The organism is Pseudoalteromonas sp. PA2MD11 (assembly GCF_017808125.1).
GTDB classification, from domain to species: Bacteria; Pseudomonadota; Gammaproteobacteria; order Enterobacterales; family Alteromonadaceae; genus Pseudoalteromonas; species Pseudoalteromonas simplex.
The window spans coordinates 115,343-173,013 of the sequence record NZ_JADKNF010000003.1 but is presented as its reverse complement, the minus strand read 5'-3'; the positions used below and the strand labels follow the sequence as shown (position 1 = coordinate 173,013).

The 57,671-nt window shown below is 41.4% G+C and carries 54 protein-coding genes, 1 tRNA gene and 2 pseudogenes (2 of these 57 running past the window's edge); 17 read left to right on the top strand and 40 right to left on the bottom strand.

Annotation, left to right across the window (positions count from 1 at the left end; all coding sequences use genetic code 11):
• The 19 genes from folC to ISP07_RS05460 all read right to left on the bottom strand — a co-directional run.
• Positions 1–80 carry the start of a bifunctional tetrahydrofolate synthase/dihydrofolate synthase gene (gene folC, locus ISP07_RS05550; protein ID WP_209327054.1) on the bottom strand. 1,186 nt of this gene lie to the left of the window's left edge, so 80 of the gene's 1,266 nt are visible here — the first part of the coding sequence; it begins with the start codon at positions 78–80; its stop codon lies beyond the left edge, outside the window.
• Positions 81–105: 25 nt separating this feature from the next.
• The gene (gene accD / locus ISP07_RS05545) at positions 106–981 is read right to left on the bottom strand and encodes an acetyl-CoA carboxylase, carboxyltransferase subunit beta (RefSeq protein WP_054553161.1); all 876 of its coding nucleotides are present in this window, start codon (positions 979–981) and stop codon (positions 106–108) included.
• A 158-nt stretch (positions 982–1,139) separates the two neighbouring features.
• The gene (gene truA / locus ISP07_RS05540; protein WP_054553162.1) at positions 1,140–1,934 is read right to left on the bottom strand and encodes a tRNA pseudouridine(38-40) synthase TruA; all 795 of its coding nucleotides are present in this window, start codon (positions 1,932–1,934) and stop codon (positions 1,140–1,142) included.
• 141 nt (positions 1,935–2,075) lie between these two features.
• Positions 2,076–2,408, bottom strand: coding sequence for a Na+/H+ antiporter subunit G (locus ISP07_RS05535; RefSeq protein WP_054553163.1), 333 nt, complete (start codon positions 2,406–2,408; stop codon positions 2,076–2,078).
• A gap of 8 nt (positions 2,409–2,416) precedes the next feature.
• Positions 2,417–2,686 (bottom strand): K+/H+ antiporter subunit F, encoded by a 270-nt coding sequence (locus ISP07_RS05530; protein WP_054553164.1) that lies wholly within the window; start codon positions 2,684–2,686, stop codon positions 2,417–2,419.
• Positions 2,680–3,216: a Na+/H+ antiporter subunit E gene (locus ISP07_RS05525; RefSeq protein ID WP_209327053.1), complete on the bottom strand. Its 537-nt coding sequence runs from the start codon at positions 3,214–3,216 to the stop codon at positions 2,680–2,682. The genes ISP07_RS05530 and ISP07_RS05525 overlap by 7 nt, the downstream gene beginning before the upstream one ends.
• The gene (locus ISP07_RS05520) at positions 3,216–4,733 is read right to left on the bottom strand and encodes a monovalent cation/H+ antiporter subunit D (protein WP_199529208.1); all 1,518 of its coding nucleotides are present in this window, start codon (positions 4,731–4,733) and stop codon (positions 3,216–3,218) included. Before ISP07_RS05520 ends, ISP07_RS05525 begins: the two co-directional genes overlap by 1 nt.
• Positions 4,730–5,074, bottom strand: coding sequence for a Na+/H+ antiporter subunit C (locus tag ISP07_RS05515; RefSeq protein WP_054553167.1), 345 nt, complete (start codon positions 5,072–5,074; stop codon positions 4,730–4,732). Before ISP07_RS05515 ends, ISP07_RS05520 begins: the two co-directional genes overlap by 4 nt.
• A complete protein-coding gene (locus tag ISP07_RS05510; RefSeq protein WP_054553168.1) occupies positions 5,074–7,866 on the bottom strand; it encodes a monovalent cation/H+ antiporter subunit A in 2,793 nt (930 codons plus the stop codon). The genes ISP07_RS05515 and ISP07_RS05510 overlap by 1 nt, the downstream gene beginning before the upstream one ends.
• Before the next feature lie 210 nt (positions 7,867–8,076).
• Positions 8,077–9,279: a hypothetical protein gene (locus ISP07_RS05505; protein ID WP_209327052.1), complete on the bottom strand. Its 1,203-nt coding sequence runs from the start codon at positions 9,277–9,279 to the stop codon at positions 8,077–8,079.
• Positions 9,263–10,141 carry a lipoprotein NlpI gene (nlpI, locus tag ISP07_RS05500; protein ID WP_054553170.1) on the bottom strand — a complete coding sequence of 293 codons (879 nt, stop codon included), beginning with the start codon at positions 10,139–10,141 and terminating at the stop codon, positions 9,263–9,265. The genes ISP07_RS05505 and nlpI overlap by 17 nt, the downstream gene beginning before the upstream one ends.
• A 128-nt stretch (positions 10,142–10,269) precedes the next feature.
• On the bottom strand, positions 10,270–12,399 hold the full coding sequence (gene pnp, locus ISP07_RS05495) for a polyribonucleotide nucleotidyltransferase (protein ID WP_054562096.1): 2,130 nt from the start codon (positions 12,397–12,399) through the stop codon (positions 10,270–10,272).
• A gap of 242 nt (positions 12,400–12,641) precedes the next feature.
• Complete coding sequence (rpsO, locus tag ISP07_RS05490; RefSeq protein WP_054553172.1) at positions 12,642–12,911, bottom strand: 30S ribosomal protein S15; 270 nt, start codon at positions 12,909–12,911, stop codon at positions 12,642–12,644.
• Between the two features lie 110 nt (positions 12,912–13,021).
• Positions 13,022–13,966, bottom strand: coding sequence for a tRNA pseudouridine(55) synthase TruB (gene truB, locus ISP07_RS05485; protein ID WP_054553173.1), 945 nt, complete (start codon positions 13,964–13,966; stop codon positions 13,022–13,024).
• A complete protein-coding gene (gene rbfA / locus ISP07_RS05480; RefSeq protein WP_054553174.1) occupies positions 13,966–14,370 on the bottom strand; it encodes a 30S ribosome-binding factor RbfA in 405 nt (134 codons plus the stop codon). The genes truB and rbfA overlap by 1 nt, the downstream gene beginning before the upstream one ends.
• A 110-nt stretch (positions 14,371–14,480) precedes the next feature.
• Positions 14,481–17,138, bottom strand: a complete 2,658-nt coding sequence (gene infB / locus ISP07_RS05475; protein ID WP_209327051.1) for a translation initiation factor IF-2 — start codon at positions 17,136–17,138, stop codon at positions 14,481–14,483.
• 25 nt (positions 17,139–17,163) lie between these two features.
• Complete coding sequence (nusA, locus tag ISP07_RS05470; protein WP_054553176.1) at positions 17,164–18,663, bottom strand: transcription termination factor NusA; 1,500 nt, start codon at positions 18,661–18,663, stop codon at positions 17,164–17,166.
• 38 nt (positions 18,664–18,701) lie between these two features.
• Positions 18,702–19,157: a ribosome maturation factor RimP gene (rimP, locus tag ISP07_RS05465; RefSeq protein WP_054562099.1), complete on the bottom strand. Its 456-nt coding sequence runs from the start codon at positions 19,155–19,157 to the stop codon at positions 18,702–18,704.
• A gap of 289 nt (positions 19,158–19,446) precedes the next feature.
• A tRNA-Met gene (locus tag ISP07_RS05460) sits at positions 19,447–19,523 on the bottom strand.
• A gap of 243 nt (positions 19,524–19,766) precedes the next feature.
• On the opposite strand from ISP07_RS05460, the gene ISP07_RS05455 reads away from it, so the two are divergent.
• Complete coding sequence (locus ISP07_RS05455) at positions 19,767–20,231, top strand: hypothetical protein (protein ID WP_209327050.1); 465 nt, start codon at positions 19,767–19,769, stop codon at positions 20,229–20,231.
• On the opposite strand, the gene ISP07_RS05450 is transcribed toward ISP07_RS05455, so the two are convergent.
• Positions 20,222–21,013 carry a DUF4124 domain-containing protein gene (locus ISP07_RS05450; protein WP_209327049.1) on the bottom strand — a complete coding sequence of 264 codons (792 nt, stop codon included), beginning with the start codon at positions 21,011–21,013 and terminating at the stop codon, positions 20,222–20,224. The two genes, ISP07_RS05455 and ISP07_RS05450, sit on opposite strands and share 10 nt — an antisense overlap.
• A gap of 105 nt (positions 21,014–21,118) precedes the next feature.
• On the opposite strand from ISP07_RS05450, the gene ISP07_RS05445 reads away from it, so the two are divergent.
• The 4 genes from ISP07_RS05445 (at position 21,119) to ISP07_RS05430 (ending at position 25,505) form a co-directional block, all read left to right on the top strand.
• A complete protein-coding gene (locus tag ISP07_RS05445) occupies positions 21,119–22,669 on the top strand; it encodes a cryptochrome/photolyase family protein (RefSeq protein WP_209327048.1) in 1,551 nt (516 codons plus the stop codon).
• A 117-nt stretch (positions 22,670–22,786) separates the two neighbouring features.
• Complete coding sequence (locus ISP07_RS05440; protein WP_054553181.1) at positions 22,787–23,800, top strand: hypothetical protein; 1,014 nt, start codon at positions 22,787–22,789, stop codon at positions 23,798–23,800.
• A gap of 17 nt (positions 23,801–23,817) precedes the next feature.
• Positions 23,818–24,984, top strand: a complete 1,167-nt coding sequence (locus ISP07_RS05435; RefSeq protein WP_228290525.1) for a peptidyl-prolyl cis-trans isomerase — start codon at positions 23,818–23,820, stop codon at positions 24,982–24,984.
• Positions 24,981–25,505, top strand: a complete 525-nt coding sequence (locus ISP07_RS05430; RefSeq protein WP_209327047.1) for a hypothetical protein — start codon at positions 24,981–24,983, stop codon at positions 25,503–25,505. Before ISP07_RS05435 ends, ISP07_RS05430 begins: the two co-directional genes overlap by 4 nt.
• A gap of 39 nt (positions 25,506–25,544) precedes the next feature.
• Here ISP07_RS05430 and ISP07_RS05425 read toward each other — a convergent pair whose 3' ends face one another.
• Positions 25,545–25,991, bottom strand: coding sequence for an Hsp20 family protein (locus ISP07_RS05425; protein WP_054562102.1), 447 nt, complete (start codon positions 25,989–25,991; stop codon positions 25,545–25,547).
• A gap of 329 nt (positions 25,992–26,320) precedes the next feature.
• Here ISP07_RS05425 and ISP07_RS05420 point away from each other — a divergent pair, with 329 nt between their 5' ends.
• The 3 genes from ISP07_RS05420 (at position 26,321) to ISP07_RS05410 (ending at position 29,107) form a co-directional block, all read left to right on the top strand.
• Entirely contained in the window at positions 26,321–26,779 is a 459-nt protein-coding gene (locus tag ISP07_RS05420; RefSeq protein ID WP_228290524.1) for a TlpA family protein disulfide reductase, read from the top strand.
• 111 nt (positions 26,780–26,890) lie between these two features.
• Entirely contained in the window at positions 26,891–27,154 is a 264-nt protein-coding gene (locus ISP07_RS05415; protein WP_054553185.1) for a GrxA family glutaredoxin, read from the top strand.
• Positions 27,155–27,301: 147 nt separating this feature from the next.
• Positions 27,302–29,107, top strand: coding sequence for a DEAD/DEAH box helicase (locus ISP07_RS05410; RefSeq protein WP_138598993.1), 1,806 nt, complete (start codon positions 27,302–27,304; stop codon positions 29,105–29,107).
• A gap of 133 nt (positions 29,108–29,240) precedes the next feature.
• On the opposite strand, the gene ISP07_RS05405 is transcribed toward ISP07_RS05410, so the two are convergent.
• The 7 genes and pseudogenes from ISP07_RS05405 to ISP07_RS05375 all read right to left on the bottom strand — a co-directional run bounded on the left by ISP07_RS05405 (position 29,241) and on the right by ISP07_RS05375 (position 37,545).
• The gene (locus ISP07_RS05405; protein WP_054562105.1) at positions 29,241–30,800 is read right to left on the bottom strand and encodes an AbgT family transporter; all 1,560 of its coding nucleotides are present in this window, start codon (positions 30,798–30,800) and stop codon (positions 29,241–29,243) included.
• A 148-nt stretch (positions 30,801–30,948) separates the two neighbouring features.
• The gene (locus tag ISP07_RS05400; RefSeq protein ID WP_054553188.1) at positions 30,949–31,227 is read right to left on the bottom strand and encodes a YfcL family protein; all 279 of its coding nucleotides are present in this window, start codon (positions 31,225–31,227) and stop codon (positions 30,949–30,951) included.
• A 2-nt stretch (positions 31,228–31,229) separates the two neighbouring features.
• Positions 31,230–32,372 carry an ATP-NAD kinase family protein gene (locus ISP07_RS05395; RefSeq protein WP_209327046.1) on the bottom strand — a complete coding sequence of 381 codons (1,143 nt, stop codon included), beginning with the start codon at positions 32,370–32,372 and terminating at the stop codon, positions 31,230–31,232.
• Positions 32,362–32,931: an elongation factor P hydroxylase gene (locus ISP07_RS05390; RefSeq protein WP_138598995.1), complete on the bottom strand. Its 570-nt coding sequence runs from the start codon at positions 32,929–32,931 to the stop codon at positions 32,362–32,364. Before ISP07_RS05390 ends, ISP07_RS05395 begins: the two co-directional genes overlap by 11 nt.
• Positions 32,932–33,021: 90 nt before the next feature.
• Positions 33,022–34,629, bottom strand: a pseudogene (locus tag ISP07_RS05385) (HD-GYP domain-containing protein); the annotation flags it as partial.
• Positions 34,630–35,556: 927 nt separating this feature from the next.
• Positions 35,557–36,627 carry a GGDEF domain-containing protein gene (locus ISP07_RS05380; protein WP_209327044.1) on the bottom strand — a complete coding sequence of 357 codons (1,071 nt, stop codon included), beginning with the start codon at positions 36,625–36,627 and terminating at the stop codon, positions 35,557–35,559.
• Positions 36,628–36,894: 267 nt separating this feature from the next.
• Entirely contained in the window at positions 36,895–37,545 is a 651-nt protein-coding gene (locus ISP07_RS05375; protein WP_209327043.1) for a glutathione S-transferase family protein, read from the bottom strand.
• Positions 37,546–37,646: 101 nt separating this feature from the next.
• On the opposite strand from ISP07_RS05375, the gene ISP07_RS05370 reads away from it, so the two are divergent.
• From ISP07_RS05370 to ISP07_RS05360, 3 genes are all read left to right on the top strand, one after another.
• The gene (locus tag ISP07_RS05370; RefSeq protein WP_209327042.1) at positions 37,647–38,504 is read left to right on the top strand and encodes a LysR family transcriptional regulator; all 858 of its coding nucleotides are present in this window, start codon (positions 37,647–37,649) and stop codon (positions 38,502–38,504) included.
• An 86-nt stretch (positions 38,505–38,590) separates the two neighbouring features.
• Positions 38,591–39,241, top strand: coding sequence for a carboxypeptidase-like regulatory domain-containing protein (locus ISP07_RS05365; protein WP_209327041.1), 651 nt, complete (start codon positions 38,591–38,593; stop codon positions 39,239–39,241).
• Positions 39,231–40,376 (top strand): lipase family protein, encoded by a 1,146-nt coding sequence (locus ISP07_RS05360; RefSeq protein WP_209327040.1) that lies wholly within the window; start codon positions 39,231–39,233, stop codon positions 40,374–40,376. The genes ISP07_RS05365 and ISP07_RS05360 overlap by 11 nt, the downstream gene beginning before the upstream one ends.
• Positions 40,377–40,456: 80 nt before the next feature.
• On the opposite strand, the gene aroC is transcribed toward ISP07_RS05360, so the two are convergent.
• Together aroC and prmB are read right to left on the bottom strand one after the other, a co-directional pair.
• Positions 40,457–41,557, bottom strand: coding sequence for a chorismate synthase (aroC, locus tag ISP07_RS05355; RefSeq protein WP_062569802.1), 1,101 nt, complete (start codon positions 41,555–41,557; stop codon positions 40,457–40,459).
• Between the two features lie 65 nt (positions 41,558–41,622).
• Positions 41,623–42,558, bottom strand: a complete 936-nt coding sequence (gene prmB, locus ISP07_RS05350; protein WP_138599003.1) for a 50S ribosomal protein L3 N(5)-glutamine methyltransferase — start codon at positions 42,556–42,558, stop codon at positions 41,623–41,625.
• Between the two features lie 101 nt (positions 42,559–42,659).
• Between prmB and smrB the strand changes: the two genes are divergently transcribed.
• From smrB to ISP07_RS20685, 3 genes are all read left to right on the top strand, one after another.
• Positions 42,660–43,217 carry an endonuclease SmrB gene (smrB, locus tag ISP07_RS05345; RefSeq protein ID WP_054562116.1) on the top strand — a complete coding sequence of 186 codons (558 nt, stop codon included), beginning with the start codon at positions 42,660–42,662 and terminating at the stop codon, positions 43,215–43,217.
• Between the two features lie 24 nt (positions 43,218–43,241).
• Positions 43,242–44,162, top strand: a complete 921-nt coding sequence (locus ISP07_RS05340) for an AEC family transporter (RefSeq protein ID WP_209327039.1) — start codon at positions 43,242–43,244, stop codon at positions 44,160–44,162.
• 232 nt (positions 44,163–44,394) lie between these two features.
• Positions 44,395–45,711, top strand: a complete 1,317-nt coding sequence (locus tag ISP07_RS20685) for a sensor domain-containing diguanylate cyclase (protein ID WP_209327038.1) — start codon at positions 44,395–44,397, stop codon at positions 45,709–45,711.
• A gap of 1 nt (position 45,712) precedes the next feature.
• On the opposite strand, the pseudogene ISP07_RS20770 reads toward ISP07_RS20685, so the two are convergent.
• The 5 genes and pseudogenes from ISP07_RS20770 to sixA all read right to left on the bottom strand — a co-directional run.
• A pseudogene (locus ISP07_RS20770) lies at positions 45,713–45,892 on the bottom strand (SDR family oxidoreductase); the annotation flags it as partial.
• 12 nt (positions 45,893–45,904) lie between these two features.
• Positions 45,905–46,066, bottom strand: a complete 162-nt coding sequence (locus ISP07_RS20765; RefSeq protein WP_420706824.1) for an SDR family NAD(P)-dependent oxidoreductase — start codon at positions 46,064–46,066, stop codon at positions 45,905–45,907.
• Positions 46,063–46,539 carry an ASCH domain-containing protein gene (locus tag ISP07_RS05325; protein ID WP_209327037.1) on the bottom strand — a complete coding sequence of 159 codons (477 nt, stop codon included), beginning with the start codon at positions 46,537–46,539 and terminating at the stop codon, positions 46,063–46,065. Before ISP07_RS05325 ends, ISP07_RS20765 begins: the two co-directional genes overlap by 4 nt.
• Positions 46,523–46,873 (bottom strand): RidA family protein, encoded by a 351-nt coding sequence (locus ISP07_RS05320; RefSeq protein ID WP_209327036.1) that lies wholly within the window; start codon positions 46,871–46,873, stop codon positions 46,523–46,525. Before ISP07_RS05320 ends, ISP07_RS05325 begins: the two co-directional genes overlap by 17 nt.
• Before the next feature lie 49 nt (positions 46,874–46,922).
• Positions 46,923–47,399 (bottom strand): phosphohistidine phosphatase SixA, encoded by a 477-nt coding sequence (gene sixA / locus ISP07_RS05315; RefSeq protein ID WP_054553202.1) that lies wholly within the window; start codon positions 47,397–47,399, stop codon positions 46,923–46,925.
• Between the two features lie 194 nt (positions 47,400–47,593).
• Here sixA and ISP07_RS05310 point away from each other — a divergent pair, with 194 nt between their 5' ends.
• Together ISP07_RS05310 and ISP07_RS05305 are read left to right on the top strand one after the other, a co-directional pair.
• The gene (locus tag ISP07_RS05310; RefSeq protein WP_209327035.1) at positions 47,594–50,314 is read left to right on the top strand and encodes an insulinase family protein; all 2,721 of its coding nucleotides are present in this window, start codon (positions 47,594–47,596) and stop codon (positions 50,312–50,314) included.
• Between the two features lie 176 nt (positions 50,315–50,490).
• Positions 50,491–52,605 (top strand): EAL and GGDEF domain-containing protein, encoded by a 2,115-nt coding sequence (locus ISP07_RS05305; RefSeq protein WP_420706828.1) that lies wholly within the window; start codon positions 50,491–50,493, stop codon positions 52,603–52,605.
• On the opposite strand, the gene ISP07_RS05300 is transcribed toward ISP07_RS05305, so the two are convergent.
• The gene (locus ISP07_RS05300) at positions 52,602–52,808 is read right to left on the bottom strand and encodes a hypothetical protein (RefSeq protein WP_228290532.1); all 207 of its coding nucleotides are present in this window, start codon (positions 52,806–52,808) and stop codon (positions 52,602–52,604) included. The genes ISP07_RS05305 and ISP07_RS05300 overlap by 4 nt on opposite strands.
• A gap of 208 nt (positions 52,809–53,016) precedes the next feature.
• On the opposite strand from ISP07_RS05300, the gene ISP07_RS05295 reads away from it, so the two are divergent.
• Positions 53,017–53,493 carry a DUF4234 domain-containing protein gene (locus ISP07_RS05295; protein WP_138599010.1) on the top strand — a complete coding sequence of 159 codons (477 nt, stop codon included), beginning with the start codon at positions 53,017–53,019 and terminating at the stop codon, positions 53,491–53,493.
• 69 nt (positions 53,494–53,562) lie between these two features.
• Here the strand turns inward: ISP07_RS05295 and ISP07_RS05290 are convergent, their stop codons facing one another.
• The 4 genes in view from ISP07_RS05290 to ISP07_RS05275 are tightly spaced (each overlapping or abutting the next) and all read right to left on the bottom strand, a layout consistent with a single transcriptional unit that may run on beyond the window.
• Positions 53,563–54,882 carry a DUF58 domain-containing protein gene (locus ISP07_RS05290; RefSeq protein WP_209327033.1) on the bottom strand — a complete coding sequence of 440 codons (1,320 nt, stop codon included), beginning with the start codon at positions 54,880–54,882 and terminating at the stop codon, positions 53,563–53,565.
• On the bottom strand, positions 54,879–55,862 hold the full coding sequence (locus tag ISP07_RS05285; protein ID WP_054553208.1) for an AAA family ATPase: 984 nt from the start codon (positions 55,860–55,862) through the stop codon (positions 54,879–54,881). The genes ISP07_RS05290 and ISP07_RS05285 overlap by 4 nt, the downstream gene beginning before the upstream one ends.
• Positions 55,859–57,007, bottom strand: a complete 1,149-nt coding sequence (locus ISP07_RS05280) for a DUF4350 domain-containing protein (protein ID WP_209327032.1) — start codon at positions 57,005–57,007, stop codon at positions 55,859–55,861. Before ISP07_RS05280 ends, ISP07_RS05285 begins: the two co-directional genes overlap by 4 nt.
• Positions 56,997–57,671: the end of a hypothetical protein gene (locus tag ISP07_RS05275; RefSeq protein WP_209327031.1), read on the bottom strand. Its footprint extends 786 nt past the window's final position; 675 of the gene's 1,461 nt are visible here — the last part of the coding sequence; the start codon falls outside the window, past its right edge; the stop codon is at positions 56,997–56,999. Before ISP07_RS05275 ends, ISP07_RS05280 begins: the two co-directional genes overlap by 11 nt.

The window sequence follows — 57,671 nt, the reverse complement described above, 5'->3', positions numbered from 1 at the left end:
ATATTAGCAGGATGGACACTTTCTAAATAACAAAGCCAATCATCAAGGCTTGATGATTGGCTAGGAAGGATTTCTGTCATAGCGTTTAATCAGTTAAGCTGAAATTTACGCTACTCTATGCTCTTGTTCAGTAGAAGGCAAGTTCATAAATTTCGCTAAGATACGTGCAAGGGTGTCACGCATTTCACGGCGGTCAACAATCATGTCGATTGCACCATGCTCTAGCAAGAATTCACTGCGTTGGAAACCTTCAGGAAGCGTTTCACGAACTGTTTGCTCGATTACACGAGGACCCGCAAAACCGATTAGCGCTTTAGGTTCAGCAACGTTTACATCACCAAGCATTGCCAGTGATGCAGATACACCACCCATTGTTGGATCAGTTAATACTGAAATAAACGGTAAGCCTTTTTCGCTCATTTTTGCAAGTGCAGCACTTGTTTTAGCCATTTGCATTAACGACATAAGTGCTTCTTGCATACGTGCGCCGCCTGATGCAGAGAAACAAATAAGTGGCATGTTGTGCTCTAAGCATTGATCTACAGCTTCAACAAAACGAGCACCTACTACTGACGCCATTGAACCACCCATAAACGAGAACTCAAAAGCAACAGCAGCAACAGGAATACCTTTTAGGCGGCCTTTCATTGCTACAAGTGCGTCTTTTTCGCCGCTTGCTTTTTGTGCTTGGGTAATACGGTCAGAATATTTTTTAGAATCTTTAAACTTTAATACGTCTTTTGGTTCGTGCTCTGCACCAATTTCTTGGCGATCAGCATCATCTAAAAAGTTTTCAAGACGTTTACGGCCACTTAAACGCATGTGGTGATCACACTTAGGACACACGTTGAGTGCTTTTTCTAATTCTGCTTTATATAAAATTGAATCACAGTCTGTACACTTAGCCCAAACCCCTTCTGGGATTTCTTTACGACCTGATGATTTAGTCGTTTTAGGTAAGATTTTTTCTAACCAACTCATTTGCAACTCTCTTAATGCTGTTCTGTGTCGCAGTCTGTTTAATTGGAAACACTCGCTTGTGTTTCTGATAACAAATAAACAGACAGATTTTTTCAATTAAAACATGAATTACCCGCAGACGATATAAAAAACTGGTCTTAGTAGTAGTCTACTAAAGTCTAACTGTCTGAATCAGGTAAAAACAAAGGCCCTAATGGTGTTTTAGGAATGCCAAAATGTTCTGGGTAATCCACGTCAACTAAGTAAAGGCCAGCGGCTTTTGCTGTTGCACTTGCCTTAGCGCGCTCTTTTAAATCAAGTAATTCTTTTAACCACACAGGTTCATGCTTATGAAGACCTATGTCCATCAAACACCCGGTAATGTTTCGTACCATGTGATGTAAAAACGCATTGGCTTTGATATCAATGATCACATAATCACCTTGGCGTTTTACCGATAAATGGTGAATAGTACGATTTGCTGTATTTGCTTGGCAGTGTAGTGCTCTAAACGAAGTAAAGTCATGCTCACCTATTAAATACTGACAGGCTTCTTGCATTTTAGTTTCGTCTAATGGGTGATGAAAATGGGTCACCCCTTCACTCATGATAGCGCCGCGATAGGTGTAATTATAAATCACATAACGATAGCGACGTGCTGTGGCACTAAAACGAGCGTGAAAGTCTTCGCTTACAGGCTTGGCAAAGCGAATAGCAATATCTTTTGGCAGTAAGGTATTCATACCCATCGTAAACGCGACCATTTCACGCTCAGCGTGAGTATCAAAATGGATCACCTGCCCAGTGCCATGTACACCCGCATCGGTGCGGCCTGCACAAACAATTTCGACTGGATGATTACAAATACGCGACAACGCCGTTTCTACTTCTTGTTGTACGCTATTGACGTGTGATTGACGTTGCCAACCACTGTAACGCGCGCCGTTGTACTCTACTCCAAGTGCTACTCGCATAATGCTCTATTTACCTACTGTACTAAATGACGGGGCATTTTATGCGATCTACGAGCGCAATAAAAGCCACTGTCGTAGATCACATTGTTCTGGTTACTCAGATATCACACCAACTCGCTTAACTATTGTTGCGAGCTAGTATTAATCTTCTTCGATGTTATCGAGGCCCTTGGTGCCATCTTTAGCACGAAGCTTGTGGTGGATGGCTGATTTGATCAGCATATAGCCGCTAATAGGTGCGGTGATCAGTAAGAAAATTGAAATCAAAATTTCTTTCACACTGATGCCATCGTGGGTGTAGCTAAAATACACCATGGCAGCAATTAGCAGTGATGCCATGCCAAGCGTTGTTGCTTTAGTTGGACCGTGCAAACGCATAAAAAAGTCAGGCATTTTCACAAGTCCGATTGAACCTATAAGAATAAAGCAACCACCAATTAATAATAAGATTGATACAATCCATTCACTCATCATTTGCTACCTTATTCAATAATATCGCCACGCAGCAGGTATTTACATACAGCTACAGTGCTCACAAAGCCAAGCATGGCGATTAATAATGCGGCTTCAAAATATAAATCGGTGCCCATGCTCATGCCATACAGAATAATTAAAGCAATGGTATTTATGAACATAGTATCTAAAGCCAATATACGATCAGGTACTGACGGCCCAACAATTAAGCGCCATAGGTTTAACAATAAAGATATGGCTATCATTGCAAAAACAATTAGAAAAACGGTATCTAGCATCGAAAAATCTCCTTAAGCGGTGCTTCGTAGCGCTGCTTAATAGTATTAATTAACGCTTGTTCATCAGCTAAATCGAGTACATGAATCAATAAGTAGCGCTGCTGAATTTCTTCGCCCTCTTCGAGTGACTCAGGAATAGGATAAACCTCTGCGCTCACTGTACCTGGTGTTAAAGATACTGTGCTGGCCAAAATAGTGATTGGCATTTCATGGCTTAAATCCAACGGTACTTTGATAAAACCTGGGCGTAACTTTTTCGTTGGCCCAAGGATCAACAGAGCAACTTGTAAGTTAGCAGTGACAATATCGTACAGCACTAACAATAGGTGCCTAAACGCAAGACCTGGCCTTACAATAAGCGGCTGTGGATCACGAAATGGGAATGTGACCCACGGAATAGTAATGGCAAAAAATGCAGCTAAAAACAGGTGTCCTGGCGACACACTGTTATTTAACAACAGCCATACAATGAATAATAAAACACTGCGAAATGGTGTTGGCAACCAACGAAAGCGAGCTTCTAAACGCATTATTGGCCTCCTTGTAATACAGCGTTGATGCTAGTGTTGATATCAAACAACTGCTCTGATGTTGCTAACATATAGTCTGAAATCGGTCCTGCAAACACAACCATTAAAGGTGAACACGCAAGTAATGCAACTACAGCTATCACTTTAACAGGGTGTGCTTTAGTGCCTTCAATTGCTTCACTGTCTTTATGGGTGTGATCCCAAAATAAGCTGGTACCGGCTCGTGAAACCGCCACTAATAACGCTAAACTAGACACTAGATATATTGGCCAAAACAACATGGCTTTTTCGCTATCTAGCGTGCTCTTTAAAATCCATACCTTGCCGACAAAGCCAGATAACGGTGGCATACCAACAACAGCAAGCGCAGCCACTACAAAACAAGTACCAAGTAAATATGGCTGTGCAACGGCGCGCCCTGCGACTAACCGGTCGGCAACTTTACCACGTTGCTGAGCAATTAAATCCGCAATTAAGAATAGTGCAGCGCAAATAATGGTTGAATGCACTAAGTAGTAAAGTAATGCCGCGGTTGCAGCAACATTTTGAATCGCAACCAATGCCACTAAAGTACCGACAGATACAACCACCAGATTCGCAATAAGCTTTCTAAAATCTTGACTCGCTAATACACCAATACCACCCATTACGATGGTCGCTAGTGCTAAGCCCCATAACCAAGGCTGTGCCATATGAGCAAGCTCACCAGCATTATCACCAAATATTACGGTATACACGCGCAACATGGCATACACACCGACCTTGGTCATAATCGCGAATAATGCAGCAACTAATGGCATTGCACTGGCGTAGGTATTCGGTAGCCATAAATGTAACGGTAATAACGCGCCTTTTAACGCAAATACCACGATTAACAGCAAGCCACCAATTTTAGCAAGGTAAACATCATCACCCGTCAGCTGTGGTACTTTTTGCGCTAAATCAGCAATGTTCAATGTGCCTAGCACACCATAAAGTACACCCAGCGCAATTAAGAATACGCTTGAACCAATCAGGTTTAAAATGACGTACTGCAGTGCAGCTCGGGTACTATGTTTATTGCCGGCATGCATCAATAATGAATACGAAGCAATCAACAGCACTTCAAAAAATACGAACAGGTTAAATACATCGCCCGTTAAAAAGGCGCCATTTACACCTAACACTAAAAAGTGCACTAACGGATGGAAAAAGCTCCCTTTTTTATCATCGCCAGCACAGCTGTAAAGCACTACGACCGCACCAAGGAAACTGGTAAGTAGCACCAATAGCGTTGCTAGTCTATCGGCAACCAGCACGATACCAAATGGTGCAGACCAATCACCGATTGCGTAAACAAGCGGTGCGGTATTATTAACGTGGAATAATAAATAAGCACTTACCAAGAGTGTGACAATCGACAAAATAACCGACGAAACACGGCGGATATGTAAGTTTTTTCCACATGGCGGCATGAGTAAAATAACGCCTGCCAACATCGGAATTAAAATCGGTAAAGAAGCTAAATGCTGAATCATTTTTGCTCCTTCGATGATTTAACAAGATGGCCATCAACATGGTCATTACCCAAGTCAGCACGGCCACGAATCGCTAAAATAACCACAAAAGCGGTCATCGCAAAGCCAATTACAATGGCGGTTAAAACCAGTGCTTGAGGGAGTGGATCGGCATACTCACTACCTGTACCAAGTACAGCGGCTTTGTTAATAGTTAAGCGACCTGAAGAGAATAAAAACAGGTTAACTGCATACGACAACATAGTAAGGCCGAGTACCACCGGGAAGGTACGAGCCCGCAATATTAAGTAAATTCCGCATGCAACCAGCACGCCGACGCATGATGCGTACAATACTTCCATTAAATATTTACCTCTTGCTTGGGTGTATCAGCAGTTAATTTACCTAAACTTGCTAAAATCATCAGCGTTGCACCTACAACAGTTAAATACACACCTAAATCAAATACGATAGCACTAGCAAGTTCTGTCTTGCCGACTAGCGGAATATCAAAATAATCAAACCAGGTTGTTAGGAATGGACGTTCAAAGAACCAACTTCCAATACCGGTAAATAATGCAATAGCAATACCTGACGCAATAATCTTACGATAATTTACGTCAAATCTGTCTGCAATCCAATGCGAACCATTAGCCATATATTGCAAAATAAATGCAATCGCGGTAACCAGTCCTGCAATAAAGCCACCACCTGGTAAGTTATGACCACGTAAGAAAATATACGCAGACACAAGTAATGCTAGTGGTAACAAGCTTTGTGAAATGCTCGACAGTAGAATTGGATAACGCTCTCTTGCCCATGGGCGCCCTTCACTATCACTTGCTGGCATAAACAGCGGCAAGTTAATAAGAAGCTTATAAATACCTAACGCAGCAATACCCAATACGGTAATCTCACCTAGGGTATCAAAACCCCTGAAGTCAACGAGGATAACGTTTACAACGTTAGTACCACCACCGCCAGTTTTTGCATTAGCAACAAAGAAGTCAGAAATTGACTCAAGTGGTCTTGTCAGCAGTGCATAACAAATACTCGCCACGACCACACCAATTGCCGATGAAATACCTAAATCACGCAGAATACGCAGTGAGCTTGATTCTTTCGGAGTACGCTGCGGTAAAAAGAACAGTGCAAGCATCAGTAGCATTACGGTGACAACTTCAACCGTTAACTGGGTTAGCGCTAAATCTGGCGCAGAGAATCGAGTAAATGCAACAGACACCATCAGGCCTACGATTGAAATCATAATCAAAGATATCATTCGTGAGCGGTGCCAAATAACCGTTGCCAGCGCACCAATTATTAGTAAGCCAGCACCAATAGCATTATGGAAATCGATTGGCGTTAACTCGCTTGCTCCTGCTAACTGGCGCATTTCAAATAAAGGCCAGCCCGCACACATAAGCACCACCGCAATCATTACAAAGGCATAGCGCTGTAACGAGCCATTTTCGATTCGTTTAATCTTTTCTTGTGACCACTTAATTAAGCTATATAAGCCACGCTCAAAGCCTTTCTTAGCATTCAAAGTTGGCAATGAAGCTTGGAAATGGAACAGATGCTTACGCTGCACATAAATCATCACACCCACGCTTGTTGCAATAAAGCTCATCAACAGTGGTAAGTTAAAGCCATGCCATACTGATAGCTTATAATCAGGGGCTGCATCACCAAGCACAGCATAAGACGCCGCAGCTAAAATATCGCTTACTGCAAAGTGCGGGAACATACCAACGAGTAAACATAGCACAACCAAAATTTCGATTGGTACACGCATATAACGCGGTGGCTCATGAGGCTGTTTTGGCAAATCGATTGGGTCGCCATTGAAAAACACGTCGTGAATAAAGCGTGCTGAATACGCAACAGAGAGTGCACCAGCAATCGTCGCTAATACTGGTATTAACCACGACATGGAGCCAAGCACTTGCTGATGTAGTGTTTCGGCAAAGAACATCTCTTTCGATAAGAAACCATTTAACAGTGGCACGCCCGCCATGGCTGCCGCTGCCACCATAGCAAGTGTGGCGGTATACGGCATAAATCGCCACATACCATTAAGTTTACGCATATCACGGGTGCCAGTTTCATGGTCAATGATACCCGTTGCCATAAATAACGACGCTTTAAAGGTTGCGTGGTTAATGATGTGGAAGATAGCAGCCACTGTAGCAAGCTCAGTGTCTAAACCAAGCAGTAAGGTAATTAAACCTAAATGGCTGATTGTTGAATAAGCCAGCAAGCCTTTTAAATCATGCTTAAATAACGCGATATAAGCGCCAACCAATAAAGTCGCCAGACCCGTCATTGCCACTAAGATAAACCAAGTATCTGTGCCTGAAAGCGCAGGATAAAAACGCGCTAATAAAAAGATACCTGCTTTAACCATGGTTGCGGAGTGCAAGTAGGCACTGACTGGTGTCGGTGCTGCCATGGCATGTGGTAACCAAAAATGAAATGGAAATTGTGCAGATTTGGTAAATGCACCTAAAAGCACTAATACCAGCGCAGCTTCATAAAGTGCATGAGATTGAATAAGCGCTTTGCTTGCTAAAATTACATCAAGATTATAGCTACCAACAATATCACCAATTAGTAATAAACCTGCTAGTAACGCAAGACCACCGGCACCTGTAATAGCAAGTGCCATACGCGCGCCTTTGCGAGCTTCTGACTTATGCCACCAATAGCTAATCAATAAGAACGAGCTAATACTTGTGAGCTCCCAGAAAAACCACAGCTGGATCACATTATTCGACATCACGATGCCGACCATTGCGGTCATAAATAGCATTAAATAGCAGTATAGCTTTGGCATTGAGTCGCTACTACTTAAGTAATAACGCGCATAAAAAATCACCAGGGTACCGATCCCCAAGATCATATATAGAAAGAGTAACGTTAAACCATCAAGTCGAAACGAGACTTGCATGTTTAAAAGAGGGATCCACTCAGCAGTGTAGCGAATTGTTTCGCCAGAAAAGACTGCAGGGGTATACGAAAATACAATTCCAAGGGCAATCAAAGGCGCTAACATGGTCAAAGCAGTGCTTTGGTTACGTGTTAGTTTTGAAGTGCAGGATGAAATAACACTGCCGATTAAGGATAACAGGGGTATCCAGAGCAAAGTCATAATTAGGAGCCTTTTAGTGTCATAAGAATATCAATACCGCTCTAGTTTTAATTAGTTGCGTACTGTTCATTTGGATGGTTAAAAGTTGGCTTAAAAAAAGCTTACAATGCGTATAGTTATACTGATCAGGTGCTATTTTGTCTATAGGAGACACACCTATTCGCACAACATTTAACCACTTTGCATACTAAAATAGCAATAAATAGACGATTAGTCAGAAAATTTATGCTCTTTGGAAGCTGTTGTAAACACTGGCTTTAAGCCTAAAAAGGCAAAATATTCAGAAAACCGAATCGGCTTTGTTAAGGGCTGGTTAATTTGTTTTTGCCAAAGTTCTCGGTATTGCTCAGACAGGCTCATAGTTTGGTACTGCATAATCGACCAGTTAGAGCTTGGTTTATAGGCTTTTTTGTTGCCACAAGCGATACTTTTTTGCCACCCTTTTGGCGGAGAAACCTCATTGGCAATAAATAGATTTGGCGCAACTAGCCCCTGTTGCTTACAAAGCCACTGTTGTTTTTGCTCTGCTAAAACATATTCATCTTCAAAGCCATTAAAATGCATTAGCTCATGTAGAAACACCGCGTAAGATTGTGATGAGTTTATATGCATAATGCCACCGCGAACATTAGCTGCCCCTTGTTTTGACATCATCACAATAAAGTCAAAACCTTCAGGCCATGAATACTCAGCCGCATTTTGCCAGTTACATTCAAGCGCCCCATCGTTGCCATCACAGCTAAACTTATCGGCAACATAAACAACCTCAGTAAAACAAAAGCTGCCTTTTGCAGGCTCAGGCGCTTTACTATATTGCTGCTTATACTGCTTTAAAGTATCAATGCCCTTGTAATGATCTGTCAGCATTAAAACATTAAATTGGCACTGACTGCTTGCTTGTATACTTGATGTTGATAAGGCAAATTGCTGTTGCTGCGCATAAGCTGGGGAAATTTGAGCTGGCGGCAATTGTTGTTGCAACAGCCACGCTTGCTTGGCATCTCCGTCAGGTAACTTGCCAGCTTTACCTAGGCTTCTTATATCGAGCCACTGGTTTGCTCTGACTAGCTGCTCCGCTAAGGTTTGTTGCTGAGCTGAATTGAATGTAGCAAAGTAAGGCTGCCACCATAATTTTGCTGCAGTGTAATCTTGTTGCATCAAAAATCTGAGCGCAAGCTGATACGCAGCATTACTATCATTAAGCGTTGCTAACTGACGAAGCTGTGAGTTACTCAGCACTAAATGCTGCAAATTAATGGCACTGGGTGCCAAATTATAGATAGCCGTTGCTTGTGCAGGAGTAGTATTTGCGTAATAAGCGTAAGCGGGAATAAAACGAGACACTGAGCTTGGTACGAAACCCAAGCTCAGTAATAGAATAGCAGTAAAAGAAACCTTAGCTTGCGTTTTCACCAGCCATTAACTCAAGCTCTAAGCGGGCATATTTGTATTCAACAAACTCATGCACATTGGTGGCAAGGGCAAGTCTAAAGTAATCGGCAGCAAGATAGTTATCACCCGCCGCTTGATGCATCTTAGCTAGGTAGAAATAAGCTTCGCATAAGCGGTGCGCATACTCTTGCTCTGAAGTTACACCTTCAATAATGCCAGATAAAAACTCAAACTCACTAATGTCACCTAAATAAAGTGCTAATAGTTGGTAACCCCACTGCGACTCATCAACACCCTGCGAGTTAGCTTTTAAATCAACTAAGGCCTGCGCTTTATCAGCTTCTGATTGAGCTAAATAAAGCCATAGCACACGATAAGGATCGCTTGGTGAACGATTTAAAAACTGCTGTAAATCATCTTGTGCAAGTGATGGACGGTCACCATAGTAAAGGGCAATACCACGATTTAAATAGGCATACTCATGCTGCTCGTTAAGCTCAAGTGCCGAATCAAAAAACTCATAAGCTTGTTCATACTGCTGCATTAGTGTGTGGTGTATACCTAAGAAGTTATACACTTCTGCTAGGTCTGGTTTGAGCTTAATCGCACGGTTAAAGTCAATACGCGCCAAGGTCGACATACCTAAGCTGTCAAATAATACACCGCGATCATAATAAAGTTTGGCTTGTTGCTCTGCACTTAAATCAGCACGATTTAGTAGTTCAGAATAGCGAGCAATCGTAATTTCGTTACGAAAATCAGGTGCTAATGGTGCAGTAAAAGGCACATTAACAATAGGGACTGACTCAGGTTGTGAAGTTGTTTGACATGCACTTAAAGAAAAAATAGCCACAGCGGTCAATGCTAAGTGTTTAAAAATCATTAAATTCCTTAATACCTGAATTCTCTGTAGACAAAGGCGAAGCGGATAGGTTTCATTAAAGCATAAAAAAAGGGGCTAAACAGCCCCTTTTTCTTATATCCAGCAAATAACTGGTTATTCAATCATCATTAAGCGTCTTTAGACTCTTCTGCTTTTTCTTCAGCAGCTGGTTCCATAGCTTCTTTGATGCTTAGACGTACACGACCTTGGCGATCTACTTCAAGAACTTTAACTTTAACTTCTTGGCCTTCGCTTAGGTGGTCAGTTACGTTGTTAACACGCTCTGTGCTGATTTGTGAAATGTGCACTAGACCGTCTTTACCCGGAAGGATATTAACGAACGCACCAAAATCAACGATACGTACAACTTTACCAGTGTAGATAGTACCTACTTCTAGTTCAGCAGTTAATTGCTCGATACGCTTGATTGCATCGTTTGCGCTGATGCCGTCAGTTGCAGCGATCTTGATTGTACCGTCATCTTCGATTTCAATCGTTGTGCCAGTTTCTTCAGTAAGTTGACGGATAGTTGCGCCACCTTTACCGATAACTTCAGCAATTTTCTTCGCAGGGATTTGCATAGTGTAGATGCGTGGTGCGAATTGAGATAACTCTTCAGAAGGTGCTGCAATCGCTTCGTCCATAACACCTAAGATGTGTAGACGTGCTGCTTTCGCTTGTTTAAGCGCGATTTGCATGATTTCTTTAGTGATACCTTCGATCTTGATATCCATTTGTAGTGCAGTGATACCGTTTGAAGTACCTGCTACTTTAAAGTCCATGTCACCTAAGTGATCTTCATCACCTAAGATATCTGAAAGAACAACGAAATCGTCGCCTTCTTTAACTAGACCCATCGCGATACCAGCAACAGATGCTTTGATTGGTACACCTGCATTCATAAGTGCTAGTGATGTACCACATACTGATGCCATAGACGATGAACCGTTTGATTCAGTGATTTCTGAAACAACACGGATTGAGTATGGGAAGTCAGTAAGTGTAGGTAGTACCGCAGCGATACCACGCTTAGCTAGGTTACCGTGACCAATTTCACGACGCTTAGGAGAGCCTACAAAACCTGTTTCACCTACGCAGAACGGAGGGAAGTTGTAGTGAAGCATGAAGTGATGCTTGTTAGTACCTGTTAAGTCGTCGATTAACTGTGAATCACGCTCAGTACCAAGCGTTGCAGTTACAAGTGCTTGCGTCTCACCACGCGTGAAGATTGCAGAGCCGTGAGTACGTGGTAAAACACCCGTCATTACGTCTAGTGCACGAACCATATCTGGTTCACGACCATCGATACGTTTTTCACCAGCGATGATACGGCCACGAACGATTTCTTTTTCTAAAGAACCGAATAGTTTACCAACTTCTTGCGTATCTAGCTCTTCGCCTTCAGCAAGTTCAGCAGTTAATGTAGCAACCACTTCTTCTTTCGCTGCACCTAGTGCTTCTTTACGCGCTACTTTGTCAGTGATGCGGTATGCTTCACCTACTTTATCAGCAGCAATTGCAGAGATTTTCTCAGCAAGTGTTACGTTTTTCTCTGGTGCAGTCCAATCCCAAGCTGGTTTACCCGCTTCAGCTTTGAACTCGTTGATTGCGTTGATGATAGCTTGAGATTGCTCATGACCATAAACAACCGCACCTAACATTACGTCTTCAGATAGTGTTTCAGCTTCTGATTCAACCATAAGTACTGCGTTATCAGTACCAGCAACTACTAGGTCTAATTGGCTTTCTTCAAGCTCAGCTAGTGTTGGGTTAAGTACGTATTCACCATTGATGAAACCAACACGTGATGCACCGATAGGACCATTGAATGGGATACCAGAGATAGCAAGTGCTGCTGAAGTACCGATCATAGCAACCATGTCAGGTTGGATTTCTGGGTTAACAGAAACAACTGTCGCGATTACTTGTACTTCGTTTACGAAGCCGTCTGGGAAAAGTGGACGGATTGGACGGTCGATTAGACGAGCGATAAGTGTTTCGCCATCGTTAGGACGACCTTCACGCTTAAGGAAACCACCAGGGATACGACCCGCAGCGTACATACGCTCTTGGTAGTTAACTGTTAGTGGGAAGAAGTCTTGACCTGGTTGTGCATCACGCTTACCAACAACAGTAACTAATACTGAAGTGTCGCCAATGCTTGCTAGTACTGCGCCGTCAGCTTGACGAGCGATAGCACCTGTTTCTAGGGTCACAGTGTGTTGACCTAGTTGAAATTCTTTAATAATTGCTTGCACTTAAAAATGTCCTTTAAATGTAAAAGCAACTCAGAGCTATGCTCCGAATTGGTAAAAAACAGTCCATCAAAGTACCAATTACAGTACTTAATTGTGCTTATTAAAACACGATTAAGTACTACAATTGGCAATGATGTTTTTTGATATCTAAGCAGTATCCACTACCTAGGTGTGCGCTAGTATACCTTTCATGCGCGCACAAAAAAAGGGGCTAAATAGCCCCTTTTCTCGTAATCTAGTTCTTAGCGACGTAGGCCAAGCTCTTGGATTAACGCAGTGTAACGTGCAATGTCTTTACCTTTAAGGTAGTCAAGCAGTTTACGGCGTTGGCTTACTTTGCGAAGAAGACCACGACGTGAGTGGAAGTCGTGCTTGTGGCTAGCAAAGTGACCTTGAAGCTTGTTGATATCGAAAGTTAGAAGTGCAACTTGTACTTCAGGTGAACCAGTGTCGCCTTCAGCGCGTGCAAATTTAGCGATGATTTCAACTTTTTCTTGATTGCTTAGTGACATAGTAACTCCAAAAATTAATTTAAATTGTGTTTTAGCCGATCACTAATTCAGCCAAAACGATTGAGCGGGGCGTATTCTACCCAGCTTTGCTAATAACTACAAGGTAATCTTTACTCAGGCAGTTGATTTGATAAGCCACGCTTTGATTTTAAGTGACCGTCTTTATGACGCTCACCAGTACCAATGAACACCCCATCAGCCATTACCTTTACCACACCATCTGGTACAGGCTTACCAATCACGACTGTTTGACCATGACTAAATGCCACGCCCTGCTCTTGAGTAATCTCAATCACAGGTAAATCAACCAAAGCAGTATCCATTGGCAGTAGTAGCTCATCGAGGTAGCTTGAAGGCGCAACATCGTCTGCTTTTGCCTGCTGTAGCTTTTCTTCAAGTTGCTCAAGAGTAACCATTTTTTCACTTGGATAGTGGCCAACAGCACTGCGATGTAACATGATGACATGCGCACCACAGCCAAGTTTTTCACCTAAGTCGTCAACAATAGTACGAATATAAGTGCCTTTAGAGACGTGTGCCGTCATTTGTACTTCGTTATTAGCTTCATCAAACTCATCAAGCGTTAAACTAAATACATTAATTTTTCGACACTTACGCGGCACTTCAATACCTTCGCGGGCATATTTATACAAAGGCTGACCTTGGTATTTAAGCGCAGAGTACATCGAAGGGTATTGATCCGACTCACCTAAGAAACTGGCAATTTGCTCAGCTAATTGTTCACGGGTGACCGATACGTCACGCGTTTCAACCACTTCACCATCTGAATCAGAGGTCGTGGTTCGCTCACCAAGTTTGGCGCGTACAACATAGGTTTTGTCAGTATCAAGCAAAAACTGGGTAAACTTAGTCGCTTCACCAAAACAAATAGGCAGCATACCCGTCGCGAGCGGATCAAGCGCACCGGTGTGGCCTGCTTTTTGTGCAAAGTAAATTCCCTTTGCTTGCTGCAATGCTTTGTTTGATGAAATACCTTGCGGCTTATTAAGTAATAAGATGCCGTCAATAGCACGACCTTTACTGCGTCTAGCCATTAGTCTTTAGTGCCTTCTTCGCTGTCATCTTCGTCTACATGCTTGGCATTGTCTTCACGAATAACTGAATCAACCAAGTTTGAAATACGCATACCTTCCATAAGCGAGTTATCAATAACAAAACGTAACTCAGGCATGATGCGCGCACGAATGCGTTTACCTAATAAAGAACGAATATAACCCGTTGCTTCATTTAGGATTTTAGCGCTTTGCTTGGCTTTATCTTCATCGTCAGTATTAAACACTGTGATAAATACTTTTGCGTAAGATAAGTCGCGAGATACCTCAACCGCAGACACTGTCACCATGCCTAAGCGTGGATCTTTGATTTCGCGTTGAAGAATAACAGCAATCTCTTTTTGAATTTGCTGTGCAACACGATCAGTGCGAGAAAATTCTCTCATTTCATTTCACTCTAAAATAATAACTTATTGATGTTAAAGAATAAGTTAATTTAATTACGAATACACAAATGGGGGCTAGGCCCCCATTTAAAATAGTGACTTAAACGAAATTAAAGTGAACGTTGTACTTCAACCGTCTCGAATACCTCGATTTGGTCGCCAACTTTAACATCGTTGTAGTTCTTAACGCCGATACCACACTCCATACCGTTACGTACTTCTTGAACGTCATCTTTAAAGCGACGTAGTGACTCAAGTTCACCTTCATAGATAACCACGTTATCACGAAGTACACGGATAGGCGCGCTACGCTTAACGATACCTTCAGTAACCATACAGCCTGCGATTGCACCAATCTTAGGTGACTTGAACACGTCACGAACTTCAGCAAGACCAATGATCTCTTGCTTGAACTCTGGTGCAAGCATACCTGACATCGCTTGTTTAACTTCTTCAATCAGGCTGTAGATTACGCTGTAGTAACGTAAGTCTAGGTTTTCTGACTCAATTACTTTACGAGCTGATGCATCAGCACGTACGTTAAAGCCAACAACGATTGCGTTTGACGCCGCTGCAAGCGTTGCATCAGTTTCAGTGATACCACCTACACCTGAACCAACAATCTTCACTTTAACTTCATCAGTAGAAAGCTTAGTTAATGAATCAGCGATTGCTTCAATTGAACCTTGTACGTCAGCTTTAAGAACGATGTTAACTTCTGATACATCGCCTTCAGCCATGTTCGTAAACATGTTTTCAAGCTTCGCTTTTTGTTGACGAGCAAGTTTCACTTCACGGAACTTACCTTGACGGTAAAGTGCAACTTCACGCGCTTTACGCTCATCTTTAACTACTGTTGCTTCATCACCAGCAGCTGGGATACCAGATAGACCTAAAATCTCAACTGGGATAGATGGACCCGCAGACTTGATGTCTTTACCGTTCTCATCTTTCATCGCACGTACACGGCCATATTCAAGACCACATAGTACGATATCACCTTGGTTAAGCGTACCAGACTGAACTAGGATTGACGCAACTGGACCACGGCCTTTATCAAGACGTGATTCAATGACAACACCTGCAGCCATACCTTCAGCTGGTGCAGTTAGCTCTAGGATTTCAGCTTGCATTAGTACTGCTTCAAGTAGGTCATCAATACCTAAACCTGTTTTTGCTGAGATATGAACGAATTGCGTGTCACCACCCCACTCTTCTGGGATAACATCTAATTGTGCTAGTTCGTTCTTAACGCGATCTGGGTCGATGCCTTCTTTATCCATCTTGTTTACTGCGATGATTAAAGGAACGCCTGCAGCACGAGCGTGCTGAACCGCTTCTTTAGTTTGTGGCATTACACCATCATCCGCAGCAACGACTAGGATTACGATATCCGTTGCTTTAGCACCACGAGCACGCATTGATGTAAACGCGGCGTGGCCCGGAGTATCTAAGAACGTGATCATGTGACCATTTGTTTCAACGTGGTATGCACCAATGTGCTGTGTAATACCACCTGCCTCACCTGAAGCAACTTTTGCTGAACGAATGTAGTCAAGTGTTGACGTTTTACCGTGGTCAACGTGACCCATTACCGTTACAACCGGCGCACGAGGAATTGCTTTACCTTCTTCGCTACGATCGCTTAGTACTTTCTCTTCTAATTCGTTTTCTTTAACGATGATAACCTTGTGACCCATTTCTTCAGCTACAAGTTGTGCTGTTTCTTGGTCGATCACTTGGTTGATGGTAACCATGTCACCCATCTTCATCATCGTTTTAACAACTTCAGCACCTTTAACAGCCATACGTGATGCAAGCTCAGCAACAGTGATTGTTTCACTGATACGAACTTCGTTTTTCACGTCTGCTGTTGGTTTTTGGAAACCATGTTGTAAAGACGTTGGTGCTTTCAGCTTACCTTTCTTGCCTTTAGGACCAGTAGGCTGTTTCTCTTTTTGAGGTCCTTTTTTCTTTTTCTTACGACGAGCGCTTTGCTCTTCACGTGCATCAGATTCATCTTCTGCTTCACGTGCGTAAGTAGAAGTCGTAAGGTGGTGGTCAGCGTTTTCTTCACGCTGCTTACGCTCTTCTTCTTCCTTTTTCCAGCGAGCTTCATTTTCTTCAGCTAGCTTTCTTGCCTCTTCTGCTTGACGTTTCGCTTCTTCTTCAGCTTTTCTCAATGCGGCCTCTTCTGCTTCTTTTTGCAGACGCTCAGCCTCAATGCGATCTTGTTCAGACTTAGCACTTTGCTCTGGGGTCATCTGCTTCTGTTTCGCTTTACGCTCAGCTTCAGCTTTACGTTTAGCCTCTTCTTTGGCTTTACGCTCAGCTTCTTCTTTCGCTTTGCGCTCTGCCTCTTGTTTCGCTTTAAGCTCCTCAGCTTCTTGCTGGGCTTTAAGCTCTGCTGCTTTACGTGCAGCTTCTTCTGCAGCTAAACGCTCTTCTTCTTGCTGTTGCTCAATGGCGCTTTTCTTAACGTAAGTACGTGTTTTACGTACTTCAACTTGCACAGACTTCGCTTTACCTGTAGAGCCAGTTACGCTTAGCGTACTTTTGCTTTTACGTTGCAAAGTCATGCGAGCTGGGCCTTCTGAGCCCGTGCCGCCGTGCTGCTTGCTCAAGTGATCTAATAACGTCGACTTTTCAGACTCAGTTACCATATCACCTGCTTTTTTAGAAATACCGGCTTGTTCTAGCTGCTGTAGTAATTTATCAACAGTTGTACCAATATCTCCGGCTAGTTTTTCAACATTTACTTCTGCCATAGTGTGTAATACCTCCGTTAATAAATTACTCGTCTGCGAACCAACAAATGTTACGCGCAGCCATAATTAGCTTGCCAGCTTCTTCTTCTGAAAGTTCAGTGATGTCTACTAACTCATCAATGCCTTGCTCAGCTAAGTCTTCAAGTGTTACTACACCTTTACTTGCCATAACAAATGCAAGGTGACGCTCTAAGCCTTCAAGCGCTAGTAGGTCTTCTGCAGGTTCTGCACCTTCTAGGCTTTCTTCAGTTTTAAGCGCTTTCGTTGTTAATGCGTCTTTTGCACGTGAACGTAAGATATCAACTGTTTCTTCATCTAAACCGTCAATTTCTAAGAATTCTGATGCCGGTACGTAAGCCACTTCTTCAAGTGTTGAGAAACCTTCGTTGATAAGTAATGTTGCAAACTCATCATCAATATCTAGGTACTCAGTGAATAAGTTGATTAGCTTATCTGATTCAGCTTCGTTCTTCGCACGCATGTCATCAACGGTCATTACGTTTAATTCCCAACCAGTTAACTGGCTAGCAAGACGAACGTTTTGACCATTACGACCGATTGCTTGTGCTAGGTTATCGGCTTCAACAGCGATATCCATTGAATGTGTATCTTCGTCCATTACGATTGACGCAACTTCTGCTGGCGCCATTGCATTGATAACGAATTGCGCTGGGTTGTCATCGTAAAGAACGATATCAACACGCTCACCACCAAGCTCAGTTGAAACTGCTTGTACTCGTGCACCACGCATACCAACACACGCACCTACTGGGTCGATACGTTTGTCGTTAGATTTTACCGCGATTTTTGCACGAGAACCTGGATCACGTGCAGCTGCACGTAGTTCAATCATCTCTTCGCCAATCTCTGGCACCTCAATGCGGAAAAGTTCCATTAGCATTTCTGGCTTGGAACGCGTTACAAATAACTGCGCGCCACGTGCTTCTGGCTTAACTTCATAAAGAAGACCACGGATACGGTCACCCGGGCGGAAGTTTTCACGCGGTAACATATCATCACGGTAGATGACCGCTTCAGCATTGTTACCAAGGTCAAGTACGATAGCATCACGGGTTGCTTTTTTAACAACACCTGTTACTAATTCGCCTTGTTGATCTTTGTATTCCTCAACAACTAATGCACGCTCAGCTTCACGTACTTTTTGTACGATAACTTGCTTAGCCATTTGTGTTGTAATACGGTCAAACTTGATTGACTCAATTTGTTCTTCAACGTAATCACCTAATTGTAGGCTTTCATCTTCAACCTGTGCCGCTTCAAGTGTGATTTCGCTGTAAGGGTTTTCTAAAGAACCATCTTCAAGAACTTCAGCAATCTTCCAACGACGGAATGTGTCGTAATCACCTGTTTTACGATCGATTGATACGCGAACTTCAATTTCGCCATCGTGTTTTTTCTTTGTCGCAGTCGCTAATGCGAACTCTAACGCTTCAAAAATCTTTTCTTTTGGAACCGCTTTCTCATTGGAGACGGCTTCAGCAACCAATAATATTTCTTTTGCCATGGGTTATGCCTCGCTTGCCCTATTCCTTCGCACTCGAATTAAAACTTTGCGATGATGTTCGCACGTTCAATGTTACTAAGCATAATCATATGCTCAGCGCCATCTGCTGAAAGTGTGATCATATCACTGCTAACTGATACTAAATCGCCTTTAAAGTTACGACGACCATCTTGCGGAAGCTTAGTACGCACGCGTACTTCTTCTCCTTGCGCCTTCTCGTAGTGATCTTGTTTGAATAATGGACGATCAACACCAGGAGACGAAACTTCCAAATCATATTCATTTGTAATTGGGTCTTCGACGTCTAAAATTGCGCTAACTTGACGACTAACGTCGGCACAATTGTCAACCGTAATCCCTGCATCGTGATCGATATAAACACGTAATGTAGAGTGGCGACCAGCTTGCACAAACTCAAGACCATGTAACTCAAAGCCTAACATTTCAACGGCCGGTGAGAGCATGGCTACTAAATCTTGCTCAAGTTTTGTCACGAAAATCCTCCATACAAACAAAAAAAGGGCATATAGCCCTGAAATACTGAGTTTAATAATGATTTAAAATCACCGCCAAGCAGATACAACAACGCCCCGAACCAAGCGGGGCGTCACACCTAAAGCATAAAACTGTGTGGCCTAGGGCCAAGCTTGGTTGCGAGTCAGTCACCTGACTAAATTAAACTAGATAGCCTAAACGCAAAACGCGCATTACCAGAATGCGCGACTTCATACAGTAAAAATTACTGTGCATACTAAGTACACTTACAATGCCTTAGCATGTATTTGGTTGCGGGAGCCGGATTTGAACCGACGACCTTCGGGTTATGAGCCCGACGAGCTACCAGGCTGCTCCATCCCGCGCCAATAGATATTAAAAGTAACTTAATATCGTTTAATCGAGTGCTAAACACCTCAATTCAATGGCGGCTATTATAAGCATGTAGCGCTCAATTAGCAACCTTCCTACATGAATTAGTTAGACTATTTTTTGCCTAAAAATTTTATGACAACCTTGTCATAAAATTTCCCATAACTGAAAATTCTCGTCTATATTTAGTCATATAATAAGAATAACCTATAGCCTTGGCTATTAAGCGATTTACTATGAGTCTATCTTCATTTCAAAAAAGACTGTTACTACAAGATATTGAATTGCTAAAACCAGATTTCCATCAGTTTACAAGCGCATATCATCGCAGTCTTAATGCTCGTCAGTTAACCATGACAGTTCCTGAGCAAGACAGCATAACTAAGCGTAGCTATATTCTTTACTGTGCGCTCAAAAAAGTAGTAAGTCACCTTGATGACTTACAGCAAGTCACGCCGTTTATTCATTATTTAGCGAATAACCTGAGCTTTTTAAACGTAGCGTCAAAAGATATTGATATTCTTTGTGAGGCTTTTATTGAGACTCGTCTACTCTTTATCAAGACCTACAATAGCCATCAGCAACAAGCTTGGGAGCTGGCTATTCGTATTTTTTCTAATATTGTGAAAAGTTACTTATTTTCACACTCTACCGTGGTTTCTATTAAAACAAGACGCTTCGTTTATAAAGCTCACAATTGACTCAGTTCACTTCGAAGTCTATCAATTTGCCTTTGCTCAACAGAGATAAGTGTATTGAAGCGGCTTGTCAACGCACTCATTTTATCAACTAAAGCTTGATCACTATTTGCGTCAGCTAAGTTATTTGGTCTATGACTAACTTGCTTTTCTAGTAAGCTAATCTGTTGGTTTAGTTGTTCGTTATAAGTATCGATCTTATTTTCATGCTCAGAGATTTGTAGCATGATTTGTTTGCTGCGAATAAAGCTATCAACCTCATCGTTATTTGATAGTTCATTGAAACTATTGTTTATTCTGTTATTTTCGGCGATTAGTCTGTCAATACTACGCTGTTCATTGTCAATAAGAACAGCATAACGCTCAGATACAGCACTCATTTGCTTTGCAATAGCGGCTTGTTTTTTTGCACCAACTAAGTTTTGTAACTGCGCATCGGACTGATTATTTAATGCTGCAATTTCATTATTCATACGAAGCTTAAAGGTATCTATTTTATTATTATGCTCAGCTATTTCTGCTGCTATTTGTTTAGTCCTGATATAGCTATCAACTTGACCAGTCGTTTGAGAATATACTGACTCAGTACTTTTTCCTTGTACAGCATTGGATAGGAAAGGGTTTTGCTCTTTTATTGTTATTAATTTAGCATCTTCCCCACATGGCAACTGACTAAACTCAACCACACCATTTTTTTCGCACTGATACACTGATGCACTCGCCGCAGTGCTTATAAATAAACATGTAGCCCAAATAATATGAGTATTAATAGTGTTAGATTTCATTTTTTGCCTTCCATAGTTATACCTTATTTATACACTAACTTTATCGATCTATCTCCTAGTTTGTTTCGTAGTTAATTCAATTATGATCCACTAAGGTTTTTAGAAGTGCAATATGCCACCCTGAGATTTATCTTTGGCGATCAACTCAATGCAAGTCATAGCTGGTTTAAAAATAAATCACAACCAGACACGCTGTACGTGATTGCCGAATTGAAACAAGAAACAGACTATGTAAAGCATCATTTGCAAAAAGTGACCGCTTTTTTTGCTGCAATGGAAAACTTTGCTATAGCACTCAAAAATGCCAACTTGAACTGCCTGCATTTAACACTTGATAATACAGAAGATGATGCCACGCTACCTGAATTGCTCACCCGCTTAGCGAAGCAGTATCAATGCCAAAATATTGAGTATCAATATCCAGACGAATACCGCCTTAAACAACAACTCGCTGATTTTGCAAAGCAGAGCGAATTTAATGTCAATGCGGTTGATTCGGAACACTTTCTACTACCTTTTAATGACATTGACCAGCACTTTAAGCCAAATAAACCGGTGAAAATGGAGTTTTTTTATCGTGCTATGCGCAAACGTTTTAATATTTTAATGGACGATGATAACCAACCTCGTGGAGGCAAATGGAATTTTGATCAGCAAAATAGAAACAAGTTAAAACCAAGCGATCTTAAAGAAATTCCCGAACCTTTGTGCTTCGGTCACGATGTTAGCCACATCCTTAAACGGATAGAAAAGCACAAAATAAATACTTTTGGTGAGTGCAGCGATACCTTAATTTGGCCAACCACGCGCGCTGAAGCAAAGCAGTTACTTGATTTTTTTTGCGACCATTTACTGGTACATTTTGGTCAGTTTCAAGATGCCATGACATGCCAGTCCCAGTACCAATGGTCTTTGTATCACAGCCGTTTATCGTTTGCTCTTAATACGAAAATGCTGCACCCGATGCAGGTCATCGAACAAGTGTTAACTAGCTTTGATAAGCAACCTATTGATATTGCTCAAGTTGAAGGTTTTATTCGGCAAATTCTCGGTTGGCGCGAGTATGTACGTGGTATTTATTGGCAAAATATGCCTGATTACGCCAGCAAAAATGCCTTAAATGCAAAGCGTGCCCTACCCGACTATTTTTGGCACGGCAAAACAAACATGAATTGTATGCACCATGCCATTACACAAAGCCTGCAAACGGCTTATGCACACCACATACAACGTTTGATGATCACGGGTAACTTTTGCTTATTAACCGCTATTGAGCCTAGTGAAGTAGATGAATGGTATCTAGGTATTTATATCGATGCCATAGAATGGGTAGAAATGCCCAACACTCGGGGAATGAGCCAATTTGCTGACGGGGGATTAATTGCCACTAAACCTTATGCTGCCAGTGGAAATTACATCAACAAAATGAGTGATTATTGCAAACGCTGTAGCTACAACATTAAAGAAAAAACCACTGAGGATGCTTGCCCATTCAACAGCCTATATTGGCATTTTATGTTAGAACATGAACAGCAGCTATCACAAAATCCTCGTATCGGTATGATTTATAACAACTGGTATAAGCAAGATGAATCTGTTCAGCAAGCCACTCTTAAACGTGCTAATTGGTGCTTGGATAATTTAGAAAAACTGTAATGACAAAGTACCATATTGGGTAAACTTGTTAATTAAATGTTTAATTATTTTGTCACTCTAGTGTAATCACGCTCTTTTTTAATAGCGCTGCATATTAAATAACACTTTGAGGACACAATGAAAAAAACACTTATTAGTGCAGCGTTTTTAGTTGCATGCAGCAGTAACGTACATGCGTTTAGTCAAGAAACCCACAAACGTATCGTGATTGATGCCGTTAACTACATGCAACAACACCCAAGCACAACACAATACGCTGCGTTAGTCAGCTATGCTCAGCAAAATAATATGACTGTCGCTCAGCTTGGCGAGCTACTTGGGCAAGCAGCCTATGACGTCGATGATTTTGAGGACACGTTTTTTTGTGGTGCTATTACAGGTTCTTGCGTACAAGCACCAGTTTGGGGTGCTGCAGAAAGTATTGTGAAATACACCAGTTATTGGCACTTTCAAAATCACACCCAAGGTGCTGATCAACATGGCAACGACTTTGGCGGCTACAACTATCAAAAACTAACAGTATGGGGAGCAGTTGATAATCTTGCCGCAACGTGGCTCAAAGGTGATTACCTTGATGATGGTAAAGGTGGTGAAACAGGCTGGTTCAATGCTGACTCTTCAAAATATAATAGCTATGGCGTTACTGAAGCCCATTACCGTATAGATAGCCAATCAAGTTACAGCATGTATGATGACTTTGAGGAAATGCCATTCCAACCTATCGATAACTTAGGGCAATACTGGTATCAAAGTTACTTACAAAGCGGTAATCCACAGATTTTAGGTTTTGTATTTCACACTACCGATTTACTCCAACCTCATCATACTTGGACAACCTCCGATCTAAATCACTCAAGCTGGGAAAGTTGGGTGAATGATTATTACGACCAAGAAAATCTCAATGATCCAGCACTCGTCTCACAAGCCATGGCGACCTTTGCTGCATTAGATACACAATCAACTGATGTACGCCCTTTGTTAACCCAAGGCGGTGCATTTTCGTATGCACAAGGTGGGATCGTGTTAAATTCAAAAGATCATTACGACCGTCTCGATACTGCAAAACAAGTGGTTCCTCATGCGATTGCGATGGTGGTTCACCTACTTAATCATGCCATGGTTGCTCGATAATGCGTGGGCTTTACATTTTGACAGCACTGCTAGGTTTGCTTTTTAGCAACCTAGCAGTTGCTGCGTTTAATCAATACACAGAATCTGAAATTGATCTCATGTGGCAGGTCTACAAAGAACAAAGCCCTGATATTAGCAAACAGCAAACACGTGAACGCCTTTACGAAAATCAATTTTTACTTAAGTACGCACAGAAAAACATGCCTGAGCTTGTAGAGCGCCAAGCGAGTGTTGGCTTTTCAACTCATTACCATGTAATGCGCTACTTAGATAATCTGTTTATTCATCAGTTAAATCTCACCGGTAAACCAGCTACAACTGGGCTTGAACCATTTGATAAACACTGGCTGAAAACCAACTTAGGGCTATATCCTCTGGATGGTCAGTACAGTGATGCCCAAATCAAACAGTTCAATGCTATTAAACTCGATTTGTTTGAAAACTCAATGACGCTGTACGAATTTATTGCACCTCTTTCTATGCAGACTCGCTTTCGTTTGCATCAAGGAGATAGCGAACTGTTCAAAACCGAAGTTTTAAAACATCGACAATTTCTTTTGCATTTAAAGCAAGCTGATGCGGTCATACAAACACAGCAACTTTCGCTACCCCATCTTTATTCTATAGCCAAGGGCGATATCCTAAGGCCTTCGATTCAAAGCTGGTTAGGGGTAAAAGGTATTATGCATGTAGAGAGCCCTATGTTAACTCGCTTAGAGAACAAGGTTACTGACGCTGAAATCCAGCAATATTACCAACAACACAAAGAAAGATTTCATTATCTAAAATCGGTTAAGGCCCATGGCGGCGAATTTACCGATAGAGAAGCGGCTTTAGCATTTAAAAAGCAAGCTGAAACAAGCTCAATACAACACGCACTAAAGCAATTAAATCAGCTCAATATTTACGCTCAATATAATAACTACTTAACCCGAGAGCATAAACGAAATTGGGCAGTACAATTAGCATTCACACAAAAGCCTCAACAGTTAAGTGAGGTAATACGCTCACCGAATGGTTTATGGGTGGTAGTAATGAGCTATGATCATGCGTTTGGCTACTTTAGCGCAAATGACGAAACGGTACGCTATCAAGCTAAAAAGGCCATCGCAATTGAAAAAGCCATAATTAACTACCAACAGAGTTGGTTGGCGTGGCAAAAAGCGCATGGGATTAAGTTATGAAATGGCTAGCTTTAGCACTTTGTGTGCTTTTTAGTGCTGCGGTTATTATGCATGTGCAATCAAAACATATTGCTTTAGTGCCTGCTGAAAAAGCACTGCTGCCCGTTGAGGTTGAGAAAAAAGATGTTCGTAATCAACAAGCAATGACCAGTATGCACGTAAAGCCAACTTTAATTGCAAGTGAAACAATCGATGAGGCCGATACAAATGCGGCAATCACAACCCCCGATTACTTTCCACCCATTGCAAAGCAGCCCCAGCAGACGAAGCGGTTTACAGGTGATCTTAATGACCATAAAGCGTATCAGGCATACCATCAAACACAACAAACTGAATTAGAACTTCGCTTTATTGATGCCGCAGAAAGTAAAATTGCTACTCTCGAATCTCTTTTAGAACGTGGTAAGCAAGCGGGATTGTCAGAAGATAAGCTTAATGAAGCCGAAGATAAAATTGCGGCTTTAAAGACGATGCAAGCGGAATTAGTTGCTAAACATAACGAAAAAAGCCGCCTCAAATGAGGCGGCAAAACTAACTAGGGGAAACAATGCTGTTGGTAATTACTTGTTTTCGAGTAATTTACCATTACCGATTTCAATTTTACGTGGTTTTAAAGCTTCTGGAATTTCACGCTCTAAATCGATACTTAGTAAGCCGTTTTCAAGGTCTGCACCAAGTACTTTAACGTGGTCACCTAATTGGAACTTACGTTCAAAGTTACGCTCTGCAATGCCTTGATGGATAAACTTACGCTCAGCATTATCTTGTTTATCAGCTTTAGTACCGCTGACTTTCAATGTGTTGTTTTCTGACTCAATGGTCAATTCACTGTCACTAAAACCTGCTACAGCCATAGTGATACGATATTTGTCTTTATCGAGTGCCTCGATGTTGTACGGAGGAAAACTTGGCTGCTTGTCTGTGCGAGCTGCCGCATCCATTAATGATGCTAAATGATCGAAACCGATGAATGAACGATAAAGTGGTGATAAGTCTACTGTACGCATAATTATATCCTCATATTTAAGCGATATTTTGTTAGTACTCTTCTATTGAACCAGTGCTAACAAAGTTAAATTAATACTATATATTTCAATTACTTTAGTTTGTTTGGGACCCATCAGGCGTCCTCACTAAACTATTTATGGGCGGGTAAAATCTTTTCAAGATTTTTAGCAAAAAAAATTGTAATTTTTTTAAATTAAATGAAAGTTAAGTGCTCTCAAACTGGTCTGAATAAGTTGATTTTAAAGGGCTAACAACGTACAAAATAACAATGAAAAAAAATCCAACTTTTTTAAAAAAATTTATCAGTGTGCTAAAAAATGTCGTTTTAATGGCAGTCGTTGTGTATGCCGTGACCGCATTTCAGCAACGTAATTTACTCTCAACTGATAAAACCCCTGCCCCCTATTTTAATTTAGCCACGCTAAAAAACCCGACAGAGCGGATGACCATTGCACAATTACAAGGCAAGCAAACAGTGGTGTATTTCTTTGCGCCTTGGTGCTCAATTTGTCGTTACAGTATGCCAAATTTAGAAAAGGCTCATCAGCAAGGTAAGTTAAATGCCATAGCAATTGCCCTTGATTACCAAAACATTACTGAAGTAAAACAGTTTACTAATTCACTCGAATTAACAATGCCGGTGCTACTTGGCAGTAAAAGTACAGGTCAAGATTATAAAATCAGTGCCTACCCAACTTATTATGTTATTGATGAACAGTTGGCCATTACTGCGCATTCTATGGGTTACTCAACAGAACTAGGCCTTAGAATGCGAACTCTAGATTAGCTCAATCGCTAATAATGAGAAAAAACAGAATAGTGCAATCGATTTTATGCGCTGTTTTTATTCATTTAATCCGTTAAGATGATAATCAGATAAACCATCGAGGAGAGCGATATGTTAACTGTAATTTTTGGCCGTGAAGGCTGCCCATACTGTGTTCGTGCAAAAGACGTTGCTGAAAAACTAGCAAATGAGCGTGACGATTTTAAATACCGTTATATCGACATCATTAAAGAAGGCATCAGCAAAGCAGATTTAGAACAGTCTGCAGGCAAACCTTGCCCAACCGTACCACAGATTTTTATTGACCAAGCCCACATTGGTGGCTTTACTGAATTCGAAGCGTACGCTAAAGAAAATTTAGGGTTATATCAATAAATTGTAAACGTGGTTGATTTTGGTAAATTTAAACTGATTAAATTATGACCAACATCAACCACATACAAATTAGTTGTAATTTATACAAGCAATTGCCTTGTATTTCCTATACAATGCGCGCCTCTTTAAATTCGTTGAGGCGTATTAATGTCAGAACCAGTCACGTTTGAATCTCTAAATCTTTCTCCTGCAATCCTTAAAGCAGTTGAAGAGTTGGGTTACAAGACTCCATCTGAAATCCAAGCTCAATGTATACCGTTATTGCTAGAAAGAAAGGACGTACTGGGACTAGCGCAAACGGGTACAGGTAAAACAGCAGCATTTGCACTGCCGTTACTAAATAATATTGACCCGTCTGTGAAGCAGCCACAGATCCTTGTTTTAACGCCTACGCGTGAACTTGCGATCCAAGTAGCTGAGGCATTCGAACAATATGCTAAGCATACTCGTGGTGTTGAAGTTTTAGCCCTTTATGGTGGCCAAAGCTATAGCATCCAACTAAGTGCACTTCGTCGTGGCGCGCAAATCATTGTTGCAACGCCAGGTCGCTTAATTGACCACATTAACCGTGGCACAATCAAGTTTGAGAGCTTACAAGCCCTTGTTCTTGATGAAGCAGACGAAATGTTACGCATGGGCTTCATTGATGATGTAGAAAGCATCATGGAGAAAACGCCACGTGAAAAGCAAACATGTCTTTTCTCTGCGACCATGCCTAAGCAAATTCAAAATATCAGCAGCAAGTACATGAATGAGCCTGAGCAAGTTCATATCTCTGCGCGTAACTCAACTGTATCAACGGTTGAGCAAGTATTTTGGAATGCACACGTACACAAAAACAAAGCTATCGTTCGCTTCTTAGAAGCAGAACAATACGATGGTGCAATTGTTTTCGTACGTACACGTAACGACACGGTACAGTTAGCTGAATTACTTGAGCGCGAAGGTTTCTCTGCGGCACCACTTAATGGTGACATGAACCAACAAGCACGTGAACGTACAGTAGATCGTTTGAAAAACGGCCTAGTTGATATCGTTATTGCAACAGACGTTGCTGCACGTGGTCTTGATGTAGACCGTTTAAGCTTAGTAATTAACTACGATATTCCACAAGATTCAGAAGCCTACGTTCACCGTATTGGCCGTACTGGTCGTGCGGGTCGTCAAGGTAAAGCGATTCTTTTCGTAAAACATAACGAGCGTTATTTACTTAAAAATATCATTCGTCATACGAAATCTGATATCGCACAAGTTGATTTACCAACAGCTAAAGTTGTTGAAGAAAAGCGCATTAAAGCGCTTCAAGACAAGCTTACAATTGCGCTTGAAAACAAAGACATCACTTTCTTTAATCAAGTTGCTGCTGATATGGCAGAAAAACTTGAATTAAGTGCTGAAGACTTAGCAGGTGCATTACTTTGTTTAGCGCAGCAACAATCACCAATCAAGGTTGAAGAAGTTAAAGTTCAACCACGTGGCGAACGCAATGAGCGTCGTCGCAATGAACGTGGTGATCGTGGCGACCGCCAAGGACGCGAGCGTAAACCTCGTGAGCCGCGTGAGCGCAACAGCCGTAACATGGGTCCTATGGATACTTACCGTATCGAAGTAGGTCGTGAGCACGGTGTACAGGTTAAAAATATCGTTGGTGCGATTGCTAACGAAGCTGATATCTCAAGCAAGTTCATTGGTGATATTCGCTTACATGACAATCACAGTACGGTACAGTTACCACAGAACATGCCAAAAGATGTGCTTGATCACTTCCAAAAGGTATTTATCTGTAAACGTCCGATGAACATGACGCTAACGCAAGACCAAGGTCCTGCGGCTCCTCGCTCTGAGCGCCCAAGTGGTGATCGTGGTGATAAGAAGCGTAACTTCAAAGACCGTGGCGAAAAACGTGGTGGCCCTCGTAAAGAGCGTCGTCCTGTGAGCTTCACTGCGAACTAATTGAAGCTTAAGCTTTAAGCAATAAAAAAACCTTGTCATGCGAGTGACAAGGTTTTTTTGTGTCTGTAGTAAAGCTGTCAGCTATTAGCCTTCAGTTTTTAAAGCCTCACGCTGGATTGCTGAGGCTTTGTCCTTATGAGCCGATGGCTGGGTATGCGTAGCTTGATTGAAGACCTAGTGGAATACCTAAGCCCCAGTACGCGAGTAAGAAGATACTCCAACCGATTAAGAAGGCGATTGAATACGGTAACATCATCGCAATTAAGGTGCCGATACCGGTGCCTTTAACATACTTTTGGCAGTACACAACAACCAGTGGGAAGTATGGCATTAGTGGCGTGATGATATTCGAGCTTGAGTCACCTACACGGTACGCAGCTTGCGTTAAATCAGGTGAAATACCCAGTTGCATCAGCATGGGTACAAAGATTGGCCCTAATAGCGCCCATTTTGCCGAGCTTGAGCCAACAAATAGATTCACGAACGCCGTTAAGAAGATAATGCCTACTACCGTGACTGAGCTTGGCAGAGCCATTGCTTTTAATAGTTGTGCGCCTTCAATTGCAAGTAATGCACCTAGGTTTGATTTACTAAATGCAGCAATAAATAACGCACAGAAGAACGCCATAACAATATAGTAAGCCATGCCGCTCATCGCTTTGCTCATTGCATCGATCATATCTTTAGAGCTTTTGAAGGTACCCACGGCAAAACCGTAGACGGCACCAGGGATCCAAAACAGTAAGAAGATAAGTGGCACAATTGATTGCATTAACGGTGAACGGAAATTAGTTAATGAGCCATCACTGCTTCGCATTGCAGAGTCGGCTGGCGCTGAGACAAACCAAAGTAGAGCAAGGCCTGCAATCATCACTGTGCTTGCAATATAGAACGCACGTTTTTCATCACTGCGTGCTTCATCAAAGGCAGGTAAGTCTTCAGTATCTCCATCAAGTGGCGTATTTTGTAAACGTGGCTCGATGATTTTATCTGTGATATACCAGCCTAATAAGATAATAAACAGGCTCGAAGCTGAGGTGAAAAACCAGTTGTTGAGCGGGTTAATCGCCATATCTGGGTTAATAATTTGCGCGGCACTTTGGGTAAAGCTTTGCAGTAACGGATCAATCCCTGATGGAATAAAGTTTGCGCTAAAGCCTCCACTTACCCCAGCAAACGCAGCTGCAATACCTGCAAGCGGATGACGCCCCATCGCATAGAAAATAACCCCAGCAAGAGGGATTACTAGTACGTAACCGGCATCAGTTGCGGTATGGCTGACAATCGCCACTAAAATAATAGACGGTGTTAAAAGCTGCTTAGGCGTTACTTTTAACATTAATTTAAGGCCGGTATTGATAAAGCCAGAATGCTCAGCAACACCAACACCTAACATAGCAACCAGCACTACACCAAGCGGCGCAAAGCCAGTGAAGGTTTTCACCATCGAAGATAAGAAGGTGGCAAGGGAATCCCCTGCTAATAGGTTATTTACAACGATGGCTTCGCCAGTGCGCGGATCGATTGCATCAAATGTAGTGCCCGAGAAAAGCCAAGATAAAAACCAAATAAGTAGCATTGCGACTAAAAAGATAATCGCTGGATCAGGTAGCTTGTTACCCACCCTCTCAATGGTATTTAGAAAACGTGCAATTGCACCACTTGGTGCCTGCACATCATTATTGTTATTCATTTTCAAATTCCCTGGAAAAATATCTCGTTAACCTTAACGTATCTAACTAATAAGGTAAATTTTAAGTTAATGTAATTACCTGATAAAGGTAAAGTGATTATGTAAAAAAAGCGACACAGGTCGCTTTACAGAATTTTATTTAATTAGATTAGGCTGCAAGTGCTTTCACTTCATCCCATAGGCGCACAACAAGCTCTTTATCTTCTTCGTTTAACTCACCGTTGCGATAAGCTTTAACGAGGCTAGATTCAACTTGATTATTTAACTCATCAATCGATAAGTTTAATTCTTCTACTTGTGCATAGCCTACAGCTAAGTCAAAGTGACCACGTAAATAGCCACCAGCAAATAGCTCGTCGTCTGTTGCTTTATCAACTAAATCATCAAAATATTGCTGCGCTGCATCAATATAACTTACTAAACTCATTGTTACTTCTCCTCTGGGTGCAGCCCATCTTGATGACCCACTGCATACATAATATGGTCATTGAAACCTGTGGTTACGCGAATATAACCACTTAATTCATCGTCTAACTCACTGTCACCCGTATCGGCAATCAGTGGTCGGCCATTCAAGGCCTGTAATTTAGTTTTAGTAGCCACCACAATAATGTTGTCGCGGCCAATAGCACGAATAAGTGCAGGGCTTAATTGCTGATTACCTCGGCCAAAGATATGGCCTTGGCCACCAATTAAAGTAATCACCAATTTGGTTTCTTTACCTTTTGTGAGCTCAAGTAATTGCTGAGCAGTTAAATCCTGCGCGATAAGCTCTTGGTCTGCCACTAAGTCTACACCTAGCAAGGTATTTTCAAGACCCATTTCATCCATTATTGCCGCGACTGTAGAACCACTGCCCATCACATACAAGCAGTCTTCATCCATTTCACTAACAACATAGGCAGCTATATCGGCAAGCACTAATTCATCGGTTTCTTTACCACCATTTTTAACTGCCTGAACATAACGTACTTCACTCGGCACTTGCATTTCACCATAGCGCTTAGCTTTTACCGTGCCCTCGCGAAATGCCTCTTCGTCGATATCCATTACATCTGCATCACCAAGGCTTACAAGTTCACCTTTAACCAGCATCTCAACAACACGCCCAGCTGCTTTTGGGGTAATAGCATAAACCCCAGAATGGATTTTACAGCCTGCAGGAATACCTAATACAGGAGTGCTATCGCCAACCGCATGACAAATATTGCGGGCAGTACCATCGCCACCTGCAAATAAAATTAGGTCGACACCTTGCTCAACTAATAGCTTGGCAGCCTGCTCTGTGTCATCTGGGGTGGTGATATCGTTTGTTTGGTAAATAACGTGGCTTTGAAAGCCTAACTGCTTTGCCGTTTGCTCGCCCATTTCACCGTTTACAGTGTAAATGGTTAAATCATCTTGATGGGCAAGCAGCACTTCAAGTGCCGCTCGGGTACGTAAGTTTGCTTTTGGCTCAGCACCAAGTTGCATTGCTTTTGCGGCGGTATCTGCGCCATCACTGCCCTTTAGTGCGACACTGCCACCTAAGCCGGCAACCGGATTTACAATCAAGCCTAATTTAAACTGCATCAGATAAAGCTCCTGGGTTGCCATGAAAATCGCGCTGCCACGTAAACTGTGCAGCCGTTAGTGGCCATGGGGTTTTATAGAAATCACTCAATGCTTTAAGCAGTGCTGTCGTGCGCTGGTTAAAACCAGATGCTAAAAAGCTCAACACTTGCTGGTGAACGCGCGCTTGAAAATCGAATCGGCAGGTTTGCTCGCCATTTAAATTATCAACCGATACATTAAAATCGAAACCTGCTGCAGTACTGAGCGCCCATTCAATAGCTTGGGGCTTTACTTCAACTGCTTCAAATTCAGCTTGCTGGTGCTTATCACGACCATCTGGGCAATACCAATAGCCATAATCTTCTTTTAACCGACGTGCCTCACCAGCCACCAGCCAATGGGCAATTTCGTGTAAGGCGCTGGCATAAAAGCCGTGGGCAAACACAATTTGGTGATAAGGCGTTTGCTCATCAGCAGGCAGGTAAATAGGTTCATCATCACCCTTTATCAAACGCGTGTTATGGCTTTGATAAAAGGTGTTTTCAAAAATAGCGATTAAGTCAGCAATCTGATGCATACGGCTTGAATTCATCTCGTTAAAAGCGTCACTAAAAACGAGGCGAATTGTACGGACTTTTCACTCCAAAGTAAAAGCAACCGCCCTCAGTTACAGGTATTTTGCGATATCAACATCATCGATTTGCTCTGGGTTTAAATAGCGTTTTGCATACTTTAGGTAAATACCTGATGTTAAGAATAATTTGAATACATCTTCATCAACATGCTGATCGGCTACCATCTTGGCTAAAATATCAATGGCAACACTGAGTGGCTTGGCTTTTTTATAAGGCCTATCGGCCGCGGTTATTGCTTCGAAGATATCAGCAAGTACTAACACACGTTCGGGTATTGATAACTGCTCAGCGGTTAATTTTCGCGGATAGCCTGTCCCTTTTAAAGTTTCGTGATGAGTAGAAGCATAGCGCGGAACTTTCGCTAATTCTTTCGGGAATGGCACACTACCTAGCATACGAATTGTGCTGATCACATGCTCATTGATCTTAAATCGGTCTTCCGCTGTTAACGTGCCTCGTGCCACAGATAAGTTATACACTTCACCAAGGTTATATTTATACTCAGGAATTGCCATGTTAATGCCTAAACTTTCTGGGTACTCAACGGCTTTTTCGTGTGGAATTAAATCACTTGGCTTATCGCTCAGGAGTGACTCTTCAACAGGTAAATGCTGATTTTTCAAATCAGCCATACGCATTTCTTCAAGGGGCGATAAACCTAAACTTGCGTCAAAATGACGCTGCCACTTGATGCTAGCAACCTCATGTAAACGAGACAACTGCGCTTCATCCATAAACTCACCACCAACATTACAAGCGGCAATGAAGCTAAAGTCTGCGTGTAACTTCTCTGTTTGTTGCTCAAGCTTTTGTTTAAGCACAGATTGCTGCTCTGGATGCGCTAATAGTTGCTCATAGTAGGTAATTTTTGCATCACGTAGTAGCACTTCAAATCGGGTGCGTACCTCATGAATACGGTTATAAATGGTTTCGAGCTTAGTGCCTTTATCAACAATATGCTCTGGTGTAGTGATTTTACCGCAGTCATGTAGCCACGCTGCTAAGCGGAATTCTCGTCGCTCATCCGGGGTTTTAAAACTGAACTCAGAAAACGCCTCATCTGTTGAACCTGATGCTGCATCAGCAAGCCAAATACCCAACTCAGGCACCCGCTCACAATGCCCTGCCGTATATGGCGATTTATCATCAATGGCTTGCGCTATAAGCTCTACAAACGACTCCATCAACGCTTTTTGTGAGTTTTCATGTTGCTCAATCGAGCGACTCATATCAACCATCGAACTAGCTAAATAATGAATTTCTAGAATATGGCTCGAAAGCGTTGAAACCTCATTGTAGTCACGCTGTTGAATTTTTTTATTCTCACCCACTAATTTAAGTATTGGGTTAACGATTGAAGAGGCAAAAAACCAAGAGACAGGCAGCAGCAAAAGCAAACATAACCCTGTAACTAATATTGAGATCTGAATCTTTTCTTTAATAATTGCTAGTACATCGTTTTTAGCCACAAGAACCGCAAAATAATCAATTTCATCAGATTGCATTTCACTACTGAGTGGCAGTTGCAATACAAACATATATTTCTCAACACCATCCTCATTCACACTTAGCATTTTGCCAAATTGATGTTGTCCATTAGCGAGTCCTATGGTTTGCTCATTTGTTTTGATTATCTTGGATAAGTCATCAAACGAGTGATGATGACCTTGTGTTTTACTTTTAGCGATTATTTCACCATCTCCACGATAAACGTACATTTCGGAAGAAACTAGAAACTGCATTTTTTGCTGTTGTTTAATTAAAAATGCACTCAAGCTAGAACTTGCAACATCAATAGCAAGCACTCCTCCCGTTTGTTCAGATTTTATTGTGTACGTATAACCAGGTATCTTTAGTAGATTAAAAATATACTGTTGAGTTTTGGTAACTGTGCCAACTTTTGCATCGTTAAACCATAACCGCTTTCGAGGGTCGTAATCTGGAGTTTGTTTGTATTTCCTATTTAATGATAGGTTTTCATCTAAATAATATGTAGTTTGATGACGAGACTCACCCTGTCCTAACACCTTAAAAATAAGCCATCTATCTTCAGCTCTAAGATCGTTAGGTTTTGGTAATTGAGCATGACCACGTAAATTCACAACTTCAATGAAGTCACCATTAGCATACCCTAACAACAATGAATGAAAGTCTGGGTGTTTGTTTAATACTTCTATTAGAATATTTCGCAAAGAATTATTTTCATCAAAGTTCCCTGAAAACAGTCTGTTATCGTGGATCATAACACTTAATGTATTATCTACCCGCTGATTAATTCGAGTGATGTGGTCAGCTATTTGTTGGCTGGTTGATTTGAATTGTTCGGTTTTGGTTTGAAGGACTAATTTTTCACTGAAATAATAGTGCAGACTGATCGCCACGATTCCAGTTAGCAAGCTCGCTAGTGCAAATATTAATAACACACTTACGCGTATTGAAATTTTAAATCTTCTTTCATTCTGTGAAAACAATGTGCGACTCCCTGCTAGCTCTAAATAATTATCCAGATATAAATAAATCTAATACATTTTGCTAAACTTACACATAAACCAAATAATCTAGACTCGTTAAATTTTTACTACTAACTGATTTCGACCACTACCTTTTGCTTCGTAGAGTGCAGCATCAGCTCTAGCTATCACTGATTTTTGCTGCTCCTCTCGCATTACTGTTAAACCAAAGCTAGCTCTAATTAATAATGAAAGCTCTCCAACTTCAAATGGTTCAGTATTCAGCTTGGAGATCATATTTTCGATTATTTTTTCAGCATCGGACACCGAACAAAGCGGTAAAACAATAACAAACTCTTCACCACCAAAACGATAAACATCATCGGAAGTGCGTAATGACTGAGTTAAGAAAGTAGAGAAAAGCTCAAGTATACCATCACCAACTTCATGGCCATGGTTATCATTGACCTGTTTAAAATAATCTATATCAGCCAAAATAACGCACACTTGCTTCATTTTTTGCTGCTGTTGCTTAGTTATCCGTTGATAGTCTTCATAACTATTATCAAAGGCTCTTCTATTCGGTAATTGAGTCAGTGCATCTTTAAATGCTTGGCTCTGCATTTCTTGCGCTAATTGACCTAGTTGCGTATTTCGAACAAAAAGTTCGCGGCGCATTAGGTGCTGATGGGCTGACATGATCATACCAGTTAAATTTACAGCTACATGCGCTAATATGACCATATATGAAGTATGGCTATTAATATCCTTGGTAAAAAAAATCACTAACAAGGCAACTACACTATATGAAAGGCCAAGAAAAGCTGACAACCTAAATGATACCAAAGTTGAAAAATAGAAAGTAATCAAAATTATTACATCGAAAAAAAGATGCAGTATGTAAGTACGCTCATAGGTATACGCCATTGATTGCATACTTAGAGATAAAAAAGCCATAAACAAAACTGTGATGTACTTAAATTGTTTTAAGCTCTTTACAAAACTAAGCCCTATTCCACCGATAATACAAATAGAAACAATAACGGTGCGACCTATCAAAGCAATGTTAGGCCAAAATTCAGCTTGAATAATCAATTCATCAAAGAACGTAACTAATGTTGTGACCAATGCAACTGTAAAACATAAAAACTGCGCGACCCTTCTATCCTGTTTAAATTTGCTTTGCAAAAATATTTGCTCGACCTGCAATGAATTAAACTGGCAAGCAAAGCGCTTTATTGTCAGATCTTTGTTTAATAACTTTGCAGCAAATGCGCCCATAAATACGTGCCTAATGAAATGAGTAACAGAGGAATGTTCAAATAAAGAGCTATTCCCCTATTATAGAATGATAGTTCATTAATTAAACTAGTCATTTTGTATAAAAATACCTCAAATTAGCCATTAAAAAGCAGGGATTAGTTACAAAGCATTAATAAAATACTCTTTATTTTTTTACCAAGCATTCTCGCCGGCCTCATCAGACTTGACTATATCGGTTTCTTTTAACGCTTCTCGAATCCATGTTTGCATGACTGGACACGCAAATACATGCTGACAATAAGCTTGTGCAGCACGCGAAAGCGTAACCTGATACGTTTTAAAGCGCAGTACCACAGGTGCAAACATTGCATCAACAATAGAGAATTCGCCAAATAACCACGCATTAGGATACCTTTGCTGTTGAGCCGAAAATATCTCATCGATACGGGCAATATCTTTTTTAGCTTGTTCTGATAATTCAACATGCCTTTTAGCGCGGATATTCATTGGCATTTCATTACGAAGTGCAGCAAAACCAGAGTGCATCTCGGCAGCTAGACTTCGCGCTTTTGCTCTTTGGGCTATTTCATCAGGCCAAGCGGCACCACTTAGATAAGCATCATTGATGTATTCACAAATAGCGAGTGAGTCCCACACAGTTAACTCAGCATCAATAAGTGCCGGCACTTTTTGCACGGGAAACGTACTTTTTAATGCTTCATAAAATTCAGGCGTATCTAGAACTAATTGTTGTTCTGTAAAAGAGATATTGAATTTACTCAGTAAATACCACGCTCGCAATGACCAAGTTGAGTAGTTTTTATTGCCAATAAATAATTGCATTGTACTTCCTTTAACGTTTAGATTGGGCTCACTATAAAACAGCAATTGGGCAATTACTCGCCAATTGTTTTTATGTTAACTATAAGAGATGCTGATACATTATGGATATTGATGCCCTCAGGACTTTTTGTGCCTTTGTTGATACAGGCAGTTTCACCCGCGCTGCAGCACAAATTTGCAGAACCCAATCTGCAGTAAGTATGCAAATGAAAAAGCTGGAACAAGACCTCGCAAGTCCGCTATTTGAAAAGCAAGGTCGTCAACTGGTGCTAACCCATCAAGGCCACCAGCTAGCAAGCTATGCAAAGCAATTGATAGCGCTTCATGATGAAGCCTTTAAGCAATTAAAAGCAGGCACTGGCAATTTACGTGTGCGCATTGGTTGTCCTGACGACTATGCTCATTCTTTACTACCAGAGCTTGTTGATGCCTTACACCAACAGTTTAATGCACTGGATTTACAAATAAGCTGCGCCCCAAGCACTGAGCTTAGAGCCAAACTAGACCAAGGTATGCTCGATTTGGTGATTGCCACTCGCTCGCCAGACAGCGAAGAAGGCTACTTATTACAATCAAGCCAAGGCGTGTGGGTGAAAAGCCCTGCTTTTGAGATTAACGATTCAACCCCACTTCCAATCGCCTTGTTTCAACGAGACTGTAAGTTTCACCTAGCCAGTATTGAGGGTCTATTAAAAACCGAGCGTCGTTTTAATATTATTGCCTGTTGTGGCTCAGCGGGAGCGTTACATGGCTTGATTGAACAGGGACTAGCAATCGGCAGTATGGCGCGAATAAGCATGCAATCGGGTGTGGAAGAGGTGAGCGACAACTCCCTACCGACACTACCTGTCATTGATATCGTCCTGCTATACGGTAATCACGGCCACAACCCTCTCAGCCATGAGCAGTTAAAACAGATTGTGGGACTGATAGCAAACACAGCCTACTCCCCTTATTAAAATTCTAACAGGCATAAAAAAGAAACAATCAACTTTACATCTGTTTTTCAATCTATTAGTGTTCCCTAAATATGCATGGATTGCTTATGAAAAAATCAATTACAAATAAAATTACCCACATCATTTTAGCCTTCTCTGCGTGTGTAATTATTTCCACAGCTATAGGTCAAGGAGACGATATGTTTAGCTGGTTCAGAAAGAAAAAAGAAGTATTTTTAAGCCCAGAAGTCAATGGTATTGTGACTGAAAATGGTCAACCTGTTGCTAACGTAGAGATAATTCGCTCATTAATCTACATAGATGAAAAAGTTCATCGCGACACTGCAATAACCGATGAAAACGGGTGCTTTCACTTTCCTAAGAAAACAATTTTATCTTCAATACCTAATAAATTGATTGCTGAGCATCGTGTTTCTCAAGAAATTTTTATTGAGAAAGGTGATGAGCTAACTCCTTTATGGGTTGCAACTCAGTCTGGGATTAATGAAATTCCAGAGTACAGTAAGAAGCTGTCATTCTTGAATTGTGAATTATCAAATCGATGGGTGCAATTTAAGTTCCCAGATAAAAGCAGTTCTAACTACAATTACTTAGCTTCAAGCATTTGTAGATGGGAAGATGACTATGTACCCACTTGGATTATTGAGAATAATGAGCCGAAGTACCGTATTCATGAAGGTGACTTCAATAAATTAACGGATAGATTTACAGGAAAGGAAATCCCAAATGAGCCATAGTATTTCACCAAGCACAGCAGCCAGTGTTGCGGCTCGTGTATATGATATTAGAAAATCAAACAAATTCAGTAATATATTCCACGAAGATTTTTTAGCGAATTTCGAAATCACCTCGAACCAAATCAAAGGCGTTAGTGGTGGCTTAATTAATCAGCTTCTTAACCGAACAACAGGATTTGCATTAACAGCACAAGGAATATCCCCACAATTTAAAGGTCATCATATTATAGGTATCCGCGGAACTGTTTTTACCTCCTGTTCTGATTGGCTAACCAATTTAAATGTAGCCATTACTCATGGACCTAAAAACTTAGAGGTGCACTCTGGTTTCGAAAAAGCATTTACCAGTATGAAGCCCATGTTTGAGGCTTATTTAAAAAGTCATAAACCTAAGTGCTTGCACCTTGTTGGGCATAGCCTTGGTGGTGCCATCGCACAACTTACGGCAATTTGGGCAAGTGAAAAAGGCATTCCTGTAAATTTATATACCTTTGGTGCGCCTCGGGTTGTTTTGAACCACTCCGTACATTCTGCCGCGCATAATATTGGCCAGTATCGCGTTACACATGGCGCAGACCCCGTCCCATGCGTGCCTGCTTGGCCGTTTAGCCATACATCTAGCGAATATCAAACGGCAATGAATGAAGGAGCATCTTTTAACATTGCGGCTCATTCCATGGAAGGAAGTTCTCCAGGGTATATCAAATCTGTTGATGTATTTAAAGACTACGCAAGCATGGAAAGCTCAATTAAGCCCCTTCACTACAACCATACTGTATTAAAGTATGATCAGCGCTTTAATGTTAGATTCTCGCTAAACTGGCAGCGAGTAATTACCAATGGCTTAATTACTTTTTTAAAGAAAACAGGACAATACGCCTTCATCTCTGCACAGGCAGGTTTAACTGTCGGGTTAACTTTTTATGATATTTTAGCCCGCTGCCTATATGAATCAGTGGTTAAATTTGTCGAGCTTACAGAAGAGTTAAAAGGGTTAATTGGCCACATGCTCGCGTTTGTTGGTAAAGCATCGTATGAAGTCAAAGAGCTTACCGCTCAATTTATTCGTTGGGTATTAGGTTTAATGATCAAAAAGCTATACATGGTAGCAAAACAGGCAATTGATCGTATTTAAGCTTCTATTGACCTTCTGCAATCAAAAACGCGGCAATATTAGAGCCGCGTTTTAAGTTTATAGTTCTTTGCTAAATCAAGTTAATCAATCGAACCTTTGATTGGTCCATGTTCGTGGCTTACATGTGGGTTTTGACCACGTTGGCGCAATAAGTGATCCATTAAGGTAATCGCCATCATCGCCTCAGCAATAGGAATTGCACGAATGCCCACACATGGGTCATGACGTCCTTTGGTGATCATCTCTACCGCTTCGTTGCTGGTATTAATGCTGTTACCCGGTATGGTAATGCTTGAGGTTGGTTTAAGTGCGATAGAGGCAATGATATCTTGCCCTGTCGAGATACCTGCAAGTACACCGCCCGCGTGATTTGATGTAAACCCGTCTGGAGTTAACTCATCACGGTGCTCAGAGCCTTTTTGCTCAACCACATCAAAGCCATCACCAATCTCAACGCCTTTTACCGCATTAATACTCATTAATGAGTGTGCAAGCTCTGCATCTAGGCGATCAAATACTGGCTCACCGAGACCAACAGGCACATTTTTAGCAACCACTTTAACTTTAGCGCCTACCGAGTCACCTTGTTTTTTTAGGTCGCGCATATATTCATCAAGCGCATCTAATTTACTCGGATCCGGGAAGAAAAATGCATTATTTTCTACTTCATCCCAGTTGTAGTCTTCTGCTTTAATTGGCCCAAGTTGGCTCAAACAAGCACGCACTTCAATACCATGAAATTGTTTTAGGTATTTTTTTGCAATTGCACCCGCCGCTACACGAATCGCCGTTTCACGGGCAGAAGAGCGACCACCACCTCGGTAATCACGAATACCGTACTTATGCCAGTAGGTATAATCACCATGACCTGGGCGAAATACATCGGCAATTTTGCCGTAATCTTTTGAACGTTGATCGGTGTTTTCAATCAGTAAACCAATGCTAGTACCTGTGGTTTTACCTTCGAATACACCTGAAAGAATTTTTACTTCGTCACTTTCGCGGCGCTGTGTTGTATAACGACTTTGCCCCGGCTTACGACGGTCTAAATCAATTTGTAAATCGGCCTCGCTAATTTCAAGACCTGCTGGTGTGCCATCAACAACGCCGCCTAATGCAACGCCGTGGCTCTCACCAAAGGTAGACACTTTAAATAGTTGCCCGATGCTATTACCTGCCATTAATTTTCCTCATTCCTAATGACTACTGAGACCGAGCCCTCAGGCTCGGCTTTTAAAACCTGCTGTTAATCTGCGAAATAGTTAACAAGTTGCTGTTTGCTGATCACAAACACGCCAAGGCCACCTTGTTCAAATTCAACCCACTCAAATGGTGCGCCAGGGTACAGCTCTTCCATATGTACCATAGAGTTACCAACTTCGACAAATAACAAACCGTTATCAGTTAGATGCTCAGCAGCTTCAGCTAGGATGGTGCGAGTAACATCAAGACCATCATGACCCGATGCTAAACCAAGCTCTGGCTCGTGATGGAATTCACGTGGTAAATCAGCCATATCTTCAGCATCAACATACGGTGGGTTAGCTACGATCAGGTCATATTTTTGACCCGGGACACCACTAAACACGTCTGACTGAATTGGCAGTACACGATCATTCAGCATGTAATCGCTAATATTAATATCAGCAACTTCGAGCGCTTCATATGAAATATCAACCGCATCGACCTGCGCATCTTCAAATGCTTGTGCAAGTGCAATAGCGATACATGCAGAGCCGGTACATAAATCAAGTATGCGCATTACTGAGCTTGGCTCTTCTAACCAAGGTGCAAAGCGATTATTAATTAACTCTGCAAATGGCGAACGTGGAATTAACACGCGCTCATCAACATAAAACGGCATACCTGCAAACCACGCGGTGTTGGTCAGGTACGGTACTGGCGTACAATCATTAATACGTTCTGCAATAAGTTCAGCTAAGCGGTTTTTCTCGGTGCTGGTTAAACGCGCATGCATAAGCTCTTTTGGCGCATCGATTGGCAAGCTTAATGCTGGTAATAGTAAGCTAACTGCTTCATCCCACGCATTATCTGTGCCGTGCCCAAAGAAAATACCACTGCTGGCAAATTGACTGGTTGTCCAACGTAACCAATCATGCAACGTTGAAAGTTCTGCAATTGCCTCGTCTAAAATTGCGTCTTCTATCTGGAAATGGTTCATGTATGTTCCTTAACTTTCAAAGTCTGTTCTGACGCGTATTGTACCGTCTTTTCAGTTGGTTTTTACTCGATTTTTAGCGTTTTTTTGTTTAGACTGCCGCCATGAAAAAAGATCCCCACGCCAACAACCACATTAGCACTGACGATATTGACTTATTTCGTCAGAGTATCAGTGGTGCCAAAGCATTTAAACAAGACACTATCCGATTCACCAATAAGCCTAAAGTGTCACAAGCGAAGCAATTTTCCCAGCAAAAAAAGCAACATCAGGCAGAATTTTTCTTTTCTGATGAATATGTACCAGACATCGACACTCATGGCACCGTAAGTTATGTCAAACCAGGTCACGATAGCTTTTTAGCAAAACAGCTTCGCCGTGGAGATTACCCACCTGATTTAACCCTTGATTTACATGGCTTAAATAAAGAATTAGCCAAAGATGAGTTGGCGGGTTTAATTCATGAGTGTAAAAAACAGCATTACTATTGCGCTTGTGTTGTGCATGGCATTGGTGAGCGCATACTTAAACACAAGGTACCGCAATATTTAGTGCAACATCCTGATGTGATTGCTATGCACCAAGCGCCTCTTGAATTTGGTGGTAAAGGTGCAGTACTTATTTTAATTAATCTTCCACAAAGTGATGAGTTCAGACGCTAACGTCTTTTTATCATAAGGTCTAAAGTGCATATTTTTTCGATTATCTTTCCACTGATTTTTATAGTGTTAAGTGGTTACATTAGCTCGCGAAGCACGTTTTTATCGAAAGAGCATATAGCAGGGTTAAGTAAGTTTACTTTTTATATCAGTGTGCCTGCTTTTCTATTTTTAAATATGGCCCAAGCCGATTTACAAAATAGTGTATCTATTGCAGGCTTTTTGAGTTTTTACATCCCGGTATTGGCCATTTACGCCCTCGGCTATGTTATTGACCGCTACCTCATTAGCAAGCAATCTGCGTCGTCACGTCATGCTGTATTTGCCCTTGGCAGTAGTTACTCAAATACGGTACTGGTAGGTTTGCCTATTATTATTGCAGCACTTGGGCAACAGATGGTCGGTATTGTATTTATGATCATCACTTTTCATAGCGCACTTTTGTTTACCCTCACCTTTTTGCTCAGCGCTAAATCGCAGCAAACATTCTCTTGGCGAGCATTTGCTAAAAACATGCTGCTCAATCCAGTCGTGTTAAGCATCAGTAGCGGCTTGGCTGTTAACCTACTTGGCTTTACACTTTTTGATGATTTTGCAAATGCCCTGAGTCTACTTGCGAAACCTGCCATTGCCTGTGCGTTATTTGTATTAGGGGCAAACCTTGCATTTTATAAAGTGGCCGACAACTTACAAGCATCACTCATTGCAACCATCATCAAGCTTTTAGTGTTACCGTGCGGGGTCTACTTTTTTGCAGGCAGCGTATTCAACCTAGAGCAATCATTACTGAACGTGTTAGTACTTTTAAGCGCCTCTCCTTTAGGGGTCAACGCTTATCTAATCGCCAATCAAATTAAGCAACACCAAGCGACACTGGCAAGTAGCGTCGTGCTTTCAACAGTATTGAGTGTAGTGAGCTTTAGTGCTTGGTTAAACGTGTTACTCTAGCTAGAAGTCATTACTAAAAATATTGAAAAAGCAGTATTTAATATATTCGCTATAATGAACTTGACTTATAATTGCACAACATCGTCTTTTAACTAATCACAAATTTATAAGCACCACTTTAGAAAGGCTTTCAGTGAAAACGATTTTACGGCATCAACGAAACTTATATAGCATTTTAATTTGCATCATTTTCGTCATTGGTTACGCATCTTATCTCACTATAAGTAATATAGTGGCTGAACAAAGTCGCTTACAACAACAGTCTATTGCCCCTGTTTTTTCATTGGTTGTCGAAGAACTCTACAAGCCTGTTCATACTGCTCAAGCCTTAGCGAGCACTGGAAGTTTAAGTAACTTACTTACTGATAGTGAACTAGACCAAGCCGCCATTCTAAACCACTTAGAACAGCTTCAGGAAAATTTAAATATGCTCGTTTTTGTAGCAAGTGAGCAACAACAAATGCAATTTAATTCTGATGGCACAACGATTGATTTACTAAAAGAGAATATCGAGTGGTATCCAAAAGTAAAAGCAATGCAAGGCGATACCGTTGCTATCTTAGGAAACCGCGAGAACGTACATTTATACGTAGATATCAAAGTTTATTCTGAGCAAGGCGACTTTTTAGGCTTTATAGGTGTAGGTAAAAGTCTTCAGTCATTTTGGGAAGCTTTTCAACAATATAAAGCTACACATGGCTACGACTTACTTTTTGTCAATAACGTTGACGAGGTGGTGCTTTCATCTCATCGAGACTTTCAAGCACAGTTTACTGATATTGTTAACTTAAATGAACTTAGTTGGTTCAAAAATGCGGCACAAGAGCTGGCCAACATGGAGAATTTGAGCAGTATCATTATCCAAATAGAGCAGGATGATCATGTTGTTACGCAATTCAACTTGCCCCAACTAGATTGGCGAGTTTTTTTAATATCGCCTATGGCTAAAAGACAAGCAGAAATTAACTATGCATTTTTCAGTCACAGCGCTCAATTGGCTGCAATTTTGTTTTTCTTATTATTGTTTATTTATGCTGCATTTGCTTATCAGCGTAAAAGTATTGAGGCAAGAATAAACATAGATCCACTCACAAAACTAGCGAATAGAGACAAAATAAACCACTGGTTTGAAGAACATACCGAAAAAGAGAATAGCCTCGCTTTAATCATGGTTGATATTGATCATTTTAAGAACATTAATGATCTGTATGGCCATAATACCGGAGATAAGGTTATTAAAGAGGTAGCAAAAATACTCAGAAGCAACTTAGGAGAGCAAGATGTTGCTAGCCGTTGGGGAGGTGAAGAATTTATTATTTTTATGCCTAACACAAGTCTATCGATTGCGAGCCAGTTAGCTGAAAAAATTAGAAAAGACATTGAGTTAAATTTATTTACCGTAAATAGTCAATCATTAAAGGTGACGGCAAGTTTCGGAGTTACTCAAGCACAAAGAGCTGAAAAACTTGAGAGCATTGTAGCTGATGCTGATAGAGCGTTGTATGAAGCAAAGCAGCAAGGCCGCAATCGTGTGCGTAAAGCTTTTTAACTTAAAGCCCACCCGATACATCGATAAAACTGCCTGTTGTGAATGAGGCTTGCTCACTTGCCAAAAAGTAAATCGCTGAGGCGACCTCTTCTGCTTCACCACCGCGCCCTAGCGGCAACTTAGATTTTAACCTATCAACTCGGTTTGCTTCACCGCCATCGCGTTGCATATCGGTATAAATACAAATACGCATTCACGCCAAGCGCTTTTTCTCATCAGCGACCTGCTCTGCACTTGCGTGATCTGACTTATAGTTAATACACACATCATAGCCATGTCTCGTAAACAGTTTTGCTGTCGCAGCCCCTATACCGCGGCCGCCTCCGGTAATAAGAACTACTGGATTCGTATTCATTCTGACTCCCTGAAAACTAACCTAAATTGCTCACACACCAACGGCATCTCAGGGTGACATTGATAGCCTGTACCTGCGAGCTCTCGTTGATAATAATCCCAATGCACACGCTGCCAGTACTCAAGGCTTTTGTCGCCCTCGCCTTCTAATGCGGCGTAATCGGCGCTTATTTGATTATATGGGGTAATAGTTACAGAGACGGTTTCAATAATGCCGAGGGGCTGTCCCTGCCAATTGGTAAAAATAGCTAAATCACCAACTTCAGGAAGGGTTTCATTATTGGCTTTAAACCAATAAAGTGAAGGGGTTGTGGCTTGTTTTACGCCATTTAAAACCAGTAATGCGCATTCATTAGCATCTTGCTCATTGTCACAAAAATGCCAACTTGGTAGTTCAGTCACTGCGCGGCCTGATTGCTCATTAAAGCGAGCAATCAACTGCGCGATACGCTGCTCGTTACTTAACAGCTGCAACGACAGAAATCTCTACAAGTAGTGCGTCACGCGCCATTTTTGCCTCAACACAAGCGCGAGCAGGCGCATGACCTTGTGGTACCCAAGCATCCCAAACTGCATTCATCTGTGCAAAGTATTCCATGCTTTTCAAGTAGATTGTGGCGCTTAGCATGTGCTCTTTGCTACTACCTGCTTCAACAAGTAGCGCTTCGACCTTATCCAGCATGGTTTGAGTTTGTTCGGTGATATCTTTTTCGGCATCGGCACAAACTTGGCCGCATAAGTAAACTGTGCCGTTATGCTTAACGATGCGGCTCATTCGGGCACCGGTTTGTAAACGTTCGATTGTCATAGTAAGAACTTAAAAAATTAACAGTGGCGCTAATTTAGCAAATCCACTGTTAGATTTCGACGTTATTTGGCGAGTGAATACTTAGGTAGTGACTGCGCTGTTTGTGTTCATCATATTCGATAACAGCAATCGCCCCGGTATTGAAAATAGGCATATGACCTGGACTTAACTGATCAACTAAATAGCTAACAATAGGCATATGAGCAACGACCAACCAAGTATTGCAGTCTGGATGCATAGCAATCAAGGTTTCGAGGTAATCAGCGGCAACTTGCGGCACACCATCAGGGGTAATGTCGTTACAGGTTTCATTAAATTGTAACGAAATATGTTGCGTAGCATCGGCAGCTGTTTGTTGAGCACGAATGTAAGGACTTACCAACAGAGCATCCGGTTTATGATGTGTTGCTAACCATTGCCCCATTCGACTAGCTTCTTGGTGACCGGTCTCGGTCAGTTGTCTTGCTGCATCATCTGCTTGCATTGGCGTAGCTTCGCCATGGCGCATGATTAAGATTGTTTTCATAAAAAATCAACCGATTAAAGAATATAAAACAGTAGCCAGTTTGCTTGATTGTTCGCTATATTAGAATATCATCACTAGATACATTAAACATCCGTTTATGATATTCAGGTAGATTTTCGTAGCTCTGTCTTTTTAGCTTTCCTGAAAATATCATCTGTTGTTAGGACATTAACGCACTCTTTCAGGAGCATCTTTTGAATATCAGCCGCAATGATAACAGAACATATCACCCCCTAACACTGGACAATGGTCTAAAAGTACTTTTAGTGCAAGACTTAGAGTCAACAAAATCAGCGGCTTCTATGGCGATTAACGCAGGCCATTTCGACGATCCTCTTGACAGACAAGGCCTAGCGCACTTTTTAGAGCACATGCTTTTTTTAGGCACTGATTTGTACCCAGAATCGGGCGGTTTTTCTAATTTTGTATCACAATCTGGTGGCAACACCAACGCCTGGACTGGCACTGAGCACACTTGCTACTTCTTTGATATAAACAGCCAGCAGTTTGCTGAAGCACTAGCACAGTTCAGTCGTTTTTTTATCGCACCACTACTAAATCCTAAAGAGACAACAAAAGAACGCAATGCCATAGACGCAGAATTCAAACTAAAAATAAAAGATGATGGCCGACGAATTTATCAGGCTCACAAAGAAACGGTGAACCCAGCACACCCTTTTGCAAAGTTTTCGGTTGGTAACCAGCAAACCCTCGCGGATCGTGAGGGCTGCATCAGTGATGAGCTACGTGCTTTCTTCGATAGTCATTATCAGGCTCAGTGGATGACACTGGTGGTCTGCAGCAATGAAGATATTGCGACCATGACCACTTGGGTAAAACAGTTATTTAGCGAAATAAAAGGTCAGCCAAAAAGTAAAGAGATTATAGAGCAGCCACTTTACCGTAAACAAGACTTAGGTAAGGTGTTACACATTGAGCCACATAAACATATGCAAAAGCTCATTATTAGCTTTGCAATGCCAAATATAGATGACTTTTATCGTCACAAAACCGTTAGTTTTATCGCTCATTTACTTGGCTACGAAGGCAAAGGATCGCTGTACTCTATTCTAAAAGAGCAAGGCTGGATCAATGCCCTCTCAGCAGGTGGTGGCATTAATGGCAGTAACTTCAAAGATTTTAATATCAGTATGGCGTTGACTGATGAAGGTATTGAATACTATGAAGATATCGTCGAAATGGTGTTTGAGTATATCTGCTTAATTAACCAAAACTGCGATAAATTGCCGCGTCTTTATCAAGACAAAAAGAACCTCTTGCAAATTGCCTTTGATAACCAAGAAAAAGCACGTTTAATTGATTGGGTGAGTAACTTAAGCATTAATATGCAGCATTACGATGAAGCCAATTATGTGCAAGGCGATTATTTAATGGAAGGCTTTAACCGCTGCGCTCATGAAATTGCCATGCAATGGCTAACACCTGATAACATGCGCTTGGTACTCATTCATCCAGGTGTTGAGCCTGAGCACACTACAGCTTGGTACAACACCCCTTATAAAGTAGAGGACATTTCAACAAGTTGGTTAGAAGCGCTAAGCGAAATAAACACGCCATTACCACAGATGTGCTTACCAAGTGCTAACCCATACCTCACCAAAGAGGTTGAGTTATTGCCTTTAGAAAAGCCAACTAAATCACCAGAGCTTTTAGTCAAAAGAGAGGGCTTTGATTTTTGGTTTAAACAAGATGCGACTTTCAGAGTGGCAAAAGGGCATTTTTACTTAGCAATGGACTCAACCTTTGCGATTAAAGATGTTAAGCACATGGCCCTTACCCGCTTATTTGCAGACTTGTTTATGGACAGTGTAGCTGAGCAGTTTTATCCGGCTGAGCTTGCTGGCCTTAGTTATCACTTAACCTCTCACCAAGGCGGGTTAACTCTACACACTGCCGGTCTTTCATCGAGTCAGTTGGAGCTAGTTAATGAGTTACTTGAAGCACTCTTTAATGTTGAGATCTGCGCAAAACGCTTTGCTGAGTACAAAAAGCAGCTCGTTAGACATTGGCGAAACAGCAATCAAAACAAACCTGTTAGCGAGCTATTTAGTATTTTGGGTGCGCAAATTATGCCATGGAACCCAGAGCCGAATGCCTTAGCACAAGCTTTAAAAGATACGAGCTTCCATCAGTTTAATTGCTTTAGAAATGAGTTTTTTAAAGCCTTGCACGTTGAGTCTTTTTTACATGGTAACTGGCAACGCTCTGATGCGCTTAAGTTCCAAAAACAAGTGACTGAACACTTAGCTGGCAGCACCACAATTATTGATTTAACGCGACCACTAAACGATATAACCGAAGTAGATCAACAGCGCTTCATGTTAAATTGCAGCGATCATGCAATGGTACTGTACTATCAAGCACAAACGGATGACACCAGCGAAAAAGTGCAAATGATGGTACTTAACCATTTAATAAATCAAGATTACTTTAATGAGCTAAGAACAAAGCAACAACTCGGCTATTTAGTTGGTGCAGGCTATGCTCCGTTTAATACCCGGGCGGGTATCGCATTTTATGTGCAGTCACCTAAGCACAGTGCTGATGAGATACTTCAGCGTCACCAGCAATTTATTAATAATTATGTATCACAAGTAAACAGCATTTCTGAACAGCAATGGTTAGATACCAAAGCGGGTCTTGTCACACATATTGCTGAAAAAGATAAAAATTTACGCTTACGCTCGCAACGTTTATGGTTGGCAATCGGTAATCGCGATACTGAATTTAATATGCAACGGCAGCTTTTAGAGGCACTTGATAAGTTAAGCCTTGCTCAAATGCAGCAGTATATTACCGAAACCTTTAGTGAAAACAGGCCAAGAATAGAACTTTTAAGTGAGCCAAAGGCCAAAAAACAGCCAAAAACAACCCTTTCTTCGCATTCTCTTTGACTCGAACGCGAGCTTAGATTAGATTAATTGTTGCGAATTAAAGTAATGCATTAATGACAAAAATAATAAAAATGATTTCTGCTTTTTTAACAATAAGTATGGCTGGGATTTTTTCTGCATCCGCCAGCCCCATAGAGCTTGAACAGAGCACATTGTTGCTTATTCCAAGTGCTATCATGATGCTGTTATTGCCATACTTATTGTTCATAATTTTTAAACTAAAACGCTCTCGACAGCAACTTCGTATCTCAGAACATCGTTTAAAAAGTACCGTAGAAGGTAGTGGTGACACCCTCTGGGACTGGAATATTAAAACCGGCGAGGTGCTACGAATTAATGATAAATACACTTCAGATACAAATAGTAGCAGCGGCTTTCCCCCTAATCGCGAATTAATTCACCCACACGACTTACAACACGTCGAAACAGCCCTTAAAAAACACTTCGCCGAGCATACCGCTTTTTTTGAAGCGAGTTACCGCATTAAAGACAGCTTTGGTCGTTGGCACTGGGTACTAGATCGCGGCAAGATCATCGAAAAAGACGCAAACCTCAACCCTTTGCGTATGACTGGCACTGTAAGAAATATTTCTCAGCTGAAATCAACAGAAGCGCGTTTAAACCTATTCGCTAAATGCGTTGAGTCGCTAACTGACGCCATCGCTATTTACGATAAAAACTTCAAATTGGTTGACTTAAACCCAAGTTTTTTAACACTATTTGGTGGTACACGAGAGCAATACTTAAAGAAAGATTTTACCTTAAATGGCTATGACCAAAGCTATGTAGATGAAATTAAAGCCACTGTAAAAGCGACAGAACACTGGCAGCAAGAGGTAAAACTTCGCAATGCGAAAAGACAGCTGTTACCAATTGAAATTTCAATTGATGAAATCAAAAATGAGCACAACCAAATATGTAACTACGTAGTTGTTTTTTCAGATGAAACTGAGCGTAAAAAAGCGGAATCACAATTACATAACTTATCAAACCGTGACCGTACAACGGGCTTACCTAACCGAAACTTGTTTTTCACCAATCTGAAAAAGCTCGCTAAGCAAGATAATCATCACGCTTTGTTAGTGTTTGACCTAGATAACTTTAAGAAGATTAACGACTCTCTGGGTCACCAACTTGGTGATAGCTTATTGTCTAAGCTTGCGATGCGCTTGAATAAGTTAACCCGCGAAAAAGATGTGTTTTATCGTCTTGGCGGGGATGAGTTTGCGCTCGTAATGTCGGGCACCAACGATATTCATACTATCACTCGCATGGCTAAACTCTTTTTAGCCGCAATTGCTACACCTTTTAATATGGCAGGCCATGAACTGGTGATCACCTCAAGTGTCGGTATTGTGCTGTTTCCTGAAGATGGTAATACCCCCGAGTTATTACTTAAAAATGCGGATACAGCCATGTATCACGCTAAGAAAAAAGGTAATAGCTATCTGTTTTTCAACGACACAATGAACCGTGAAGCGGTTAAACGCTTACAAATCGAAAATTTAATGCGTTACGGTCTTAAAGAAGACCACTTTGAAGTGTACTACCAGCCAAAAATGAATATTCGTACAGGTAAACTAGATGGTATGGAAGCCTTGGTACGCTTCATTACCCCGAAAAAAGGTGTAATTAGTCCAGGTGTGTTTATTCCTATTGCTGAAGAAACTGGGCAAATTATCGAAATTGGTGAAGTTGTTTTAAACAAAGCATGCCGCGATGTAAAGGCGTGGATTGACCAAGGGTTATTCAACGGTCGTGTTGCAGTGAACTTATCCGCTAAACAGTTCAGCTTGCCCGATTTAACCACCCGTATTGATGTGATTTTGCAAAAGAATGAACTGCCCTCTTACTTCCTTGAACTTGAGATCACCGAAGGTACGGTTATGGACGACCCAAACGAAGCTATTTCTGTCATGCGCTCACTCAGTGCCCGAGGTATTCACCTTGCAATGGATGACTTTGGTACAGGCTACTCATCGTTAGCTTATCTAAAACAGTTCCCGCTTAATACTTTGAAAGTTGATAAAGCCTTTATTGACGACATGCAAACAGAACGTGGCCGGAATATGGTCGACTCGATTGTAACCATTGCTCATAACCTTGATTTACATGTGGTTGCAGAAGGCGTTGAACAAGCCGAACAAGTCATGATGTTAGAGCAGTTAAAATGTCAGACGGTACAAGGTTACTATTACTCAAAGCCACTATCACAGCCAGAATTTACCGCCTTCTTACAAAAGCAACTCGATAAATCTGCGCCGAGCCTACTAAAAACAGCAAAAGCTTAAGGTCGCCAGCCACACGATTGATGGCCAACGTGACGCACAAATGCGCGGCGGTAGTGCATGTTAAATAAACACCAAGCAACAGGCCCAAGCACACCGCCTAACAGCACCCAGCGCTTTACCGGCATTCCTTTAGACAGAGACTCTAAATACATCACCAAAATAAATACACAACTCAAAAAGATAAATAACACACAGCACCTCATAAAAATCAGCGGCAGTGTACATAATTTCAGCAAGCTTTAAAACTTCACTCATGCTATAACCTCTATAAGGCTAATTTATACTGGCCTTTATGTTACAAAGCTTTACTTTCTAGGCTGTTGAAATGATGTACAAAAAGCAACCTCACTGCTATTATCGATGCGTGCTATCAGCACAAAGGAATATAAAAAATAATTATGAGGAATCGTTATGTCTGAAGAATCAGCTAACATCTATGAAGCACCAGAAGCTGAGCTTACTCAGCAAAACAACGGTGGTAATAAACCTATTTTAAACTTTGACCGCTTCTCTGCTTGGGGCGTGTTCTTTTTATGCCTTTTCACATTTGGTATCTATAGTGTTTATTGGTTAGTGAGCCGAACTAATAAAGCCAATGCATTAGCAGAAAACCAGATAAGCCAAGGCTTAGTTTATGGCTATGTTGCTTTGTACATTGTGAATATTGTGTTGTCTTTTGCAGGAGTTTCTCCTGAAATTGGTGGTATTGTGTCACTGATTTCGTTTGTTGTTGCAATTGTATTAATTTTCTCTCTTCGTACATCGATTAAAGAGTTAATTAATGAAGGTAGCAATGAACCAGTTCATTTAGGTGGTATTTTAACGTTTTTCTTTAACGTTATTTATTTCCAATACAAAATTAACGAAGCTATTGATAATCAAAAATAATCGTTTCGTTATTTAATAAAAAAGGCATTGAATTCAATGCCTTTTTTATTGCCAGTTGCTATTAGGGTTTTACAATGCCCCGGAGTGCTTCACATTTAAATAAGTGTTAAGCACATGCGGTAGTAGCTGCTCAGGGTTACAGTCTATGGCTATTACACCTTGCTTTTTTAGCTTCGCCATATTGGCTTTATGTGAATTTAGTAGTGCTAATGCTGCACAGTAACTGGTTGCATCTTCGTACTTTTCAATAGGCTCATCGAGCACTTCATTTACAGCACGGTTATTAATATTAATAAGTGCCACTAAGTGGTGTTTTTGTAATAGCTTAATTGCAGGCATTAACTCATCAATGCTTTGCTCATCAAGGGTGGTAACTAATAACACTAAAGAACGTTTACTGCGTTTAGCAATTAATTGGTTCACAGCCACTAAATAGTCACTGCTGCTCTTATCTGGGTATAGATCATAAAAGTGATTCATTACCCGTGATACATTCTGTACGCCTTTAACATCGGGTAACCAGCGCAGGTTTTGGTTAAAGCTTTGCATGCTAAACCAGTCACCTTGCTTTAAAACTGTATGCGACAGCAGTAACAATGCATTTAAAGCATGATCAAAGTGGCTACCTTCATTGGCTTCGATGGCCATTTTTTTAGAGGCATCGAGCATCACTATAACATGTTGGTTTTGCTCTTCTTGATACTCTCGAGAAATGAGTTTTCGACGCTTACTAGTCGCCTGCCAGTCTATTTGTCTAACACTATCACCTTGGCGATATTCGCGTAACTGCTGAAACTCAATACCATCACCGCGCTTTTTAGTGAGTTTTAACCCTGAAATAGGCTTATTCACTACGCCATTTAAATGCTGCTTTGAAGTCACACGGCTAAAATCGGGATACACTTTTAGTTGAATCGCTTGCGCAGCTAGCCAGTTTGTTTGCCAAAGGCCAAATGGCGACCCAACCCTAAGTTCAATGGCACTGATCTGCGCATCGCCTCGCTTGTGAGCGCGTAATGTAAAGCTCTGCTTTGCTTGTTGCATTGCATCAATAAACACCGTTTGCTGCGGCTTTTGCAGCTCAATTGCATTGCTCAAATGAACACTGACATCTAGCATGGTCGCATGCTTCGCTTTGTTTTTAATCACTATCTGCAAGGGTTGGCGTCGATACAAAGCCATGTTGAGATTCGTTTGTGCGCTTACTTCAAGTAAAGGCTCTGACTTTGCCGCCATATAATCGAAAAATGCGACCAATAAAGGCACTAGGAGCAAGGCCGTTAACACTAAGCTGTCAACCGATGCAATGGCACAGACAAACAACAATAACAGCAACAAAGCTGTTAATTGTACTAAGCGTTTTGCAGGTCTATGCTTGATGCGATTCATGAGCGCGGCGCTTCAACACTGGCTAAAATGGCATTGATCACTTCATCAAATGACACCCCTTCCAGCTCCAGATCAGCCGATAAAATTAATCGGTGCCTTAAAATATTCACTGACACTGACTTCACGTCATCTGGGGTTACAAAGTCACGACCATTCATTAATGCCATTACTTTTGCGGCTTTAATAATATTAATTGAGGCACGTAACCCTGCACCGTGCAACACGCCCTGCCAAGTTCGTGAACTACGCACGATATCAACGGCATAATTAAGTATTTGTTCGTCGACTAAGATATCAGCACAAAGCTGTTTAATTTCCGCAATACGCTTAGCATCTAATACTGCTGGCAGCTGCTCTACTTTGGTTTCATTAGACACAATTTGTGTATTCAGTTTTAAAAGCTCAACTTCCGATTCATGAGAAGGAAAACCAAGCTCAACTTTCATCATAAAGCGGTCTAATTCAGCCTCTGGCAGTGGATACGTCCCCTCTTGATCTAATGGGTTTTGAGTCGCTAATACCATAAACGGTGAATCAATAGATAATGACTCCCCATCAATGGTGATTTGTTGCTCTTGCATCACCTCAAGAAGGGCTGATTGCGTTTTTGCTGGTGCACGGTTGATTTCATCAGCCAGTAAAATATTAGTAAATGCTGGGCCTTTTTTGATATTAAATTCACCTGATTTCATATCATACAAACTATGACCAACAACATCTGAAGGCATTAAATCCGGTGTAAACTGCACTCGCGAAAAGTCTACATTTAAGCTTTTTGCTAAGGCTCTAACCAGTAGCGTTTTACCAAGCCCTGGAACCCCTTCAAGTAACACATGACCGCCCGCAAAGAGTACCGTAAGCACATCTTCAACAATGGCATCTTGACCGACTAACACACGCGAAATGTTATGCTTTACTTGTTTTACTGCATCAGCTGCCTCAACTAAGCTCATGCGATTAGTGTCTAATTCCGTGCTCATAAGGCATTCCTTAATTGTTTAAATCGTTTTATAAATTCTGTTCGTTGTTCTTTTGACTCAGGCAACTTGCTAGCAAGCAACTCTGCCACCTGTTGTTTTTCAAAATGAGTTAAATTAGCGATGATCTGCGCCTGTTTTTCAGCACTGAGCATCTTAAAGTTAGGCACTCGCGACTCTACTCTGGCGTAAAAATCTTTTTCTAGAGCAGTAAATAACACGGCTTCGTGACCATGCTCAGAATAAAAGTTTGCTACTGCTCGAATATGCTGATTAAAGCTGGTTTTTACATCGAAGTCAGGAGCATAAGAGCGGCCGATGCGACTACTGATATGCCATACTGCAAGCACAATTAATAACAACAACGTCACCACACATTGCCAGCTCCAGTGCCATAATTTGGCAAACCAATTTGGGTAAGTTAGGTAAGGTACATAGGTTACTTTTTCAGCCCCTTTACTTAACCAAAGTAATAAACTGCCATGATCAAGGTGGCGAAGTCGGTAATTGGTAAAAGGTAACAGCGATGGCATCACAATGACTCGACCTTGACCAAACGCAAAGTCACACATTAGGGTGTTACCGTTATCATTATTGGTACTCACACCGGGGCAGTTTTCAATAAAAAAGGCACGGCTTAGCTCAAGATCAAGCTCAGTGTTTTCATCAATTGAGAGCGTACTATTTTTATGCCCCTCTTTGAGCATTGCAAAATCATATTCAAAGACATCTTCTTGGCTTTCTACATTAATACCAAGCTGACTAAAAAATACGGTGCTATCAATTGCCAGCTCATCACGTTGCCTGTTTAATACATAAATCAAGCGTCCGCCTTCAGCGACCCAATCAGCCAGCTGTACATCTAACTGGTAGGAGTCAGCAAGCACTGCCTCATCTAAAATTAAGATACTTTGTGGGTCTATGTTTAACTCATCACTTTGAGCTTGCTCTGCCAAGCGCTTGTTTTTATTCCAATCGATACCATTGGCTTTAAGTAGCCGCTTAGCCATCGTGAAATTATCTTTTGCGACATCACTATGAAAGCCGATCTCTATTTCTTTTTTCTGCCAATCTAAAGAGGCAATACCCGCAATAGCAAATAGGCTAAACAATACGAGCGCCGCAATAAACACAACTTTAAGCTTCATGGGCTTGCTCCTTAGTCTCTGCTGTCATAGCTGTAATTTGCTCAATCAGCTCGATAAAGTCGATATCAGGGGTTTTATGGCCCCAAGCGACCGTGACCCACGCAGAAAATAAGCGAGCAAAAATTGCTTGCCCTTGATTTGGCACCCTAGCATCAATTGCAAGTTTACATTCGCGCTCAGTCATAGAGCGGTGTAAGCGCACTTCATGTTGTTGCTGCGCCCAACTCAGCGCATGATGAAGCAAATACGCCAGCGCCAAGCGGTGCTGCCCTTGCTCAAAACACTGCTTTGCTGCGGCAATTAAATCAGTAGGTAAATCCTTACTTTTAATTTCTGCAAATAAGGTTGGGATCACTGGCTCTTCATTTACTTTACTGCGCTCAGGCAAGCTTAAGTTGGCAAAAAAACCGCGTTTTTGCATCAGGTAATAAACTAGCCAAATAACTAATAAGCCGACCAATACCCAAACTAACAAGCCAAACACTTCACCAATGGCAGTAAATACATCGATAAACCAAGACCAGTCACTATCTGATGAACTCGCTTTGGCTTCGATATTTGGCACCCACGTAGTCTCAGTTTCAATGACATTAGGCTCATTATAAAGAGCAGTAACTTGCTCTTTCACAGCTTGCTTATCGATTTGCTCTGCATAGCTTGTTGA

Excerpts from the sequence above, each read along its gene's own strand:
- accD (WP_054553161.1), bottom strand. The coding sequence starts at position 981 with ATGAGTTGGTTAGAAAAAATCTTACCTAAAACGACTAAATCATCAGGT.
- truA (WP_054553162.1), bottom strand. The coding sequence starts at position 1,934 with ATGCGAGTAGCACTTGGAGTAGAGTACAACGGCGCGCGTTACAGTGGT.
- ISP07_RS05535 (WP_054553163.1), bottom strand. The coding sequence starts at position 2,408 with ATGATGAGTGAATGGATTGTATCAATCTTATTATTAATTGGTGGTTGC.
- ISP07_RS05530 (WP_054553164.1), bottom strand. The coding sequence starts at position 2,686 with ATGCTAGATACCGTTTTTCTAATTGTTTTTGCAATGATAGCCATATCT.
- ISP07_RS05525 (WP_209327053.1), bottom strand. The coding sequence starts at position 3,216 with ATGCGTTTAGAAGCTCGCTTTCGTTGGTTGCCAACACCATTTCGCAGT.
- ISP07_RS05520 (WP_199529208.1), bottom strand. The coding sequence starts at position 4,733 with ATGATTCAGCATTTAGCTTCTTTACCGATTTTAATTCCGATGTTGGCA.
- ISP07_RS05515 (WP_054553167.1), bottom strand. The coding sequence starts at position 5,074 with ATGGAAGTATTGTACGCATCATGCGTCGGCGTGCTGGTTGCATGCGGA.
- ISP07_RS05510 (WP_054553168.1), bottom strand. The coding sequence starts at position 7,866 with ATGACTTTGCTCTGGATACCCCTGTTATCCTTAATCGGCAGTGTTATT.
- nlpI (WP_054553170.1), bottom strand. The coding sequence starts at position 10,141 with ATGATTTTTAAACACTTAGCATTGACCGCTGTGGCTATTTTTTCTTTA.
- rpsO (WP_054553172.1), bottom strand. The coding sequence starts at position 12,911 with ATGTCACTAAGCAATCAAGAAAAAGTTGAAATCATCGCTAAATTTGCA.
- truB (WP_054553173.1), bottom strand. The coding sequence starts at position 13,966 with ATGGCTAGACGCAGTAAAGGTCGTGCTATTGACGGCATCTTATTACTT.
- rbfA (WP_054553174.1), bottom strand. The coding sequence starts at position 14,370 with ATGAGAGAATTTTCTCGCACTGATCGTGTTGCACAGCAAATTCAAAAA.
- infB (WP_209327051.1), bottom strand. The coding sequence starts at position 17,138 with ATGGCAGAAGTAAATGTTGAAAAACTAGCCGGAGATATTGGTACAACT.
- nusA (WP_054553176.1), bottom strand. The coding sequence starts at position 18,663 with ATGGCAAAAGAAATATTATTGGTTGCTGAAGCCGTCTCCAATGAGAAA.
- ISP07_RS05455 (WP_209327050.1), top strand. The coding sequence starts at position 19,767 with ATGAGTCTATCTTCATTTCAAAAAAGACTGTTACTACAAGATATTGAA.
- ISP07_RS05450 (WP_209327049.1), bottom strand. The coding sequence starts at position 21,013 with ATGAAATCTAACACTATTAATACTCATATTATTTGGGCTACATGTTTA.
- ISP07_RS05440 (WP_054553181.1), top strand. The coding sequence starts at position 22,787 with ATGAAAAAAACACTTATTAGTGCAGCGTTTTTAGTTGCATGCAGCAGT.
- ISP07_RS05430 (WP_209327047.1), top strand. The coding sequence starts at position 24,981 with ATGAAATGGCTAGCTTTAGCACTTTGTGTGCTTTTTAGTGCTGCGGTT.
- ISP07_RS05425 (WP_054562102.1), bottom strand. The coding sequence starts at position 25,991 with ATGCGTACAGTAGACTTATCACCACTTTATCGTTCATTCATCGGTTTC.
- ISP07_RS05420 (WP_228290524.1), top strand. The coding sequence starts at position 26,321 with ATGGCAGTCGTTGTGTATGCCGTGACCGCATTTCAGCAACGTAATTTA.
- ISP07_RS05415 (WP_054553185.1), top strand. The coding sequence starts at position 26,891 with ATGTTAACTGTAATTTTTGGCCGTGAAGGCTGCCCATACTGTGTTCGT.
- ISP07_RS05410 (WP_138598993.1), top strand. The coding sequence starts at position 27,302 with ATGTCAGAACCAGTCACGTTTGAATCTCTAAATCTTTCTCCTGCAATC.
- ISP07_RS05405 (WP_054562105.1), bottom strand. The coding sequence starts at position 30,800 with ATGAATAACAATAATGATGTGCAGGCACCAAGTGGTGCAATTGCACGT.
- ISP07_RS05400 (WP_054553188.1), bottom strand. The coding sequence starts at position 31,227 with ATGAGTTTAGTAAGTTATATTGATGCAGCGCAGCAATATTTTGATGAT.
- ISP07_RS05395 (WP_209327046.1), bottom strand. The coding sequence starts at position 32,372 with ATGCAGTTTAAATTAGGCTTGATTGTAAATCCGGTTGCCGGCTTAGGT.
- ISP07_RS05390 (WP_138598995.1), bottom strand. The coding sequence starts at position 32,931 with ATGCATCAGATTGCTGACTTAATCGCTATTTTTGAAAACACCTTTTAT.
- ISP07_RS05375 (WP_209327043.1), bottom strand. The coding sequence starts at position 37,545 with ATGCAATTATTTATTGGCAATAAAAACTACTCAACTTGGTCATTGCGA.
- ISP07_RS05370 (WP_209327042.1), top strand. The coding sequence starts at position 37,647 with ATGGATATTGATGCCCTCAGGACTTTTTGTGCCTTTGTTGATACAGGC.
- ISP07_RS05365 (WP_209327041.1), top strand. The coding sequence starts at position 38,591 with ATGAAAAAATCAATTACAAATAAAATTACCCACATCATTTTAGCCTTC.
- ISP07_RS05360 (WP_209327040.1), top strand. The coding sequence starts at position 39,231 with ATGAGCCATAGTATTTCACCAAGCACAGCAGCCAGTGTTGCGGCTCGT.
- aroC (WP_062569802.1), bottom strand. The coding sequence starts at position 41,557 with ATGGCAGGTAATAGCATCGGGCAACTATTTAAAGTGTCTACCTTTGGT.
- prmB (WP_138599003.1), bottom strand. The coding sequence starts at position 42,558 with ATGAACCATTTCCAGATAGAAGACGCAATTTTAGACGAGGCAATTGCA.
- smrB (WP_054562116.1), top strand. The coding sequence starts at position 42,660 with ATGAAAAAAGATCCCCACGCCAACAACCACATTAGCACTGACGATATT.
- ISP07_RS20765 (WP_420706824.1), bottom strand. The coding sequence starts at position 46,066 with ATGAATACGAATCCAGTAGTTCTTATTACCGGAGGCGGCCGCGGTATA.
- ISP07_RS05320 (WP_209327036.1), bottom strand. The coding sequence starts at position 46,873 with ATGACAATCGAACGTTTACAAACCGGTGCCCGAATGAGCCGCATCGTT.
- sixA (WP_054553202.1), bottom strand. The coding sequence starts at position 47,399 with ATGAAAACAATCTTAATCATGCGCCATGGCGAAGCTACGCCAATGCAA.
- ISP07_RS05305 (WP_420706828.1), top strand. The coding sequence starts at position 50,491 with ATGATGCTGTTATTGCCATACTTATTGTTCATAATTTTTAAACTAAAA.
- ISP07_RS05300 (WP_228290532.1), bottom strand. The coding sequence starts at position 52,808 with ATGAGGTGCTGTGTGTTATTTATCTTTTTGAGTTGTGTATTTATTTTG.
- ISP07_RS05295 (WP_138599010.1), top strand. The coding sequence starts at position 53,017 with ATGTCTGAAGAATCAGCTAACATCTATGAAGCACCAGAAGCTGAGCTT.
- ISP07_RS05290 (WP_209327033.1), bottom strand. The coding sequence starts at position 54,882 with ATGAATCGCATCAAGCATAGACCTGCAAAACGCTTAGTACAATTAACA.
- ISP07_RS05285 (WP_054553208.1), bottom strand. The coding sequence starts at position 55,862 with ATGAGCACGGAATTAGACACTAATCGCATGAGCTTAGTTGAGGCAGCT.
- ISP07_RS05280 (WP_209327032.1), bottom strand. The coding sequence starts at position 57,007 with ATGAAGCTTAAAGTTGTGTTTATTGCGGCGCTCGTATTGTTTAGCCTA.